General features: G+C 75.4%; 53 protein-coding genes (2 of these 53 only partly in view). 31 read left to right on the top strand and 22 right to left on the bottom strand.

What is annotated here, in order from left to right; genetic code table 11:
- Positions 1-376 carry the 5' end (the start) of an AAA family ATPase gene (locus tag B8281_RS19660; RefSeq protein WP_232322647.1) on the bottom strand. 2,426 nt of this gene lie to the left of the window's left edge, so only the first 376 of its 2,802 coding nucleotides appear in the window; it begins with the start codon at positions 374-376; its stop codon lies off the left edge, out of view.
- 131 nt (positions 377-507) lie between these two features.
- Positions 508-651 carry a hypothetical protein gene (locus tag B8281_RS19070; protein WP_157446530.1) on the bottom strand — a complete coding sequence of 48 codons (144 nt, stop codon included), beginning with the start codon at positions 649-651 and terminating at the stop codon, positions 508-510.
- Positions 652-933: 282 nt separating this feature from the next.
- Between B8281_RS19070 and B8281_RS02770 the strand changes: the two genes are divergently transcribed.
- The 3 genes from B8281_RS02770 to B8281_RS02760 all read left to right on the top strand — a co-directional run bounded on the left by B8281_RS02770 (position 934) and on the right by B8281_RS02760 (position 3,129).
- On the top strand, positions 934-1,881 hold the full coding sequence (locus B8281_RS02770) for a DUF1214 domain-containing protein (protein ID WP_034656204.1): 948 nt from the start codon (positions 934-936) through the stop codon (positions 1,879-1,881).
- 148 nt (positions 1,882-2,029) lie between these two features.
- On the top strand, positions 2,030-2,722 hold the full coding sequence (locus tag B8281_RS02765) for a hypothetical protein (RefSeq protein WP_021480893.1): 693 nt from the start codon (positions 2,030-2,032) through the stop codon (positions 2,720-2,722).
- Between the two features lie 74 nt (positions 2,723-2,796).
- Complete coding sequence (locus B8281_RS02760; protein ID WP_085388573.1) at positions 2,797-3,129, top strand: UBP-type zinc finger domain-containing protein; 333 nt, start codon at positions 2,797-2,799, stop codon at positions 3,127-3,129.
- Positions 3,130-3,177: 48 nt separating this feature from the next.
- Here B8281_RS02760 and B8281_RS02755 read toward each other — a convergent pair whose 3' ends face one another.
- Positions 3,178-3,501, bottom strand: a complete 324-nt coding sequence (locus B8281_RS02755) for an STAS domain-containing protein (protein ID WP_085386840.1) — start codon at positions 3,499-3,501, stop codon at positions 3,178-3,180.
- A 433-nt stretch (positions 3,502-3,934) separates the two neighbouring features.
- Between B8281_RS02755 and B8281_RS02750 the strand changes: the two genes are divergently transcribed.
- Positions 3,935-7,450, top strand: coding sequence for a LamG-like jellyroll fold domain-containing protein (locus tag B8281_RS02750; RefSeq protein WP_198163129.1), 3,516 nt, complete (start codon positions 3,935-3,937; stop codon positions 7,448-7,450).
- Between the two features lie 90 nt (positions 7,451-7,540).
- Here the strand turns inward: B8281_RS02750 and B8281_RS02745 are convergent, their stop codons facing one another.
- Entirely contained in the window at positions 7,541-9,295 is a 1,755-nt protein-coding gene (locus B8281_RS02745; protein ID WP_198163128.1) for a SpoIIE family protein phosphatase, read from the bottom strand.
- A 202-nt stretch (positions 9,296-9,497) separates the two neighbouring features.
- Between B8281_RS02745 and speD the strand changes: the two genes are divergently transcribed.
- The 4 genes from speD to B8281_RS02730 all read left to right on the top strand — a co-directional run bounded on the left by speD (position 9,498) and on the right by B8281_RS02730 (position 12,520).
- Positions 9,498-9,839 (top strand): adenosylmethionine decarboxylase, encoded by a 342-nt coding sequence (speD, locus tag B8281_RS19065; RefSeq protein WP_198163127.1) that lies wholly within the window; start codon positions 9,498-9,500, stop codon positions 9,837-9,839.
- Positions 9,836-10,591 (top strand): DUF4178 domain-containing protein, encoded by a 756-nt coding sequence (locus B8281_RS02740; protein WP_085386837.1) that lies wholly within the window; start codon positions 9,836-9,838, stop codon positions 10,589-10,591. Before speD ends, B8281_RS02740 begins: the two co-directional genes overlap by 4 nt.
- A gap of 79 nt (positions 10,592-10,670) precedes the next feature.
- A complete protein-coding gene (locus B8281_RS02735) occupies positions 10,671-10,901 on the top strand; it encodes a DUF350 domain-containing protein (protein ID WP_034656213.1) in 231 nt (76 codons plus the stop codon).
- 2 nt (positions 10,902-10,903) lie between these two features.
- Positions 10,904-12,520: a polyamine aminopropyltransferase gene (locus B8281_RS02730; protein WP_085386836.1), complete on the top strand. Its 1,617-nt coding sequence runs from the start codon at positions 10,904-10,906 to the stop codon at positions 12,518-12,520.
- A gap of 28 nt (positions 12,521-12,548) precedes the next feature.
- Here the strand turns inward: B8281_RS02730 and B8281_RS02725 are convergent, their stop codons facing one another.
- The 3 genes from B8281_RS02725 to B8281_RS02715 are packed head-to-tail and all read right to left on the bottom strand — an operon-like array spanning position 12,549 to position 16,471.
- Complete coding sequence (locus tag B8281_RS02725) at positions 12,549-15,167, bottom strand: LuxR C-terminal-related transcriptional regulator (RefSeq protein WP_085386835.1); 2,619 nt, start codon at positions 15,165-15,167, stop codon at positions 12,549-12,551.
- A 7-nt stretch (positions 15,168-15,174) separates the two neighbouring features.
- On the bottom strand, positions 15,175-15,402 hold the full coding sequence (locus B8281_RS02720; RefSeq protein ID WP_043652196.1) for a hypothetical protein: 228 nt from the start codon (positions 15,400-15,402) through the stop codon (positions 15,175-15,177).
- Between the two features lie 49 nt (positions 15,403-15,451).
- Positions 15,452-16,471, bottom strand: a complete 1,020-nt coding sequence (locus B8281_RS02715; protein WP_034656219.1) for an LLM class flavin-dependent oxidoreductase — start codon at positions 16,469-16,471, stop codon at positions 15,452-15,454.
- 101 nt (positions 16,472-16,572) lie between these two features.
- On the opposite strand from B8281_RS02715, the gene B8281_RS02710 reads away from it, so the two are divergent.
- The 7 genes from B8281_RS02710 to B8281_RS02680 all read left to right on the top strand — a co-directional run bounded on the left by B8281_RS02710 (position 16,573) and on the right by B8281_RS02680 (position 23,610).
- Entirely contained in the window at positions 16,573-17,727 is a 1,155-nt protein-coding gene (locus tag B8281_RS02710) for a serine hydrolase (RefSeq protein WP_085386834.1), read from the top strand.
- Between the two features lie 104 nt (positions 17,728-17,831).
- On the top strand, positions 17,832-18,566 hold the full coding sequence (locus tag B8281_RS02705) for a DedA family protein (protein ID WP_085386833.1): 735 nt from the start codon (positions 17,832-17,834) through the stop codon (positions 18,564-18,566).
- Positions 18,567-18,756: 190 nt separating this feature from the next.
- A complete protein-coding gene (locus tag B8281_RS02700) occupies positions 18,757-19,590 on the top strand; it encodes a hypothetical protein (protein WP_085386832.1) in 834 nt (277 codons plus the stop codon).
- An 80-nt stretch (positions 19,591-19,670) separates the two neighbouring features.
- Positions 19,671-20,873: a MalY/PatB family protein gene (locus B8281_RS02695; RefSeq protein WP_085386831.1), complete on the top strand. Its 1,203-nt coding sequence runs from the start codon at positions 19,671-19,673 to the stop codon at positions 20,871-20,873.
- Positions 20,874-20,959: 86 nt separating this feature from the next.
- The gene (locus tag B8281_RS02690) at positions 20,960-21,250 is read left to right on the top strand and encodes a DUF1905 domain-containing protein (RefSeq protein ID WP_043652182.1); all 291 of its coding nucleotides are present in this window, start codon (positions 20,960-20,962) and stop codon (positions 21,248-21,250) included.
- Between the two features lie 150 nt (positions 21,251-21,400).
- Positions 21,401-22,897 (top strand): WXG100 family type VII secretion target, encoded by a 1,497-nt coding sequence (locus B8281_RS02685; RefSeq protein ID WP_157446527.1) that lies wholly within the window; start codon positions 21,401-21,403, stop codon positions 22,895-22,897.
- Positions 22,894-23,610 (top strand): hypothetical protein, encoded by a 717-nt coding sequence (locus tag B8281_RS02680; protein ID WP_085386829.1) that lies wholly within the window; start codon positions 22,894-22,896, stop codon positions 23,608-23,610. The genes B8281_RS02685 and B8281_RS02680 overlap by 4 nt, the downstream gene beginning before the upstream one ends.
- Positions 23,611-23,631: 21 nt before the next feature.
- Here B8281_RS02680 and B8281_RS02675 read toward each other — a convergent pair whose 3' ends face one another.
- The 3 genes from B8281_RS02675 to B8281_RS02665 are packed head-to-tail and all read right to left on the bottom strand — an operon-like array spanning position 23,632 to position 25,293.
- On the bottom strand, positions 23,632-24,207 hold the full coding sequence (locus tag B8281_RS02675) for a hypothetical protein (protein WP_085386828.1): 576 nt from the start codon (positions 24,205-24,207) through the stop codon (positions 23,632-23,634).
- Positions 24,204-24,716, bottom strand: a complete 513-nt coding sequence (locus tag B8281_RS02670) for a signal peptidase I (RefSeq protein WP_085386827.1) — start codon at positions 24,714-24,716, stop codon at positions 24,204-24,206. The genes B8281_RS02675 and B8281_RS02670 overlap by 4 nt, the downstream gene beginning before the upstream one ends.
- A gap of 34 nt (positions 24,717-24,750) precedes the next feature.
- Positions 24,751-25,293 carry a hypothetical protein gene (locus B8281_RS02665; RefSeq protein ID WP_085386826.1) on the bottom strand — a complete coding sequence of 181 codons (543 nt, stop codon included), beginning with the start codon at positions 25,291-25,293 and terminating at the stop codon, positions 24,751-24,753.
- A 295-nt stretch (positions 25,294-25,588) separates the two neighbouring features.
- Here B8281_RS02665 and B8281_RS02660 point away from each other — a divergent pair, with 295 nt between their 5' ends.
- Together B8281_RS02660 and B8281_RS02655 are read left to right on the top strand one after the other, a co-directional pair.
- Positions 25,589-27,574, top strand: a complete 1,986-nt coding sequence (locus tag B8281_RS02660; RefSeq protein WP_085386825.1) for a penicillin-binding transpeptidase domain-containing protein — start codon at positions 25,589-25,591, stop codon at positions 27,572-27,574.
- Between the two features lie 444 nt (positions 27,575-28,018).
- Positions 28,019-29,539, top strand: a complete 1,521-nt coding sequence (locus B8281_RS02655; RefSeq protein WP_085386824.1) for a dicarboxylate/amino acid:cation symporter — start codon at positions 28,019-28,021, stop codon at positions 29,537-29,539.
- Positions 29,540-29,622: 83 nt separating this feature from the next.
- Here the strand turns inward: B8281_RS02655 and B8281_RS02650 are convergent, their stop codons facing one another.
- The 6 genes from B8281_RS02650 to B8281_RS02625 form a co-directional block, all read right to left on the bottom strand.
- Positions 29,623-29,928, bottom strand: a complete 306-nt coding sequence (locus tag B8281_RS02650; RefSeq protein WP_081599813.1) for an SHOCT domain-containing protein — start codon at positions 29,926-29,928, stop codon at positions 29,623-29,625.
- A 151-nt stretch (positions 29,929-30,079) separates the two neighbouring features.
- Positions 30,080-30,745, bottom strand: coding sequence for a response regulator transcription factor (locus B8281_RS02645; protein ID WP_085386823.1), 666 nt, complete (start codon positions 30,743-30,745; stop codon positions 30,080-30,082).
- Positions 30,742-31,986, bottom strand: a complete 1,245-nt coding sequence (locus B8281_RS02640; RefSeq protein ID WP_085386822.1) for a sensor histidine kinase — start codon at positions 31,984-31,986, stop codon at positions 30,742-30,744. Before B8281_RS02640 ends, B8281_RS02645 begins: the two co-directional genes overlap by 4 nt.
- 122 nt (positions 31,987-32,108) lie before the next feature.
- Positions 32,109-32,588, bottom strand: a complete 480-nt coding sequence (locus B8281_RS02635; protein WP_061268360.1) for an SRPBCC family protein — start codon at positions 32,586-32,588, stop codon at positions 32,109-32,111.
- Between the two features lie 154 nt (positions 32,589-32,742).
- On the bottom strand, positions 32,743-33,207 hold the full coding sequence (locus B8281_RS02630; protein ID WP_034655328.1) for a hypothetical protein: 465 nt from the start codon (positions 33,205-33,207) through the stop codon (positions 32,743-32,745).
- A 127-nt stretch (positions 33,208-33,334) separates the two neighbouring features.
- A complete protein-coding gene (locus B8281_RS02625; protein WP_085386821.1) occupies positions 33,335-34,264 on the bottom strand; it encodes an NADP-dependent oxidoreductase in 930 nt (309 codons plus the stop codon).
- Between the two features lie 177 nt (positions 34,265-34,441).
- On the opposite strand from B8281_RS02625, the gene B8281_RS02620 reads away from it, so the two are divergent.
- Complete coding sequence (locus B8281_RS02620; RefSeq protein WP_085386820.1) at positions 34,442-34,825, top strand: TraR/DksA C4-type zinc finger protein; 384 nt, start codon at positions 34,442-34,444, stop codon at positions 34,823-34,825.
- A gap of 39 nt (positions 34,826-34,864) precedes the next feature.
- Here the strand turns inward: B8281_RS02620 and B8281_RS02615 are convergent, their stop codons facing one another.
- Both B8281_RS02615 and B8281_RS02610 read right to left on the bottom strand, forming a co-directional pair.
- Positions 34,865-35,629, bottom strand: a complete 765-nt coding sequence (locus tag B8281_RS02615) for a glucose 1-dehydrogenase (RefSeq protein ID WP_061269402.1) — start codon at positions 35,627-35,629, stop codon at positions 34,865-34,867.
- 126 nt (positions 35,630-35,755) lie between these two features.
- Positions 35,756-36,406, bottom strand: a complete 651-nt coding sequence (locus B8281_RS02610; protein ID WP_198163126.1) for a TetR/AcrR family transcriptional regulator — start codon at positions 36,404-36,406, stop codon at positions 35,756-35,758.
- Between the two features lie 176 nt (positions 36,407-36,582).
- On the opposite strand from B8281_RS02610, the gene B8281_RS02605 reads away from it, so the two are divergent.
- The 4 genes from B8281_RS02605 to B8281_RS02590 are packed head-to-tail and all read left to right on the top strand — an operon-like array spanning position 36,583 to position 44,191.
- A complete protein-coding gene (locus tag B8281_RS02605) occupies positions 36,583-37,989 on the top strand; it encodes a glutamate decarboxylase (protein ID WP_085386818.1) in 1,407 nt (468 codons plus the stop codon).
- 27 nt (positions 37,990-38,016) lie between these two features.
- The gene (locus tag B8281_RS02600) at positions 38,017-39,660 is read left to right on the top strand and encodes an APC family permease (protein ID WP_085386817.1); all 1,644 of its coding nucleotides are present in this window, start codon (positions 38,017-38,019) and stop codon (positions 39,658-39,660) included.
- Positions 39,657-42,998, top strand: a complete 3,342-nt coding sequence (gene lysX / locus B8281_RS02595; RefSeq protein WP_085386816.1) for a bifunctional lysylphosphatidylglycerol synthetase/lysine--tRNA ligase LysX — start codon at positions 39,657-39,659, stop codon at positions 42,996-42,998. The genes B8281_RS02600 and lysX overlap by 4 nt, the downstream gene beginning before the upstream one ends.
- Before the next feature lie 2 nt (positions 42,999-43,000).
- On the top strand, positions 43,001-44,191 hold the full coding sequence (locus B8281_RS02590; RefSeq protein WP_198163125.1) for an esterase family protein: 1,191 nt from the start codon (positions 43,001-43,003) through the stop codon (positions 44,189-44,191).
- A 7-nt stretch (positions 44,192-44,198) separates the two neighbouring features.
- On the opposite strand, the gene B8281_RS19060 is transcribed toward B8281_RS02590, so the two are convergent.
- The 3 genes from B8281_RS19060 to B8281_RS02580 form a co-directional block, all read right to left on the bottom strand.
- Positions 44,199-44,621, bottom strand: a complete 423-nt coding sequence (locus B8281_RS19060) for a hypothetical protein (RefSeq protein WP_137279937.1) — start codon at positions 44,619-44,621, stop codon at positions 44,199-44,201.
- 50 nt (positions 44,622-44,671) lie between these two features.
- Positions 44,672-46,186, bottom strand: coding sequence for a putative glutamine/gamma-aminobutyrate antiporter GadC (gene gadC, locus B8281_RS02585; protein WP_157446526.1), 1,515 nt, complete (start codon positions 46,184-46,186; stop codon positions 44,672-44,674).
- 78 nt (positions 46,187-46,264) lie between these two features.
- Positions 46,265-47,539: an amidohydrolase gene (locus B8281_RS02580; RefSeq protein ID WP_085386814.1), complete on the bottom strand. Its 1,275-nt coding sequence runs from the start codon at positions 47,537-47,539 to the stop codon at positions 46,265-46,267.
- A gap of 545 nt (positions 47,540-48,084) precedes the next feature.
- On the opposite strand from B8281_RS02580, the gene B8281_RS02575 reads away from it, so the two are divergent.
- The 9 genes from B8281_RS02575 to B8281_RS02535 all read left to right on the top strand — a co-directional run bounded on the left by B8281_RS02575 (position 48,085) and on the right by B8281_RS02535 (position 55,094).
- A complete protein-coding gene (locus tag B8281_RS02575; protein WP_076404113.1) occupies positions 48,085-48,288 on the top strand; it encodes a cold-shock protein in 204 nt (67 codons plus the stop codon).
- A gap of 184 nt (positions 48,289-48,472) precedes the next feature.
- Positions 48,473-49,141 carry a Pr6Pr family membrane protein gene (locus B8281_RS02570; protein ID WP_085386813.1) on the top strand — a complete coding sequence of 223 codons (669 nt, stop codon included), beginning with the start codon at positions 48,473-48,475 and terminating at the stop codon, positions 49,139-49,141.
- Positions 49,142-49,256: 115 nt separating this feature from the next.
- Positions 49,257-49,754, top strand: coding sequence for a hypothetical protein (locus B8281_RS02565; RefSeq protein ID WP_085386812.1), 498 nt, complete (start codon positions 49,257-49,259; stop codon positions 49,752-49,754).
- A 9-nt stretch (positions 49,755-49,763) separates the two neighbouring features.
- Positions 49,764-50,435: a hypothetical protein gene (locus B8281_RS02560; protein WP_085386811.1), complete on the top strand. Its 672-nt coding sequence runs from the start codon at positions 49,764-49,766 to the stop codon at positions 50,433-50,435.
- An 89-nt stretch (positions 50,436-50,524) separates the two neighbouring features.
- Positions 50,525-51,223 (top strand): copper resistance CopC family protein, encoded by a 699-nt coding sequence (locus B8281_RS02555; protein ID WP_085386810.1) that lies wholly within the window; start codon positions 50,525-50,527, stop codon positions 51,221-51,223.
- A gap of 88 nt (positions 51,224-51,311) precedes the next feature.
- Positions 51,312-51,848, top strand: coding sequence for a hypothetical protein (locus tag B8281_RS02550; protein WP_137279932.1), 537 nt, complete (start codon positions 51,312-51,314; stop codon positions 51,846-51,848).
- A 181-nt stretch (positions 51,849-52,029) separates the two neighbouring features.
- Positions 52,030-52,764 (top strand): YcnI family protein, encoded by a 735-nt coding sequence (locus B8281_RS02545; RefSeq protein WP_085386809.1) that lies wholly within the window; start codon positions 52,030-52,032, stop codon positions 52,762-52,764.
- A gap of 3 nt (positions 52,765-52,767) precedes the next feature.
- Entirely contained in the window at positions 52,768-54,480 is a 1,713-nt protein-coding gene (locus B8281_RS02540) for a copper resistance protein CopC (RefSeq protein ID WP_085386808.1), read from the top strand.
- Positions 54,477-55,094 (top strand): DUF1775 domain-containing protein, encoded by a 618-nt coding sequence (locus tag B8281_RS02535; protein WP_085386807.1) that lies wholly within the window; start codon positions 54,477-54,479, stop codon positions 55,092-55,094. Before B8281_RS02540 ends, B8281_RS02535 begins: the two co-directional genes overlap by 4 nt.
- Before the next feature lie 27 nt (positions 55,095-55,121).
- Here the strand turns inward: B8281_RS02535 and B8281_RS02530 are convergent, their stop codons facing one another.
- Positions 55,122-56,787, bottom strand: partial view of a sigma-70 family RNA polymerase sigma factor gene (locus B8281_RS02530; protein WP_085386806.1) — the 3' portion only. 266 nt of this gene lie beyond the right edge of the window; 1,666 of the gene's 1,932 nt are visible here — the last part of the coding sequence; its start codon lies beyond the right edge, outside the window — the gene reads right to left on this strand; it ends in the stop codon at positions 55,122-55,124.

Below are 56,787 nucleotides of genomic sequence, written 5' to 3'. Positions count from 1 at the left end.
GGAGGCGCTCGCCCTGGCTCTGCTCGTCGTCGGCCGGGGTGCCGGCGTCGAGCAGGCGTGCGAGCGCGGGACGGGCCGCGACCGTCTCGTCGACGGCGGGGTGCTGGGCGCGCAGGGTCGTGAGCGCCTCGGAGAAGGGGAGGTAGGGGAGGCCGACCTCGCCGAGGTCGACGCAGTGGCTCCACACCACCGTCGCGCCCGTCCCGGCGGCGAGCTCCGCCGCGCGCGTCAGGAGGCGTGTCTTGCCCACCCCCGCGTCCGCACCGACGAGCACCACGCCCGGCTCGCCGCGGCGCGCGCGCTCGACCGCCGCGGCGAGCACGTCGAGCTCGGCCGCGCGGGCCACGAAGGGCGCGCGCGTGGAGGGTCGGGGCACGGTCCCCATCCTCGCAGCGGGCACCGACACGTGACCAGCCGATTGGCCGCCCCCGGCCGGTCGGGACTCCTCGCCGGACACGACGACGCCGCCGGCGAGAGGTGCCTCGTCGGCGGCGTCGGGCGGCGCGGTCACCGCGCCGGGTGGTCGTGGCGACGACGACGGCCGCGCCACCAGTGCAGCAGCGCGGGCTCGTTGTGCCGCAGGTCCGCCCGCAGACGCTCCGCGCGGTACTCCAGGTCCGCGTCGAACGTCGGATCGATGTGCGTGCTCATGGTCGTCCCCGTCTCCCAGGCTCCCTGCCTGTCCGACACTCACAGTCGTCCTGAGCACCGGGCCGTCGCATCGGTCGACCGCGCACCGTTCGTCCGGGGGTGCCTTAGGCGCACGAGGATCCGGGTGTCGAGAGGTCTGAGGTGGTCCCCGGCGCCTAAGGCACCGGTCCCGAGGCGGCCGACGCCGGGGGCCCCACGCTGCGCTCGCTCGTCGGGGGGACAGGTGCTTGGGTGGGCGAACCAGCGTGGTCCGCCGGGGCGGACAGACCAGGGAGGACAGCGATGACCGAGCACGTCGACGCCGACAACTTCGTGCGCGCCGAGACCGACAGGATGTTCGCCGCGCTGCAGCGGGACGCGGGCGGGGTCAACCAGTTCTTCCACAACCGGGAGCCTGCGCCCGTGGACCGGCAGACGGTCGTGCGTCTGAACCGGGACACGCTCTACAGCTTCGCCGTCGTGGACCTGTCCGCCGGTGCCGCACTGACTCTGCCCGACGCCGGGGACCGTTACCTGTCAGCGATGGTCGTCGACAACGACCACTTCGTGGCGGACGTCCTGCACGCCCCGGGCGAGCATCGTCTCGACGCGACGGGCGTGGGCACGCGCTACGCCGTCGTGGCGGTCCGCACGCTCGTGGACCCCGCCGACCCGGCCGACCTCGAGGCCGTCGCCGCGGTGCAGGACGGCGTCGTGCTGCGTGCCGGCTCGGCGGATCCGTTCGTGTCTCCCGACTACGACGCGGTGAGCATGGACGCGACCCGGGACGCGCTGCTCGCGCTCGCCGCGGGCCTGCGCAGGTTCGACGGCATGTTCGGCACCCGGGAGCAGGTCGACCCGGTGCGGCACCTGGTGGGGACCGCGGCGGGCTGGGGCGGGCTGCCCACGACGGAGGCGTCGTACGTCGGTGTCGACCCGGGCGTGCCGCCCGGCCGGTACGCGCTCACGCTGCGCGACGTCCCGGTCGACGCGTTCTGGTCGGTCTCGGTCTACGACGAGAAGGGCTTCTTCGAGCCGAACCCCGAGGGCGTCTACAGCGTCAACAGCGTCACGGCCGTGCCCGACCCGGACGGCGGGGTCACCGTGCGTTTCGCCCCGCGCACCGAGGTGGGAGACGCGCCGAACACGATCCCGGTCCCGGAGCGGTGGAACTTCCTCGTCCGCCTCTACCGCCCTCGCGCGGAAGTCCTCGACGGCACGTGGCGTGTCCCGGAGCTGCACGCGCTCTGACTGCCCTGACGGAGGTCCGGCAGGCGCACGCGGGAGGAGGACGGCCGGACCGAGCGACGAACGTGACCCGCGTCACTCCTCCCGTTGCCAACAGGAGGACCCCGGCGCAGACTGGACGCAGGACCGGACCCGCTGTGGGGGTGACCTCGTGACCGACACCTACGACATGCTGCCGATGCTGGGCCGTGGCAAGCACCGCAACCCGAAGAAGGGTGCGTGCTTCATGGAGCTCGCGTCGTATCTCGCGGGAGAGCGCTGGAGCGACCATCCACGGTGCACGCACCCGCTGCTCGCGATGCTCGCGCGCGCCGTGAACGACCTCACGGTCGACCCGGAGCGCCCGAGGCTCGCGCCGCTCATCCCGTCCGTCATCGGGTTGACGAGCGACGACCCGCACTGGGACGTGCGCATCGCGCTGCGCGCCGCCGTGACGGCGCTGCCGATCGCCCCGGCGGACCGGCAGCAGACCCTCGCGGTGGCGATCATCGGCGCCGAGAAGATGCTCGACGTCCTCGACGACCGCCCCGCGGGCACGCTGAGCGCCGAGTCGGCCGACGCGCTCGCGAGCTGCCCGCGCACCGCTCGGTGGGCGCAGCGGTTCTGCGAGGGCGCGCGCCTGCGGCCCACGCGGTTCGTGCGCGACGCCGCACCGAGCATCATCTCGGCGGCCGTGCAGGGCATCGCCGAGGCGTGCGTGAGCGACCCGGACGAGCGCCTGCGCGCGCTGCTCTCCGCGACGATCGACGACTGCCGCGCCTGGGCTGCGGCAGAGCCCGCACCCGCTCTCGACCCCGAGGCGTGGGCGCCGGTCGTCCGGGCCGCCGGGGCGGGGGCCCGGTGACGACGGACCGCGCCCCGAACGTCAACGGCGAGGGTCTCGACGACCCTGCGCTCGCGGCCGCGCTCGCGACGGCCGTGCGCGTCGAGGTGCCGCCGAGCGGCACCGGGTGCGCCGAGTGCGACGAGGCCGGCGGCTGGTGGGTGCACCTGCGCCGGTGCGCGACGTGCGGGCACGTGGGGTGCTGCGACACGTCGCCCGCGCAGCACGCGACGGCGCACTACGACCAGACCGGCCACCGGGTCATGCGCTCGTTCGAGCCGGGCGAGGAGTGGTACTGGGACTTCGAGACCGAGCAGGTGCTCGAGGGTCCGCACCTCGCCGCGCCGCTGTCCCGCCCGCCCGAGCAGGGGTCGCCGGGCCCCGCCGACCGCGTGCCGCCCGACTGGACGTCGCTCATCCACCGCTGACGGGGCGCTGCCGGCGCAGCCCGGACAGGCCCGCGGAGCGGCCGGTGCTCAGGGCGCGGTGCTCCACAGGAACAGGTCGGTCGCTCCGGCGAGCGCGAGAGCGTCTCGGACGTAGTCGCTGCAGCCCAGGATCGTCGGCGGGGCGGGCGCGCCGGCGGCGATCAGGAGGAGGCCGATGCCGGCGGAGTCCAGGAACGTGACTCGCGAGGCGTCGATGTGCAGTGGTCCACCGGTCGTGCCCACGCGGTGCTTGGCGGCCTGGACGACCGCGTAGTCGACCTCGCCCCAGAGCTCCCAGGTGTCGGCCGTGGCGTGCAGACCCCCGTGCAGCGGGTCGGTGGGATGTGCGGCCGGGGTGCTCTCGTGAGCCATGCGGGTGCCTGTTTCTGTGGAGGCCGGCCGACGCGGGAACTCTGTCGGCTCCCAACCTCCCACACATGCGGCGTCAGCGGGCTGCCGACCCTCACGCCCGAGGCGGTCGCGCACCACCTCGACCCCTCGCGCACGCGCCGACGGGGCGGCGCGGCGTCTGCCCCAGCGACCCCGATCAGGTGTTCCGTGGTGTGACCTGTTGTCTTTTTCTGGTGGAAGTTGTTTGATTCTGGGGAGACGTTGTGCGGTGCGCCAAGGACGGCGACCGCCGGAGCATCGGTGCCCGGTTCGCCGCCGCGTCGTGCAGTCCCTGGATTCACTCGACGAGGAGGAAGCACGGATGCAGTCCATGACAGCGGTAGCACCCCCACGGGGCAGACCGGCGAGGATCCTGGCGGCGGCACTGGCCGCCGCGCTCACGGTGCCCCTGGCCGTGGCGACGGCGGCGGGGGCGACCGCGACGCCGTCGGCCCCGACCGACGAGGCCACGCAGGACGTCGCAGCCCAGGACCTCGCCCTCGACAACGGGCTCAAGGGCGAGTACTTCCTGTCCGGCGGGCCCGGCTGGCCGCTCACCGACCTCAGGGCCACGATCCCCGACCAGCGGATCGAGTTCCCCAACCTGGTGCCGACGTTCGCCGAGCTGACCGGTCGCGGCGAGCGCACGTCCGCGCGCTGGACGGGGCAGATCACGCCCGACTACAGCGAGGCGTACACGTTCTCCGCGATCGGCGACAACGGCTTCCGGCTGTGGATCGACGACCAGCTCGTCATCGACCACTGGGTCGACGACTGGGACGTCGAGCAGACGTCCGCCCCGGTCCAGCTCCAGGCGGGTCAGGAGTACGCATTCCGCATGGAGATGTTCCAGAACACGGGTGGCGCGCACCTCCGGTTGCGGTGGCAGAGCCCTTCGCAGGACCGTGAGATCGTGCCGACCGACGCCTTCACGTACCCCGACGACTTCGTCGTCTTCCCCGCGCAGGCCACGCTCGAGAGCGACGGCACGAGCCTCAACGTGGCGTTCCAGGGGGCCGCGGGCGGTGTCGACGAGAGCCTCGTCGACCACCTCAAGGTCCAGGTCGACCAGCTCGCCTGGCCCGTCGCGCAGGTCGCGGCGCAGGGCGACGTCCTCGGCATCACGCTCGCCGAGCCCGTCGACCGCGCGTCGACCGCGCGTCTCGTCTACGACGGCGAGGGCGACCTGACGGTCGGCGGCGAGAAGGTCGGGTCGCTCAACCTGCCGGTGACCAACGGCTCCGAGTTCCGGATCCAGACCCCGTGGGCCGACGACTTCGACCCCACCAACCCCCTGCCGGAGTACCCGCGCCCGCAGCTCACGCGCGACGCGTGGCAGAACCTCAACGGCGTCTGGCAGTTCGAGGCGGCGGAGTCCGACGACGCCGTGCCGAGCGGCCGCGACCTCGACGAGGAGATCGTCGTCCCGTACGCGGTCGAGTCCGCGCTGTCGGGCATCGAGCGGCGCGAGGACGACATGTTCTACCGCCGGACGTTCGAGGTCCCGCAGGACTGGGCTGTCGGGAGCGACAACCGGCTGCGCCTGAACTTCGGCGCGGTCGACTACGTCGCGACGGCGTACGTGAACGGCCAGGAGGTCGGCACGCACCGCGGCGGCTACGACGCGTTCTCGTTCGACGTCACCGACGCGCTCGTCGCGGGCACGGAGCAGGAGCTCGTCGTGCGCGTCGTCGACACCACGGACGGCAGCAACCAGGCCGTCGGCAAGCAGACGCTCAACCCGGGCGGCATCTTCTACACCCCGACGTCGGGCATCTGGCAGACGGTGTGGATGGAGCCCGTCCCGGCCGCGGCGATCGACGCCGTCGTCACGACGCCCGACGTCGAGGCCGGCGTCCTCGCGGTGACCGCGCAGTCGGCCTCCGCGTCCGACGCGGCCGAGGTGACCGCCGTCGTGCGGGACGCCGAGGGTGCCGAGGTCGGCACCGTCACCGGCGCCGCGAACGAGCTGCTCGCGGTCGAGATCCCGGACGCGCACCTGTGGTCGCCCGAGGACCCGTACCTCTACGACGTCGACGTCACCCTCACCGACGGCGGCTCCACCGACACGGTGGCCTCCTACGCGGGCATGCGCTCGATCGAGGTCGCCGAGGTGGACGGCGTCCAGCGCATCCTGCTCAACGGCGAGAAGACGTTCCTCATGTCGACGCTCGACCAGGGTTACTGGCCGGACGGCATCTACACCCCCGCGTCCGACGAGGCCTACGTGTTCGACCTCCAGGCCCACAAGGACCTCGGGTTCAACACGGTGCGCAAGCACATCAAGGTCGAGCCGGCCCGCTGGTACTACCACGCCGACACGCTGGGCCTCATGGTCTGGCAGGACATCCCGAGCGGGTGGTTCAACAACGGCGACACGGACCCGGCGTCGCGCGTCTTCTGGGAGCAGGAGATGAAGACGATCATCGACCAGCACCGCTCGGTGCCGTCGATCGTCGGCTGGGTGACGTTCAACGAGGGTTGGGGCGAGTGGAACCTCGCCGACACGGCGCGGATCGGGAACACGATCGACGCCTACGACCCGAGCCGGATCCTCAACACGCACTCCGGCTACAACTGCTGCGCGTCCAAGGGTGACTCGAAGACGGGCGACATCATCGACTGGCACCAGTACACCGGCCCGGCCCTGCCGAAGCCGGACGCCACGCGCGCCGCGATCGACGGCGAGCACGGCGGCTTCTCGATGAGCGTCCCGGGCCACATGTGGCCGGGCGTGTCCGCCAACCCGTACGGCGGGGTCGCGAACAGCGAGGCGCTGACCGACGCGTACGTGCAGAACACGGAGAAGCTCGTGCGGCCGGCGCAGTGCTACCTGTCCGGCTCGGTGTACACGGAGATCTCCGACGTCGAGAACGAGCTGAACGGCTTTTACACGTACGACCGGCGCGTCCTCAAGATGGACGCCGCGCGCGTCAAGGACGTCAACGAGCGGGTCGTCGCGGCGGCGGTGCAGGGCTCCGCGCCCGTCGACCCGGGCACCCCGGGGCTGACCGGCACGGGCCGCTGGTCGTTCGACGAGGGCCAGGGCACGACGGCGGCCGACGGCGTCGGCGACCACGCGGCGTCGGGCGCCGGCACGTGGGTCGCCGGTCACGGCGACAGCGGGTCCGCGATCAGGCTCGACGGCACGAACCAGTCGTTCACGACCGAGGGGCCCGTCGTCGACACGACGGGTTCCTACACGGTGTCCGCATGGGTCCAGCTCGACAAGACGCCCGGCGGTGCGTGGTCGACGATCGTCGGCCAGGACTCGGTCACGGGCTCGAGCGCGTTCTACCTCCAGTACGGCGGGGGCGGCCGGTGGGCCTTCTCCTACGACGGCGAGCCGCGCGCGGAGTACGTCGTGCAGCCCGTGCTGGGCGACTGGTACCACGTCGTGGGCGTCCGCGACGCGGCCGACCAGAAGCTCAAGCTCTACGTCAACGGCGAGCTCGTCGGCCAGTCCGACGTGTGCGGCGGCACCACGCCGTCCGGTCCGCTGACGATCGGGCGCGGGCAGTGGAGCGGCAACCCGGTCGACTACTGGCCGGGCACGATCGACGACGTCCGCGTCTTCGACCGCGCGCTGTCCGACGCCGAGGTCGCCCAGGTCTACGCCGGTGACGACGGCGAGGAGCCGACGCTCGACGTGACCGTCACGGCCGAGACCCGCTGCCTCGCGGGCAAGGCCTACGTGGCCGTGCGCGCGACGAACGGCGAGGACGTCCCCGTGGACGTCACGCTCGCCACGCCGTTCGGGACGAAGGCGGTCACCGCCGTGGCCCCGGGGGCGAACGCGTACCAGTCGTTCGCGGTGCGCGCCCCGTCCGCCGAGGCGGGCGAGGCGACCGTCACCGCCACGGCGACGGTCGACGGCGAGCAGGTCAGCACGGAGGTCGTCGCGCCGTACGCCGCGACCACCTGCGGCTGACGGCCGACCGGCGCCGCCGAGCGGCGCCGGTCCGGGGTCGTCCCCCGCCCGTCACGGGCGGGGGACGACCCCTCGCCCGTGGTTGCCGGGTCAGACGACGGCTGCGCGGTGCTCGGTCGACGCGTCGGCGTCGGCGTGGTCGGTGACGGGGACGTCCTGCGGGCCGGTCCGGAGCACGACGAGCGCGACGTCGTCCTCGCCCGGCCCCGGCAGCATCCGCGTGAGCGCCGCCTCGACGACCTCCTCGATGGGCCCGCGGTGCGTGCCCTCCAGCGCGCGGGCGAGGTCGGCCAGGTCGTCGCGCAGGTTGTGGCCGCGACGCTCCACGAGCCCGTCGGTGTACAGCACGAGCGTGTCGCCCGGGTAGACCTCGACCGTGTGCTCGGTGCGCGCGGTGCCCGGCGAGAGCCCCAGCGGCAGGTCGTTGCGCCGCGTCAGCGTGTCGACGCGGCCGTCTGCGCGGACGAGCATGGGCGGCAGGTGCCCCGCGCTCGTCCACCGCACCGTCCGCGTCCCGCGGCGAACCTGCTCCGCGGTCTGCTCGATGCGCGCGACGACCAGCGTCGCGATCGCGCCGCTCCCCAGCGCGAGCCCCTGCACCGCCGCGTCCACGCGCTCGAGGACGCGCGCCGGCGACTCGCCGCTGTCGTAGCCGATCGCGCGCACGAGCCCGCGCAGCTGCCCCATCATCACCGCCGCCGCGAGGTCGTGGCCGACGACGTCGCCCACGACGAGGGTCGTCGCGCCGTCGGGCGTCACGAACCCGTCGTACCAGTCGCCGCCGATGTCGCGGTCGAGCGCGGCGGGCTGGTAGTGCACGGAGACCTGGAGGTGGTCCGGCTCGGGCGGCTCGGTGAGCACCGCCTGCTGGAGCGCGAGCGCGACCTCGCGCATCTGCGCCGTCTGCTCCTCCGAGCGCTCGGCACGCAGCCGCAGCGCGTCCATCGTGGTCCGCAGGCGCACGGCGTCGCGCAGCGCCGCCCCGACCGTCGCGGCCAGACCGGCGAGGTATCGCGCGTAGTCGCGGTCCCAGGGGCGCATCGGGCTCGCCCGGAGCACGAGGATCCCGGCCACGCCGCCGCGCAGGGCGTCGCGCAGCGGCTTGACCACGAGGCCCTGCGAGACGATGCGCTGCCGGGTCCGGAACACCCGCTCGACGAGGCGGGTCTCCGCGGCGCTCGGCCCCGGGCCGACCGACCCGACCTCCCGGGGTCGCCCGCCCCGCACGTCGTAGAAGGCGGCGCGTGCGACGTCGGGGCTCCCGGCCAGCACGTCGAGCACCGGGCGGCCGAACGTCGCCAGGTCGGTGAACGTCGTCGGGAGCGCGCCCTGGAGCTCCCCGAGCATCGCGAGGCGGCGCTGGTTGACGACCGCCAGCGTCGTCTCCGTCGAGATGTCGAGCACGCCCGCGATGCGGCCGTCGTCGTCCCGGAGCGGGCTGTAGGAGAAGGTGAAGAACGTCTCCTCGTCGTAGCCGGAGCGGTTCATCACGAGCGGCAGGTCGCGGTCCGACGACGCGCGCCCGGTGCGCAGGACCTCGTCGAACAGCGGCCCGACCTCGTCCCAGATCTCCGCCCACACCTCCGCCGCCGGGGCGCCGAGCGCGCCGGCGTGCTTGGCCGTGCCGAGCATCTCCTCGTAGCCGTCGTTGTAGATCAGCGTGAGGTCGGGCCCCCACACCAGCATCACGGGGAACTGCGTCGAGAAGCACAGGTGGACGGCGTGCCGCAGCGCCTCGGGCCACTCGCCGGGCGGGCCCAGCGGCGTCCGCTCCCACGCGACCTCGCGCGCCTGCCGACCCACGGCGCACTGCGCCGTGGCGTCGACGAACCACTCGGCATCCATCCGCGCATCGTAGGCGAACGGCCGTCGCCCGCCCCCTGGACGGCGTCCGCCCGTGCGGGCGGACGGCCGGTCTCGCGCGGCGGGTCCGCCCGTCGGCCGACGCCGCAGGTCGGCTAGGGTGTGCGCGGCCCGACGGCGGCCACCGGACCGCGGGCGCTCGCCCGCGCCGGCCGACAGGACCGACATCGACAGGGGTGTGGACGTGCAGCGCAACCTCGTCCACGTGTTCGACGTGACGGGCGCGGACCCGGCGCTGCTCGACGACGAGCCGACCGTCCGCCGCTGCCTCGACGCGATCGTCCGCGAGGCCGGGATGACGCCGCTGGGGGAGGTGTCCCACCGCTTCGAGCCGCAGGGCACGAGCGTCGTGCTGCTGCTCGCGGAGTCGCACCTCGCCGTGCACACCTGGCCTGAGGACGGCACCGCCTACGTGACCCTCACGACGTGCCGCGCCCCGGCGTCGGCCACGTTCACGGACGACGTGCGCGCGCTCCTCGCCGAGGAGCTCGGCGCCACCGAGGTCGCCGTGCGGAGCCTCGCGTGAGCCGGACGCCCCGCCCGCGGCTCGCGATGCGCGTCGGCGAGGACCTCGTGGGCGCCCCGCCGCAGCGCGCGACGCCGCGCGCCGTCGCCGTGCTCTCGACCGTGCACGGCGGCTCCACGTTCACGTGGGAGGAGTGGCAGCTCCTCGCCCACGACGGCTCCGACGTCTGGGTCGAGTACGACCACGACACGCGCGACGTGACGCTCCTGCGACCGACGGAGCCGTGGCCGCCCGTCGTCGACCTCTCGGGCCTGCGGACCGGCCGGACCCTCGGGCTGACTCTCGAGGGGCGGCAGCACACGCTCACGGTGCGCGAGCACGGGACGGGGCGCGTCGAGCACGTCGAGGGGCAGTTCGCCGAGCCGTTCGCCGTCGGGCAGGAGGTCGAGTACGTCGACCTCTCGGCCCACGGGGCGATCGTGTCGATCGAGCGCACGACCGGACCGCTCGGCCCCGTCACGTCCGTCTACCACGGGCGCCGTCTCGACAGCGCCGAGCAGAAGCGCCTGTTCGGCCGCCGCGTCGCGCCGCGCACGGTCCCCGGCGGGCGGTTCGTCGCCTTCGCGGTCGCGGCGGTCGTGCTGCTCGGCCTCGGGTCGTGCGCGGCTCGCGCCGCCTCGGGCAGCGCGTCGTGCACGCCCCGCTCCGTCGTCACGACGTCGCCCACCACCGGCCAGGTCGCCACGACCGACGACGGCACGTGCGTGCGGCGCACCGTCTACGGCGGGGGCGGCGGAGGGCTCGGCAAGTGACCCGACCCGCGCCCGCCCGTCCCGGCCCCGAACCCCTGCACCCGTCCGCCCGTCCCACGACCCGAACCCGGGAGACCCCGTGATCTCAGCCGCCGCCCCGCTGGCGTTCCTCTGGTCCTTCTTCTCGACCGTCCTCTACTCGGTGCTCGGCATCGTGCTGCTGCTCGTCACGCTCGTGGTCGCGAACAAGGTGTTCCGGCTCAACCTGCACCGCGAGCTCGTCGACGAGCACAACGTCGCGTTCGGCGTGATGATCGCGGGCCTCGCGGTGGCGATCGGCCTCATCATCGCGGGGACGATCAGCTCCTGACCGTGCTCGACCAGCAGGAGGTCCCGCCCGGCGGCCCGCCGGGGGCGGACGCGGCCGCGGACCGCGACGCGCCCGCCGGGCGCTCGGGGGCGCGCCACCTCGACCGACCGACCGTGTTCGCCGCCGCGCTGCTCGTCGCCGTCGGCGGGCTCGTCTACGAGCTCATCCTCGGGACGGCAGCGTCGTACCTGTTCGGCGACTCGGTCGTCGCGTTCTCCGTCGCGACGGGGCTCACGCTGTTCGGCATGGGCCTCGGCTCGCTCCTCGCGCCGCGTCTGCAGCGCACCGCGGGGCTGAGCTTCGTGCGCAACGAGCTCGTGCTCTCGCTCCTCGGCGGGACGTCGGTGCTCGCGCTGTTCTGGGCGTACGCGGCGACGGAGCTCGCGTGGGTCGTGTTCGTCGTGCTGTCGCTCGCGATCGGGACGGCGATCGGCGTCGAGATCCCGCTCCTCGTGGCGGTGCTCAAGGAGCGGGGGAGCGAAGGCTCCGTCTCGCTGCTGTCGAAGGTGCTCGCGCTCGACTACTTCGGCGCGCTCGCCGCCTCGCTGCTGTTCCCCTTCCTGCTGCTCCCCTACCTCGGCCTCGTGCGCACCGCGTTCGCGGTCGCGGTGCTCAACGTCGCCGTCGCGGGGTTCATGCTCGCGCGCATGGGCCACCCGCCGCGGTGGTCGGTGCTCGCGGGCGTCACGCTCGTCGTGCTCCTCGCCGGGTTCGCGGCGTCGTCGTGGCTCGAGGCGCGCATCAGCGCGGGGATGTACCAGGACCCGGTCGTCGCGCAGGAGCGCAGCGCCTACCAGCAGGTCGTCGTCACCGAGTACCAGGGGGATACGCGCCTCTACCTCGACAACCAGCTCCAGTTCTCCTCCGTCGACGAGGCGCGGTACCACGAGACGCTCGCGCACGCGGCGATGACGTCGGTCGCGGCGCCCGCGTCCGTCGCGATCCTCGGCGGCGGCGACGGCCTCCTCGCGCGCGAGGTCCTGCGCTACGGCTCGGTCCAGGAGGTCACGCTCGTCGACCTCGACCCCGCCGTCACCGACCTCGCGCGCGAGAATCGGCTCCTCACCGCCGTGAACGAGCACGCGCTCGACGACCCCCGCGTCACGGTCGTCAACGCCGATGCGTTCCGCTGGGTCGAGGACACGCCGCAGACGTTCGACGTCGTGCTCGTCGACCTCGTCGACCCCTCGTCCGAGCGTGTCGCCAAGCTCTACTCGCAGGAGTTCTACGGCATGGTCGCCGCGCACCTGCGGCCCGGCGGCGCGTTCGCGACGCAGGCGACGTCGTCGTACTTCACGCCCGACGCGTTCTGGCAGGTGGTCTCGACCGTCCGCGCCGCGGCGCCCGGGCGCACCGTCGTGCCGCTCACCGTCAACGTGCCCTCCTTCGGCGAGTGGGGCTTCGCGCTCTCGCTCCCGGGCGGACCGGCCGACGCCGTGCCCGGCCCTTTCGCGCGCACGCCCCTGCCGGACGGGCTGCGCTTCCACGACGCCACGTCGCTCGCGGCGACCACGCGCCTCCCGGCCGACAACCCGCCGCGGGACCTGCCGCCGTCGACCCTGTTGTCCCCGACGGTCCAGCGCACGTACCAGGAGGACATGCGCGCCTGGCGCTACTGACGCGGCGCCGGCGGGACGACGTCGGGCGTCAGAGCACGGACGGGAGCTGGTCGCGCGACGTGATGCCCAGCTTCCGGAAGATCCGGTAGACGTGATTGTCGACGGTGCGGTCGCTGAGCACGAGCTCGCGCGCGACGTCCTTGTTGCTCAGCCCGCGCGCGACGAGCCGGGCGACCTCGCGCTCGCGCGGGCTCAGGGTGTCCGCAGGCGCGACGGGCGGCACGAGCAGGTCCAGCTCCTCGCCCCCGGTCGCCACGAGGGTGCGGAGCCGGTGCGCCTCGTCGGTGGCGAGGGCCGTGCGACCGTCGTCGCGCAGCAGCCGGACGGCGGTCGCGTGGGCCTGGGTGCCGTGCAGCACGAGGCCGCGGGCGCGCAGGTCGTCGGCTGCCGCGAGGAGCGCCTCGGGCGAGCGGTCGGCGGCGGCGACGACGTAGTGGCCGAGGGCCGGCAGGAGGGTGCCCTGCGCGGCGGCCGCGTGCTCCGCGACCTGCCGGGCGCGACGCGCGTCGGGCCAGAGGGTCACGAGCCAGGCCGCGTCGAAGAGCGCGGCGACGAGGTACCCGCGGCGGTCCATCGCCTCGACGAGCTCCCACGCCGCGCGCGTCGCGACCTCGGGCCCGGCCTGGCCGGTCGCGAGCGCGAGCTCCGCAGCGAGCGGGTGCGGCCGGGCGAGCGGCGTGGACGCCGCGAGGAGCTGCAGCGCGTCGAGCTGGCGCGCGAGCGAGCGCGCGCTCGTGACGTTCCCCTCGCGGAGCGAGAGCTCGGCGCCGAGGCAGCGCAGTCCCGCGCGGGTGCTCGGGCGCAGGGGCGCGTGCGCGCCGGCGGCGAAGACGCTCGTCAGGTGCTCGCGCAGCGACGTGAACCGGCCCTGGAGGTACAGGCCGAGCGCGACGACGTGGCCGTGCGGCTCGATCTGGGACGCCGCGAACCGGTCGCGCGCCTGGTCCAGCAGCCGACGCGACCGCTCGACGGCCGCCTCCACTTCGCCCGAGCAGAGGAGCGCGAGGGACCGCCACGAGGGCGCGTCCTGACGGTCCGCCGACTGCGGCACGACGACACGGTCGAGCTCGACGCCCGCGTCGTCGACCCGCCCCCGGGCGAGCAGGACCTCGCCGCGGACCAGCCGCACCACGTTGTCGGGCCCGACGAGCAGCGCCTCTCCGGGCGGGACCGTCACGTCCGCACGCGCCGGAGGGCGGTCGAGGGGCGGCGGGAGCTCCGCGGACGGTCCCGTGCCCTCGACGTCGCCCACGGCGAGCAGGACGTGCTGGGCGACGGCCTCCCGGACGGCGTCCTCGACGTCGTCGTGCGCGGTCGTCGTCGGCTCGAGCAGGGCGAGGGCCGCGTCGCGCTCGTGGAGCACGACCGCGCGGTAGACGGCCTCCCACGCGGCGAGAAAGCTCCCGCGACCGGTCTCCGCGGGCGCGAGGTCGTGCGCCCGCGCGAGGACCTGCTCGATCGCGTCCGGCGGAGCCTCGTCGTTGGCGAGGTCGTCGAGGTAGCGCACGGTGTTCCGCGTCGTCGGGGTGCGCTCCCAGGCGTCGCGGCGCGCGAGGAGCTGGGCGGCGGTGTGCCGGCGCAGGGCGCGGCCGAGGATCGCCGCGGACTCGCGCGACGCGGCCCAGCCGGTCGGGACGGCGGTGTCGACGGTGCGCGCGAGGGGGTCCCACTCGTCCGCCCGGCCGCTGCCGAGCGCGTCGGCGACCTGCTCCGCCGCGCGCAGCGCCCGCGCGCCCCCGGTCTGGCGCAGGAGCTCCCCGACGAGCGGCGGGTAGAGCGTCACCGTCGTGCGACCTTCGGCCTCGACGAAGCGGACCAGGCCGTGGTCGTCGAGCGCGACGAGCACGGGCCAGGGCAGGAACCGGTGCACCGTCCCGAGCTCCGCGGCGCCGGTCGCCGCGAGCGCCCAGACGCCGTCCACCTCCTCGGGCGACAGCCCGCTGACCAGGCGGCCGACGTCGCCGGCGAGCGCCGAGGTCACGAGGTCCCGGCGCGCGACCCAGGTCCCGGACTCCTCGACGAGGCGGCCGGCGCGCCGGGCCTCGGTGGCGACGGACCGGACCAGGCCGGGCAGGCCGCCGGACAGGCCGTACAGGCGACCGGCGACACCGGCGTCGAGGTCGCCGCCGAGCAGCGCGCTCGCGGTGGCGTGCATCTCCTCGAAGGCGAGGGGCGGCATCGGCAGCGCGGTCGCGGGTCGGCCGCCGAGCACGGTCTCGACCGGGGCCGCGGGGTAGGGCGGGCGCTGGCTCAGCACGACGGTGGCGTCCTGGCGGGCGGAGACCGCCCCGAGGACCGCGGCGGAGGTGTCGTCGAGCGCGTCGGCGTCGTCCGCGAGGAGGACCGCCGGCCCGGTGCCGAGCGCCCGCTCGACGGCGTCGACCGCGCGCCCGAGCGACACGGGCCGGCCGGGGGCGGCGTCGAGCACCCCGGCGAGGACGAGCGACTCGAGCGGACGCGGGGCGCCGGGGCCGACGCCCACGAGGGACAGGACGTGCCGGTCGTCGTCGAGGACGGCGGCCCGGACGCGCGCGAGGAGCGTGGACCGGCCGGAGCCCGGCAGCCCGGAGACCACGACCGACGTGCCCTCGCGCACCGCGCCGAGCACGGTGTCGACGAGGGACGCGCGTGGCCCCGGGGCGCTCATGGGGCGGTCAGGCGCGTGTCCGCTGCCGTTGTGCGCGGGCCTGCGCGTCGCGGTAGACCCGCAGCCGCTCGACCTGGACCTCGCCGAGCGTGGGGGCGTCCACCTCGTCGGCGAACGCCTCGGAGAGCTGGCGGAGGATGTCGGTCTCGAGGTCGTCGAGCTCCTCGAGCCGACGGCGGTCTCCCGGGCTCAGCAGGGGCCAGGTCTCGGTGTAGGTCGGTGCGTGCTCGCTCACCTGCCCATGGTCGGCTCTCCGGCGCGGTCTCGCAGGTCGACGGCCGCCGTCAGACGGCGGGGCGGGTCACCGCGGCGAGCGCGTCGAGCGCGCTGAACGGGTCGTCCGGCCGGGCAGGGTCGGCTGTCGTGGCGACGAGGACGACGCTCGACACCCCGCCGGCGCCGAGCTCGGCGAGCCGCGCGCGGAAGGCTTCGGGCGACCCGACGACGGCGAGCGCGTCGACCCACGCGTCGGGCACCGCGGCGGCGAAGTCGTCGGGGGTGGCGCTCGCGTCGCGCAGGGCGCGGAAGTCGGCGGCGAAGGGCAGCGGGTCGATCTGGGCGGACCAGTCGGCCTCGCCGAGGACCGCGAGGTAGGGGCGGACGATCTCGCGGGCCGTCGCGACGTCGTCGTGCACGGCGCCGACGGAGAACGCGACGACGCGGTGCGCGGGCGGGGCCGCGTCCCCGGCGCTCGCGCGCCCGGCGTCGATCGCGGCGCGCGCGACGGCGAGGTACTCGGGGGTCACGGGCATGTCGAGGATGGTCCCGTCCGCGACGCGACCCGAGACCTCGAGCGACCGCGGGCCGCGCACGCCCGCGAGCACGGGCGGCGGCGAGGCGGGCGGGGCGTGGAGGGCGACGTCGTCGACGGACACGTAGCGGCCCGCGACGCTGACGCGCTCGCCGTGCAGCAGGGCGCGCACGGTCGCGGTGGTCTCCTCGAGCATCGCGAGCGGGCTCGCGGGCCACACGCCGATCTGCCGCATCCACGCCGGCATGCCGTGCCCGAGGCCGAGGTGCAGGCGGCCGGGGTGCAGGGCGGCGAGCGTGCCGGCCTCCATCGCGGCGGTCGACGGCGCACGCGTGGCGGCGGGCAGGATCCCGATGCCGACGGTGAGGCGCTGCGTCGCGGCGAGGACCGTCGCGGCCTGCGCGATCCCGCCGTGGAAGGTGAGGTCCTCGACGACCCACAGCTCGTCGAGGCCGACCTCCTCCGCGCGGCGCGCGAACGGCACGATGAGGTCGGCGGGGAGCTCGCGCGGGAGGATCACGCCGAGCGCGGGGGTCGTCGTCGAGGTCGCCATGCGGCGACCGTACCGTGATAGCGCTCCCACCCGTGACGACGTGCGGCTCTCCGGGACAAAAGTCCTGGCCGGGAGCGCCCCGGCCCGCCTACGGTCGGGCCATGACCGCGCTCGACGACGCCGCTCTCGCCGCCCTCGACACGCACCTGCGCTCCGCCGCGGACGCCGACGACTTCTCCGGCGTCGTGCGGGTCGAACGCCACGGCGAGGTGCTCCTCGAACGCGCCTACGGCGTCGCGTCGCGCCGCTGGGGCGTCCCGGTCCGCACGAGCACGCGGTTCGACGTCGCGTCCGTCACCAAGCTCTTCACCGCCGTCGCGGTGCTCCAGCTCGTGGGCGACGGCCGGCTCGGGCTCGACGACCGCGTCCACGACCACGTGGACCTTGCGGGCACGACCATCCCGCGCGAGGTGACGATCCGGCACCTGCTGACCCACACGTCAGGCATCGCGGACGACGCCGACGAGGAGGCGGGGGAGTCGTACGAGGAGCTGTGGGTCGACCGGCCGAGCTACTCCGTGACGCGCACGGCAGACTTCCTGCCCGGGTTCGTCCACAAGGAGCCGAACTTCGCGCCCGGCGAGGGGTGTCGCTACTGCAACGTCGGCTACGTCCTCGCCGGCCTCGCGCTGGAGTCTGTCACCGGGACGACGTACCGCGACCACGTCCGCGAGCACGTGTTCGCGCGCGCGGGCATGGACCGCTCCGGGTTCTTCCGCATGGACGAGGCCGAGCCGGACGTCGCGGAGGGCTGGGAGCCCGTGCACGAGGGCCCGGACGACGACGGCCCCGTCACCGGGTGGCGGCAGAACGTCTACTCCTACCCGCCCGTCGGCTCGCCCGACGGCGGCGCGCACGTCACGGCGCGCGACCTCGCCCGGTTCTGGGCGGCGGTGCGCGACGGCGAGCTCCTGCCGCCCGACCTCACGCGCGCGTTCCTCACCCCGCAGGTGCTGCACCACGAGGGCGGGACGGGGGCGACGGACGGAGCCGAGCCCGCACCGAGCGTGCACTACGGCTTCGGGCTCGAGCTCGAGCTGCTCGCGGACGGGTCGGTGCGCTCGGCGTACAAGGACGGCATCAACACGGGCGCGAGCGCGATCCTGCGCCACTACCCGGACCCGGTGGGCCCTGCGGACGGCCCGGACGCGCTCCCGCCGGCCGGGGCGCCGGGCGTGACGGTCGTCGTGCTGTCGAACAGCGAGGCGGGCGCCTGGGACCCGATCCGCCGCCTCGACGAGCTCGTCCGCGGCTGAGCGGGCCGGTCCCCTGCACGTCCCGCGCCTCCGCACGAGACCTCCACACCCTTCCGGCCGCATCGGCGTTCGCGCCACCGACCGCTCGCCTAGGCTCGTGACCCATGCCCTCCGGACTCTCCGCCGCCCTGACGGCCGCCGTGCCCGCCGCCACGACGGCGGAGCCCGCTCTCGACGGCGTCGCCGGCTGGGCGGTCAACCTCATGGAGACGCTGGGCCCGGTCGGGGCCGCGATCGCCATCGCGCTCGAGAACCTGTTCCCACCCCTGCCGAGCGAGATCATCCTGCCGCTCGCGGGCTTCACGGCGAGCCAGGGGAGCTTCGGGCTCGTCGAGGCGATCCTGTGGACGACGGCGGGGTCCGTCGTCGGCGCCCTCGCGCTCTACGCGGTCGGGGCGATCATCGGGCGCGAGCGCACGCGGTGGGTCGCGGAGCGCCTCCCGCTCGTCAAGGTCGAGGACGTCGACCGCACCGAGCAGTTCTTCCTCCGGCACGGCAGCGCGACGGTGTTCTTCGGCCGCTTCATCCCCATCTTCCGCAGCCTCATCTCGATCCCCGCGGGCGTCGAGCGCATGCCCCTGTGGAAGTTCACCGCGCTCACCACCGCCGGCAGCGCCGTGTGGAACACGATCTTCGTCTACGCCGGGTACGCGCTCGGCGAGCAGTGGCACGTCGTCGAGGAGTACGCGGGCGTCCTGCAGAAGGTCGTCATCGCGGTCGTCGCGGCGGCGGTCGTGTGGTTCGTCGTGACGCGCGTCTGGCGCTGGGTGCACGACGACGAGCGCCCCGCCCACGCGCGCGGCCGTCGGGACGCGGCGCCCGCGCGCGACGAGGCCTGACCACGGCGTCCGCCCGCGGCAGCGCCTGACCACCTCGGCCCGACGCCCGGCCGGCCGGGGGTCCCGCCCGCGCGGTGCGCGCCGCCGTGGCGGATGATCGGAACGTGCCCGCCCCGACCGAACGGCCCCGCGTGCCCGTGCGCGCGGCGCTCGTCGCGCCCGCCGCGGGCGACGGCCCCGGGGTCGCGTCGTGATCCTCTCGCTGCTCGCCGCCGTGGCCGCGAGCCTCCTGTACGCGGTGAGCACGATCATGCAGGCCGTCGCGACGCGCCGGGCCCACGGCCTCGCGGCCGTGGCCCAGCCGCTCGTCGTCGGCGGGCTCGTGGTCGACGGCGTCGGCTGGCTCCTCTCCCTCCTCGCCCTCGACCACCTGCCGCTGTTCGTGGTGCAGGCCGTCGTCGCGGCGTCGCTCGTCGCCGTCGTGCTGCTCGCCCGCCTCGTGCTCGGCGCGACGCTGCGCCGCACGGACGTCGTGTCGATCGGCGTCGTCGTCGCGGGCCTCGTGGTGCTGGCGCTCGCGGCGGGGGAGCAGCCCGCGACGCACCCGCCGGCCGGGTTCACGACCTGGGTCAACGTCGCCGGGGTGGTCGTGGCGGTCGGCACCGCCGCCGCGTACCGGCGCGGGCACCCCGTGCTGCTCGCCGTCCTGGGCGGCCTCGGCTACTCGGTCGCCGCCGTCGCGGCGCGCGGCGCGCACGCGTCCGGGGACCTGCTCGACACCGTGCTCCAGCCGCTCGCCCTCGCGATCGTGCTCGGCGGCGTCGCGGGCGCGCTCGCCTACCTGCGCGCCCTGGAGCGGGGCGCCGTGGGGACGGTCGCCGCGACGGTCTCCGTGATCGAGGTGCTCGCCCCGGGGATCGTCGGCCTCGCCGTGCTCGGCGACGTCGTGCGGTCGGGCTGGGCGGTGCCCGCCGTCGTGGCGACGCTGGCCGCCGTCGGCGGGTGCGTCGTGCTCGCGACGAGCCCGGCGAACGCCGCGGCCGAGGAGGGCGCGCCCGCGGCGACGGAGCCCGAGCCCGCCTAGGGTGGGCCGGGTCGGCCGACCGAGGCAGGCCCGCCGACCGGTGCCGTGCAGACGCTCGGCCCGCACCGAGGAGGGGCACGATGCGCACACCGTTGGACGTCCTCACGCTCGACGAGCTGCGCCGTCGGACGTCGGCGAAGTGGTGCACCTTCGCGCCCGACGTGCTGCCGCTGTTCGTCGCCGAGATGGACGTCGCGCCGTGCGACGCGGTCGTGGACGCCGTGACGGCCGCCCTGCGCTCGGGCGACACCGGGTACGACGTCGGCACCGCGTACGGCGAGGCGTACGCGCGCTTCGCCCGGCGCCGCTGGGGTTGGACGCCCGACGCGGCGACGTCGCGCACGCTGCCCGACGTCATGGTCGCGATCGTCGAGGTGCTGCGCGTCCTCACGTCCCCGGGCGACGCGGTCGTCGTCAACCCGCCCGTGTACCCGCCGTTCTACGGCTTCACCGCGAACGAGGGGCGCCGCGTCGTCGACGCGCCGCTGGGCACCGACGGGCGTCTCGACCTCGACACCCTGGAGCGGGCGTTCGCCGACGCGACCGGTGCCGCCGCGAACGGTGACGGCCCGGGGAGCGGGCGCCGCGCCGTCTGGCTCGTGTGCAACCCGCAGAACCCGACGGGGACCGCGCACACGCGCGCGGAGCTGGCGGACGGCCTGGCGCTCGCCGCGCGGTACGGGGTGCGCGTCGTGGCGGACGAGATCCACGCGCCCCTCACGCGGCCCGGGCTCGACGGGCGCCCCGCGACGACCCACACGCCGCTCCTCACCGTCCCCGGGGCGGGATCGGCCGTCGCGATCGTCTCCGCGTCGAAGGCGTGGAACCTGCCGGGCCTCAAGGCGGCGGCGGCCGTCGCCGGCCCGGACGCCGCCGACGACCTGCGGCGCATCCCCGAGGAGGCGAGCCACGGCGTCCAGCACGTGGCCGTGCTCGCGCACGTCGCGGCGCTCGACCACGGCGAGGCGTGGCTCGACGACGTCCTCGCGGGCGTCGAGCGCAACGCGTGGCTCCTCGCCGACCTGCTCGCGGAGCACCTGCCCGCGGTGCGCTACCGGCCCGGCGAGGCGACGTACCTCGCGTGGCTCGACGCGCGCGGGCTGCCCGGCCCGGCGGGTGCGGACCCCCGGTCGTGGTTCCTCGACCGCGCGCGCGTCGCGCTGGAGGACGGGCGCCGGTTCGGCCCCGGCGGGCACGGGCACGTGCGCCTCAACCTCGCGACGGGCGTCGACGTGCTCACCGAGGCGGTCGAGCGCATGGGCGTGTCGGTGCGGGACGCATGAACGTCGCTCGACCACGACCGACGAGTTCTCGGCCCTCGGCCGGTCAGACCCCCCGACCACGACCGCACGACCCACCGGAGCACCCGATGCCGTTCGAGCCCGTCCTCCTCGACCACACGTTCACCGCGCCCGTCGGCGTCGACGTCAAGGGCGACACGTGGCCCTGCGTGGAGGTGCCCGGGGCGCGCGAGCTCTTCGGGTCGCTGCGCGCGGTCCGCGTGGACGCGACCGTCGACGACGTCGCGCTGCGCAACGTGGGGCTCATGCCGACCGGGTCGGGCGGGCTGATGCTGTCGCTCAACGCGGGCGTGCGCAAGCGCCTCGGCAAGGACGTCGGTGACACGGTCGTGGTGCGGCTGGAGCGCCGCCTGAGCTGAGGCGCGCCGCCGCGCCCGCCCTGTCCGGGCATGGGCAGTTGTCCCCATCGCGGCGGCCGACCCGGCCGCGTACCGTCGGCGTGCGACCGTCGAGGACGAAGGCGTCGACGCGTGCGCGTGAGGGGACGCGCAGGGGCGGGAGGGGACGGCATGAGCGGGATGTGGGGCGCCGACGTCCGTGCGCTGCGCGCGCTCGCGTCCGGCCTGCGCTCCGGCGCCGACGCGCTGCGGACCCATCGCGCGCAGGTGGCGGCCGTCGTCGAGGCCGCGACCCGGTGGGACGGGCCCGACGCCGCGCAGTTCCGCAGCGCGTGGGCCACCACGCTCGGACCCTCGCTCACGGGCACCGCGAGCCTCCTCGACGCCGCCGCCGACCGCCTCGCCACGGACGCCGACCAGCAGCAGTCCGCGAGCGCCGACGGCGGCGCCCTCGCGGGCCCGGGCGGCGCGCCCACGTCCGGCCCGGGCGGGCCGCAGCAGACCGTCCCCACGCCGACGCCTGGCGAGTACGCCGCGATGGACGCGGGCGAGCGCGCCGCGTGGCTCGAGAACGCGACGGACGCGCAGGTCGCGGCGCTCTACGACCGGATGGTGCGCCTCGGTGTCGACCCCGACTCCCCGGGGTTCGCGGAGCTCGCCGTCACGCACTGGACGCGCGTCGCCGCGGGCGAGGCGGGGTTCGACTTCGCCGACTGGGACCCGTCCGCGGGGGCGTCGGCCAACCGGGAGATCATCGAGAGCGTCTACACGTACTACGGCGAGCTCTACCTGGACAACCCGTGGATGCAGTGGGCCGGCATGGCCGCGATGATCGGGCCGTCGTTCGCCGCCGGGTTCTTCGACCTCGACATGATGCGGCAGCTCGCGCAGGGCGTCGCGAGCGGCGCCCGGGCGCTGCCGCCCGGCGTCGACCGGGCGGCGCTCGAGGCGATCGCGACGATGTCGGACGCCGAGCTCGGCTTCTACGAGAACCAGTTCCTGTCGATGCAGCGCGAGATCTTCGTGGACCAGGCCGTCATGCACGAGGCGTACCTAAACGGCGGCATGCAGGAGATGGAGCGGCTGCTCGAGGCCGGCGTCATCGACGGCGCCGCGTACCAGGCGTGGGCGGACGTCGAGGCCGGCCGGGCGGGCGACGCGCAGGCGCTCGCGGACGGCAACACCGCGCTGCTGTGGCGCGAGCAGAACCAGATCATCGCCGACGACTGGCAGACCATGCGCGACCACCCGGTCACGGGCGAGGCGTTCACGTACCTCATGACGCTCGTCGGCGAGCCGTCCATCCCCGGCGCGGGCACGTACGCGCAGCACGACCCCTTCACGGTGAGCGTCGAGACGCCCGGCCCGGAGAACCTCGGGATCCCGTTCACGGGCGTCACGTTCGACAACCCCGTGCAGGGCACGGTGACGGTGGAGACGCCGCTGCCGGGCGGCAACATCGCCGACCAGGCGACCCGCTGGGAGTACATCGCGAACGACACGCTGCCCGCCTACCAGCAGCTCGTCACGCAGCACCCGGACCAGGCGGCGCAGATCATCGGCACCGACGTGTCCGACCGGATCGCCGACTACCGGCTCACGAACCCCGCCCGCATCGGACGCATCCTTGACAGACTGACCGAGTGGGACGTGGACGTGGACCAGTGAACCGGGGGTTCCGTCGCGCGCACGGGACGGCGCCGAGGGCCGGCGTCGCCGCGGTCCTGCTCGCGGGGGCGCTCGCCGGGTCTCTCGTGCTGACGGGGTGCACGGTGACGTTCGGCGACCCGGACGACGCGGCCACCGGACCGGGCGGGACGACCGCCCCGGGCGGCCCGACGTCGTCGGGCGGTTCGGGCGGCGAGGGCGGCGGGGGCGAGGCGGGCACGACGACGATCGACGACATCGAGAGGGGCGAGACCGTGCACTGGGACGTGAGCAGGCCGATCACCGCGGAGTCCGTCGGGCTGGGCGAGTCGATGGCCGTCGTGCAGGTGCCCGACGGCGCGGCCGAGGTCGAGCTGACGCTCCCCGACGGCACGTGGACCACGACGGCCGAGGAGCTGACGATCCAGCCCCGGCGCGGGTACGTGAGCGCGATCAACGTGTTCCGCACGCTCTCCGGCGGGCAGGCCGTGCACGACCAGCTCGTGGCCGACGCGCAGGTGCTGGGTTTTCCGCGGTCGCAGGTCGACCGGTGGCTCGACGAGCTGCCCGCGTCGCTCGACGCGTCGCGCGCGGGCGGGACGCGCGCCCGCACGGGCATCAACGGGTCGAACGGCGACGTCGAGACGTCCGTGCAGATCAGCCACGAGCCCGGGCCGGGGGGCGACGCGTCGGTGCGCCTCTGGTACGTGATCAGCCCGGTCACGCCGGACTGACGCGCGCCACGGCGGCGCCCGTCACGGGCAGGCCGACGCGCCCCCGCCGCCCTGCTCGGCGACCTGGAAGTAGATCGGGTTCTGCCAGTCGGCGCCCTCCCCGCGCACGCGCGGCAGGTCGGCGCAGGTCCAGCCCTGCTGCGGGGTGAACTGGGCCCCGGCGACGACGTGGGCGCCGCTCCACCGCCACGAGGTCTCCTGGCCGGTCGCGACCCGGAGGTCGACGTCGAAGGACACCGACCGCGTGCCCGCGGGCACCGTGAAGGCCACGTAGTAGTTGCGGACCTGGCTCCCCGGCTCGCCCCACGTCTCGAACGAGATCGAGCGGACCGTGCAGCCGGAGAGGACGGCGCGACCCTCGCCGCGCGCGACGCACGTGCCGGCCGTCGTCGTCTGCCACCGGCCGGCGGAGACGGGCGCGGCGGCCTGGGCCTGGTCCGTCCACGCGGCCGTCGTGGGCTCGACGGCCGCGTGGGCGACCCCCCACCACGACGCCGTCACGAGCGTCAGGACCGCGAGGAGCAGGCTCAGCGTGCGGCGCCCGGCCGTGGGACCGGCGGTCCCGCCGGCCCTCCGGCCGGTCCGGGTGCCGGTCACCGGTGGACTGGCACGCGTCGCGGTGCGGGCGGGACGAGCAGGGTGAGGCCGAGCAGGCCGAGCAGGCCGACGAGGAGGGGGACTGCCACGGCGGGGGTCGTCAGACGCACGATCGCGGTGCCCCAGCCGGCGAGCTGGACCGCGGGCTTCCAGACGTCGCCCGAGGCGGTGTAGTCCAGGGCGTCCGCGTAGGCGTTGTTGTCGCCCTTCATGCTGACCGTGTACTGGTCGTCGCCCGTCTGCTCGACGGCCTCGACGCGGTGGGTCACCAGGTCGCCGGTCAGCTCGCTGGGCAGGCTCACCACGTCGCCGACGGCCAGGTCGGCCGCCGGGACCGGCCGGGCGACCAGGAGGTCGCCCGTCATGATCCCCGGCTCCATCGATCCGGAGATCACGACGAGGGGCTTGATAAGGCCGGCCGCGGTCGCGCCCCCCACCGCCCCGCACACCAGCCCGAAGGCGGCGAGGACCCACAGGACGAGGACGGCCCCGCGCCGCAGTACCTGCATCGGTGGTTCTCCTCCTCCTGCGTGCGGCGTCGGGTCAGGCCGTCGCGGTGGCGGAGACCGTGACGACGAGCGTCCCGGTGGCCCCCTGGTTCGACGGCGCCCAGTCGCTCGGTGCCGTGACGGTGAGCCGGAACTGGTCGCTCGACGTGCCGCCGGCGGCGTCGAGCGTCGTGGCGAGGCCGGAGACGGAGGCGGAGGGGTTCGTCGTGAAGGTCGAGCCCGAGGCGAAGCGGACGCTGGACGTGAGCGCGGCCTTCACCGAGCTCTCGTTGCGCACCCACAGGTCGATCGTGCGCGTCTGGCCGGGCAGGAGGTTCGCGAGCGCGTCCGACGGCACGACGAGCTCGATCGCCTCGGGGTCGGACGAGTCCTTCCAGGTGGTCCCGTCCAGCGACCCCTGGAGGTCGAAGGTCGCGGCCGTCGCGGGCGCCGTGAAGAACGCGTTGTCGGTCCAGGCGGCGCTGGTGAGCGCCGCCCCGATGCCGCCGACGGCGAGGGCCGCCAGCCCGAAGGCGGCGAAGGCGCGGCGCTTGTCGCGGCGCGGGGCGGGGGTCGTCTCGGGGGTGTGGAGAGTCATGACTCGAAAAGTACGGAGTCCTCCTCAACGCTGGCGCACCTGTTCCTCAGGAAAAGCGCAGGATCGTCCAGGGATCGCGGCGCGCACCCGGGCGCACCCCCGCCCACCTGCGCGGACACCGTACGGCCGTGCGGGGAATGGTGAGCGCGCTGCGGCTCCGCGGGACGGGGAGGAGGAGCGGGAGGTGAAGAAGCGGCGGACGAACCGGTCCGGTCCGGCCGTCGGTGCCGGCGGCGTCGGTGCCGTCGGGTAGCGTCCGTCTCGTCCCGAACGGTACGGAGCAGGGGAGCAACGAGTGAGCAGCGTCGCGCACGACCACGGTCGATCCGGCACGCACGGCCGGTGGCGCGGGAGGACCGCCCGCTGGACGACGGCCGCGGCGCTCGTCCCCGTCCTCGCCCTTCCCCTCGCGGCGTGCACGCCCGACCGCCCGGAGGCGTCCGACGCCGCGAACGCGCTCGCCGACGCCCTCCAGGCCGGCGACGTGAGCGGGCTGGAGTTCCGCAACGGCGCCGCGAAGGACGTCCAGGGCCACCTGGAGGCGGTGCTCGAGCCGCTCGCGCCGTACGAGCGCACGGTCGAGGTGGAGTCGGTGGACGTCGACGAGGAGGGCGACGACGCGGGCGACCGCGCGACGGCGACGCTCGCCTACCGCTGGGAGGTCGCGGGCGACCAGGCCTGGGAGTACACCACCACGGCGGAGCTCACGTTCGCGGAGCCGGGCGAGGGCGAGGACGGCCCGGGTGCCTGGGACGTCGTGTGGGAGCCCGACGTGCTCGTCCCCGAGCTCGGCCAGGGGGGCCGGCTCGCGGTGAGCCGCGTGCCGGCGGTCCGTGCGGGCATCCTCGGCGCCGACGGCGTCCCCATCGTCGAGGACCGCCCCGTCTACCGGATCGGCGTCGACAAGACGCGCGTGGGCTCCGCCCAGTGGGACGGCGCGGCGCGGGCGCTCGCGGGCGTCGTCGGGCTGGACCCGGAGGAGTACGCGCAGCGCGTCGCGGGCGCCGGGGAGAAGGCGTTCGTCGAGGCCATCACCGTCCGCACGGAGGACACCGCGGGCGTCGACGTCGACGCGGCGCGCGGCATCGAGGGCGTCGCGGTCATCGACGACGCGATCCCCCTCGCCCCGACGCGCGAGTTCGCGCGTCCCCTGCTCGGGCGCGTGGGCGACGCGACGGCGGAGATCGTCGAGGAGTCGGAGGGCGCGGTCGCCGCGGGCGACCAGGTCGGCATCTCCGGTCTCCAGCGGCAGTACGACGAGCAGCTCCGCGGCGTGCCGGGCCTGTCGATCGAGGTCGTGCCGGGCGAGGCGGACGCGGACGCGGAGCCGACGGAGGTGTTCTCGGTCGAGCCGGTGGACGGCGTGCCGCTGAGCACGACGCTGCGCCCGGACATGCAGGTCGCCGCCGAGGCGCTGCTCGCCGGGCAGGGGCCGAGCGCGATCGTCGCGATCCAGCCCTCGACGGGCTCCGTGCTCGCGGCGGCGAGCTCGACCGCGGGCGAGGGGCTCTCGACCGCCACGACGGGCCAGTACGCGCCGGGATCGACGTTCAAGGTCGCGACGACGCTCGCGATGCTGCGCGCGGGCCTCACCCCGGACACGACCGTCTCGTGCCCGCCCACGCTGACCGTCGAGGGCCGCAAGTTCCAGAACGTGCCCGGCTACCCGACGGCGGCGCTCGGCGACGTGCCGCTGCGCACGGCGTTCGCGAACTCGTGCAACACGGCGATGATCGGGCAGCGGGAGGCCGTGTCGCAGCAGGCGCTGCACGACGCCGCCGCCTCGCTCGGGCTGGGCGTCGAGTCCGAGCTCGGCGCGCGCGCGTTCTTCGGCGACGTCCCGACCGACTCGCAGGGCACCGAGCACGCCGCGTCGATGATCGGGCAGGGCAAGGTCCAGGCGTCGCCCCTCGCGATGGCGACGGTCGCCGCGAGCGTCGCCGCCGGGCGCACGGTGGCGCCGGTCCTCGTCCACCCGGACGTGCAGACCGTCGCCGAGGAGCAGCCCGCCTCGACCCTCACCGAGCAGGAGGCCGCGACGCTGCGCGAGCTCATGCGCGCCGTCGTCACGGACGGCTCGGCGTCGATCCTCCAGGACCTCCCGGGCGAGCCCGGGGCGAAGACGGGCACGGCGCAGTACGGCGACGGCAGCCAGTCCCACGCGTGGATGATCGCGACGCAGGGCGACCTCGCGGTCGCCGTGTTCGTCGAGACGGGCGAGGGCGGCGCCGTCACGGCGGGGCCGCTGATGCACGCGTTCCTCGACGCGCCGAACGCCTGACGCCCGGCCGCTCCCCGGCGGCCGGAATAGGTCCGGCCGCCGGACGGTTGTCCACGAGCGGGTATGATCGGTTGCCGCGGGCGTCCGTCTGCCCGCGTCCAGCGAGAACCCACCGTTCCGGGAGAACCTCCGTGTTCGTCAGCGTGCCTGCCTGGCAGCTCACCCAGCGCCGCGACGTCGACCTCCGTCGAGTCGCCAGCGCGCTGTGTCGCTGACCCCCCGTCGCCGCTGACGCCTCCCCGCCTCCGCACACCCGTCAGGACCCCGGGTCGCCTCGCGACCTGAGCCGCTGACGCGCGTGGCGCGCCCCCCGTCAGCCGCAGGCCACCTCCGTGCCTGCGTCCCTGCCCGGGCCGCGCTGCTGCCGGCGCCCCGCGACGACGTCCCGAGCCCCTCTCCCGAGAGCGGGCGCTCGTGCGCCCGCGTCACCCCGAAAGGTCCTCCGTGTCCTCGACCCCCTCGACGGCCTCCCCGCAGGCCGACCCGCAGGCGAAGCAGGCTCCGGCCTCCGCGCCCGCGAAGAAGAAGCGCCGGTTCCCCTCGTTCAGCGTGCAGATCCTGCTCGGCCTCGCGGTCGGCGTCGGGCTCGGTGCCCTCGCCCTCGCCATGGGCCCGCAGGACGCCGCCGGCGAGGTCCCCAACGGCCTCACCACGACGCTCGACACGATCGGCTCGTCGTTCGTCACGCTGCTCAAGGCGGTCGTGCCGCCGCTGATCTTCACCGCGATCGTCGCGTCGATCGCGAACCTGCGGACCGTCACCAACGCCGCGCGCCTCGCCGGTCAGACGCTGCTGTGGTTCGCCATCACCGCCGCGATCTCCGTGGCCGTGGGCATCGGCCTGGGCCTGCTGTTCAACCCCGGCCAGAACGCCTCGGTGTCCGTCGACGACGCCTACGAGGCCGGCCGCACCGGCACGTGGCTCGACTTCCTCACCGGCCTCATCCCGGGCAACGTGCTGGGCCTCGGGGCGTCGACCCGCCTGACGACGGGGGACGACGGCGCGCTCACGGGTGCCGCCGAGACGTCGGTGAACTTCAACGTCCTGCAGATCCTCGTCGTCGCCCTCGTCATCGGCATCGCGGCGCTCAAGTCGGGCAAGAAGGCGGACCCGTTCCTCGCGTTCAACCGCTCCGCGCTCGCGATCGTGCAGAAGGTGCTGTGGTGGATCATCCGCCTCGCGCCGATCGGCACCGCCGGCCTCATCGGCTACGCCATCGCGGCGTACGGCTGGACGTCGCTCGCGTCGCTCGCGTGGTTCGCCGTCGCGATCTACGTCGGCCTCGCGGTCGTGCTGTTCGTCGTCTACCCGATCCTGCTGCGCACCAACGGCCTGAAGATCTCGAGCTACTTCCGCGGCGCGTGGCCCGCGATCCAGCTCGCGTTCGTCTCGCGCTCCTCGATCGGCACGCTGCCCGTGACGCAGCGCGTCACCGAGCGCAACCTCGGCGTGCCGAGCGAGTACGCGTCGTTCGCCGTGCCGCTGGCCGCCACCACGAAGATGGACGGTTGCGCCTCGATCTACCCGGCCATCTCGGCGATCTTCGTCGCGCAGATCTTCGGCATCGACCTGTCGATCACCGACTACCTGCTCATCGCGTTCGTGTCCGTCGTCGGCTCCGCCGCGACCGCGGGCCTCACCGGCGCGATCGTCATGCTGACCCTCACGCTCTCGACCGTGGGCCTGCCGCTCGCGGGCGTGGGCCTGCTGCTCGCGATCGACCCGATCCTCGACATGGGCCGCACCGCGGTGAACGTCGCGGGCCAGGCGCTCGTGCCCACGATCGTGGCGAAGCGCGAGGGCATCCTCGACCTCGAGCAGTACGAGGCCGCCACGGCCGAGGACCTCTTCGTGGACGAGGACGACGACGCGTCGTCCGAGGCGACCACGGAGTCCCCGGCGCCGGCCGAGACCGGGGAGGGTGCGCCGTCGGGCACCAAGGAGCGCGTGGGCGCCTCCGCCTGACGCCGAACAGGCGATTCCTCGCCGTCGAGCACGACGTTGCTGCCGTTGTCCGCGGGATGACGGCAGCAACGTCGTTCTCGGCGTCAGGGGTGGGGGTGACCCTCGCGGAGGACGGCGAGGCGCGAGCGGTACTCCTGCTCGTCGATCTCGCCGCGCGCGTAGCGCTCGCCGAGGATCGCGACCGGGTCAGGGCCGGACGTGCGCCACCCGCCCGGGCCCCCGCCGCGCCGGGCGCGGCGGGCGACGAGGAAGACCACGGACGCGAAGAGCAGGAACCACAGCAGGGGGAACACGAACCACCACGGCCCGGGCCCCCAGCCGGCGTGCCCCCACGACGCGACGGCGTCCGTGGGGAGCGCGCCGGCCGCCCCGGTGAGTGCGGTGAGCATGACGACCTCCGGTGTCGGTGCGCCTCGCCGGTCACGGCGAGGGCGGCCGTCCGCCGGCCGCACCCCCAGGCTCGCGCCCGCCCGACGCCGCGTCGTCACCCGGGCGTGCCGACCTCGCTCGTCCCCGGGTACCGCCGCGGCGGTCGGAGGCTCAGCCCGCCCAGCCCGGACGGACGAGGCCCGACTCGTACGCCGCGACGACGAGCTGCGCCCGGTCTCGCGCGCCCAGCTTCGCCATGACCCGCGAGACGTGGGTCTTCACGGTCGACTCCGACAGGAAGAGCGACCCGGCGATCTCCTCGTTCGACAGCCCGCCCGCGACCTCGACGAGCACCTCGTGCTCGCGCGGCGTGAGCTCCTCGACACCACGCACCGGCCCGACGGCGCGCGTCGCGTCCGCGACCCGCGACAGCAGCCGCCGGGTCACGGTGGGCGAGAGCAGCGCGTCGCCGCGCGCCGCGACGCGCACCGCCCGGACGAGGTCGACCGGCTCGGTGTCCTTGACGAGGAAGCCGCTCGCGCCGCCGCGGATCGCGTCGGTCACGTACTCGTCGAGCTCGAACGTCGTGACGACCACGACGTGCACGTGCGACGCCGCCCGGTCCGCGACGATCCGCCGCGTCGCCTCCAGGCCGTCGAGACCGGGCATGCGGATGTCCATGAGCACGACGTCGGGCAGGTGCTCGAGCGCGAGGCGGACGGCGTCGTCGCCGGTCGCGGCCTCCGCGACGACGCGCATGTCGTCCTCGGAGTCGATGAGCGCGCGGAAGCCACCCCGCACGAGAGCCTGGTCGTCGGCCAGCACGACGTCGATCACGGTGCCTCCTCGCGCTGCGGCGGTGCGTCGTCGCCCGCGTCGGACCGTCCGGGGGTGCCCGGTCCGGGCGGGGAGCCCGGCCAGGGAAAGACTGCCCGCACGCGGAAGCCACGTCCAGAGGGGGACGGCGCCGGGCCGGCGGCGAGCGAGCCGCCGACGCTCTCGACGCGCTCGCGCATGCCCCGCAGGCCATAGCCCGGCTCCGGCTCGGCGCCCGGGGCCGCGCCGTCGTCGGTCACGGTCACGGTCACCGTGCCGTGCGGCGCGGGACGCACCGCGACCCGCACGTCCGCCCGCGTGGCACCGTGCGCGTGCCGGCGCACGTTCGTCAGCGACTCCTGCACCACGCGGTAGACGACGCCCGCGAGCCGGTCGGGCAGTCCCGCGGCGGCCGGGTCGACGTCGAGCGCGACCGTGAGCCCGCCGCCCTCCGCCTGCCGCACGAGCCGGGGGAGCGCCGCGAGGTCCCACGTCGGGGCGAGGGGCGCGCCGTCGTCGCCCGCGTCGCCGCGCACGACGCCCAGCACCGCGCGCACCTCGTCGAGCGCCTCGGTGCTCGCGGCGCGGATCGCGGTGAGCGCACCGCGGGCCTGCTCGGGGGCGCGGTCGAGCAGGTGCAGGCCGACGCCCGCCTGGACGGTGATCGCGGACAGCGAGTGCGCGAGCACGTCGTGGACCTCGCGCGCGATCCGCAGGCGCTCGTCGGCGACGGCGGTCCGCTCCCGCTCGGCGCGCGCGGCGCGCTCCGCCTCGCGCGCCGCGGCGAGGCGCGCGGACCGGTCGCGGACCGTCCCGGCGACGAGCAGCACGACGACGGTCCACGCGGTCCCGCCGAGCAGCGTCGCCGGGGGCGGCGCGTCCGGGCGCAGCGCCGCCGCCGTGACCACCGCGCCCGCCAGGAGCACCGCCCCGCCCCACGCGACCCGGCGCGCGCGCACCGCGGGCCCGCTGAGCAGCACCCCCACGAGCACGCCCACGGGACCGGCGAGCACCGGGCCCCACGCGTACCCGGCGACGAGGAACGCGCCCGCGGCACCCACGGACACGACGACGGCGACGACCGGCCACCGCACGAGGAGCACGAGGGCGAGCGGGGGCACGAGGAGGAGCGCGAGCGCCGCCGCGTCGAGCGGCCGGGCACCGGGCTGGCCGTGCGTCGCGCCCGCCGTGCCGACGACCGCGACCACCGCGAGCACCACGGCGAGGAACGCCCGGGGGCGGCGGCGGTCGAGCGGGCCCATGCGTCGCACGCTACGCCGCGCGCGGCCGGGCCGCGTCCGACCGGGGTGCCGGGCGACGTCGTCCCGGGGTGCCGGGCCGCGTGGCCCCGGGTGCCGCGCGGCGGCGGACGGGGGCGCGGGCGTCAGGCGCCGTCGTGCACCGCGTCGAGCACGACCGGGTCGGCGCACCCGCGCGCGAAGCCGGCGATGCGCCGGTCGACGTCGCGCTGGAGCACCCACGACCCGACGCGCTCGGCGACCGGGGCGAGCCAGCGTGGCCGGCACCGGAAGCTGTACCGCCACGTCGCGCGCGTGCCGCCGGCCGGGTCGGGCGCGAAGCGCCAGCCGCCCGCGAGGTTCTCGAAGAACCACGACCCGCGGACCATGCGCATGCCGACGTTGGTCGGCGGGTTGTACGAGACGTACTCGCTCACCATGGACAGCCCGCTGCGGTGGCGGGTGAAGGTCCGCACGCCCTTCGCGGGCGCGGTCGCGCCGTCGAGGAAGTGCTGGTGGCGGATGAAGGGGTCCCAGCGCAGGCGGACGGCGCCCGTCGTCTGCGAGACGGCGAACGCCGTCGCGGGGTCGACGGGGACCACGAGCGAGGACTCGACGACGGGCATGGTCGGATGCTCCCACGCCGGGCGGCGCCTCGCCGCCCGCCTCAGGACGCGGCGAGCCCGGCACCGGCGCGCCCCCCGACGCGAGCAGGCCCTGGACGCGAGGACGGCCCGCCCCTCGACGAGGGACGGGCCGTCCGGACCGCGGCGCGTGGCGTCAGGACGCGAAGGCGTACCCGGCCTCGACACACTGGGCGCGGAACGCGTCGAGCGACTCCTGGAGCTTCGACGTGCTGACCGTCTCGCCCTGGACGGCGGCCTCGAAGGGCGCCTTGATCCCGTTGAGGTTCTCCTGGAGCTCCGGGTCGGCGAAGTTCTGCACCGCGGCGATGCGCTCGCGCGTCGTGTAGATCGCGGCGGCGGCGTCCTCGTCGTCCGGCGTGGCGAGCAGCGGCGTCGTCTCGGTGACGAGGCGCTCGGCGGAGTACTCGCCGCCGTAGAAGGTGCTGCACGTCGTGGTGACGGCGACGACGGTCGGCGTGACCTCGGGGGCCGCCTCGGTCGTGGTCTCGGTCGCGGGGGTGGTCGCCGCGTCGTCGCTCGCCGGGTCGGTCGGCGAGGCGCAGGACGCCAGCAGGAGGGCACAGGAGAGCGCCGCGGTGGCGGCAAGAAGCTTACGCATGCTAACGATTCCACACTCTGGCGCACGCGGGGCGCAAGAAGATTGAGCGGGCGCCGGGGCGGGAGCCGCGGAATCCCGCGGCTCCTGCGGTGAGCTTGTGCTCAGCGTCACAAAGGAGCGCGCCGCGTCACACGACGTCGAGGACGACCTTCCCCCGCACGTGCCCCTCGGCGACGAGGCGGAGCGCCTCCGCGGCCTCGGCGAGCGGGAACCGGGCCGAGATCTCCGCCCGGAGCCGCCCGTCCTCCGCGAGCGCGAGCACCTCGTCGAGGGCGCCCTTCGCGTCGACCTTGTCGGCGATCCCGGCGGCGCGCGAGGCGTCCGTCCCGACGACGGTCACGGCGCTCGGCGGGTCGTCGGCGTCGGCGGGGGAGAGGTGCTCGCCCAGCAGCGCGACGGTCGCGGCCACGGTCTCCTCCGTGCCGACGAGGTCGACGACGACGCTCACCTCGTCGAGCCCGTCGGGCAGCGCGCGGACCGCGTCGACGAGCCCCGGGCCGTACGCGACGGGCGTCGCACCGAGGCCGCGCACGTAGTCGTGGTTCGCGGGCGAGGCCGTCCCGACGACGCGGGCACCGAGCGCGGTGGCGATCTGCACCGCGGCGGACCCGACGCCACCGCTCGCGCCGTGCACGAGCACGACGTCCCCCTCGCCCGTGTCGGCCTGCACGAGCGCGGAGAACGCGGTCGCCGCCGCGACGGGCAGGACCGCGGCCTGGTCGAACGGGACGGACGACGGCTTGCGCCGCACGTGGTCGGCGCGGACGAGCGAGAGCTCGCGCTGCGCCCCCGTGCCGTGCCACACGACCTCGTCGCCCGGGGCGAGGTCCGGGACGTCGGGCCCGACGGCGTCGACCACCCCGGCCGCCTCGAACCCCAGCACGCCGGGGACGCGGCCACCGAACGCGCCGGCGAGCCGCTTGAGGTCCGCGGGGTTGACGCCGACGACGCGGTTCGCGACGCGCACCTGGCCGGGGCCGGGAGCGCCGACCTCCTCGTCGTCGACCCGCAGGCCCTCGGGCCCGCCGAACTCCTCGAAGACGACGACCGTGCTCATGCCGACCCCCGTGGTCTCGCCGTCGGTCGCCCACCGCGAGGGCGAGTCCGCGCGGTGGCCCCGGGGTGGCCGGGCGGTTCCACTCTTCCATCGCGGACCGCCGCTGTCATGCGGCGGACGTGGGCAGGAGTCCCCGTCCGGGACGGTTTCACCCCGTCCCGAGCGTTGGGGAGGGTGATGACGACATCGTTCGAGAGCTCCGACCACCCGCTCGACCCGCGGCCCGCGCGCGAGCGGCTACTCGCCGTGCGCGCGGAGGCGTCGGAGCGCCTGCGGGCGCTGCGCGCCGACGTCGCGGGCATCGTCGAGGCGTCGCGCGACTCCAACGCGGACGACGAGCACGACCCCGACGGCGCGACGATCGCGTTCGAGCGCGCCCAGGTGGACGCGCTCGCGCGCGACGCGGCCGCGCGGGTCGAGGAGGTCGACGCCGCCCTCGCGCGCCTGGACGCGGGGACCTACGGCGTCTGCGCGGGGTGCGGGCAGCAGATCGCCGCCGGGCGCCTCGAGGCGCGCCCGACGGCGCGGACCTGCGTCGCGTGCGCGGCCGCGGTGCACTGAGCGACCGGGCCCGCCGCTACCGGGCCGACCGCGGCCGGGTCAGAGCTGGCCGTGGCCCTTCTTCGACGGGACGCCGGCGATGAGGCCGCCGTCCACGACGAACTCCGAGCCCGTCGAGTACGACGCCTCGTCGCTCGCGAGGAAGACGATCATGCGCGAGACCTCCTCGGGCGCCGCGGGGCGGCCGAGCGGGATGAGGAGGTCGTCCGGGTTGAGCGACGCGGTCATGGGCGTCGAGATGAACCCCGGGTGCACCGAGTTGACGCGCACGCCGTACGGGCCGAGGTCCAGCGCGACGGACTTCGTCAGCCCGCGGACGCCGAACTTCGACGCGACGTAGCCGTGCAGGCCCGCGCTCCCGCGCATGCCCTCGACCGACGAGATGTTGATGATCGACCCCGCGCCGGCCTTCGCCATGATCGGCGACACCGCGCGGATCCCGAGGAACGTGCCGGTGAGGTTGATGTCGATGATCCGGCGCCAGGCGGCGACGTCGAACTCCGTGATGGGACCGCCGTTGGCGATGCCCGCGTTGTTGACGAGCACGTCGACGCGCCCGAACGCGTCGAGCGTGGCCGCGACGGCGGCCGCCCACTCGTCCTCGCTCGTCACGTCGAGGTGCACGTAGCGGGCGTCGGGGCCGAGCTCGCGCGCGAGCGCCTCGCCCTTCGCGTCGTCGAGGTCCGCGACCACGACCTTCGCGCCCTCGGCGACGAGCGCGCGCGCGTTCGTGACGCCCATGCCGCCGGTGCCGCCGGTGACGATCGCGACCTTGTTCTGCACCCTTCCGGGAGTGCTGCCCATGGTGGGGCTCCTTTCCTTGCGGGGGCACGGCGGCGTCGGCCCGCCTCGTGAGCGGGGGCGTCGTCGCGCGGGTGGTGCGCACCTGCCCGCCGGGGACCGCGGTCGACCGGCGGAGGGGACGGCTCGTCAGGGCGACGGCGTGGTCCACCAGGCGGGCAGGGCGTCTCGGGCGACCCGCGGGAACAGCCCGGGGTCACGGGGAGGGGGCGTGGCGAGCCACACCTCGAGCGCGCCGACCGTGCCGAAGCCGACGTACGTCGCGAAGGCGCGCGCCGCGACGTCGGCCGTCGCGGTGGTCGCGGCTCCGGCCGGCGGGTCGGCCGGGACTCCCGCCGGGGCCGACGGGAGGAGGCCCGGGTGGGCGTGCAGGTGCTCGACGAGCGTGCCGGTGACGTGGCTGGCGAGCAGCCGGAACAGCGGCGCGCTGAGCCCGCCCTCGAGCGCGCGCTCGTAGACGGGGAGGTGGGCCTCGACGTGCACGACGAGCGCGCGGCTCCAGTGGTCGACGACCTCGCGGGAGCGGGCGGCGACGTCGTCGGCCGTCTCGGCGGCCCGGACGTCGGCGAAGAACCGGTCGCGGATCGCGTCGAGCTCGGCGCCGAGCACGCGCGCGAGGAGCTCGGACGGGCTCGACGCGTGGTCGTAGAACGTCACGCGGTTGATCCCCGCGCGGGCCGCGACGGCGGACACCGTGAGCCGGGTGACGTCCTGCTCCGCGGCGAGCGCGAGGATCGCGGTCCGCAGGGCCGCGGCGGTGCGGGCGGTGCGCTTGTCCACGGCCACCTCCTCCGCGTCGTGCCGTGCGCTGCCTCGTCCTCGACGTTACGCCGAGGCAATCACTTAAGCAACAGGTGTTGCCTATCTCACCCGCCCAGAGGCGGTCCCGGGATCACGGTCGTACCGTCGAGAGAGCGGCCGCAGGTCCGCGGCCACACCAACCCGAGGGGGCGGACATGGTCACGAACACGCGCCGGGCCGAGAGGCACACCGGAGAACCCGACGTCGTCGAGCTCAACCCGATCTTCGCCAGACCGGGGGAGGCGACGGCCCTGCCCAAGTTCCGGTTCCCGGAGGACGAGTCCCTCCAGGAGACGGCGTACCAGATCGTCCACGACGAGGCGATGCTCGACGGGAACGCGCGGCTCAACCTCGCGACGTTCGTCGGCACGTGGATGGACGAGCACGCTGCGCGGCTGTACCTCGAGGCCGCCGACAAGAACATGATCGACAAGGACGAGTACCCGCAGACGGCGGCCGTCGAGACGCGGTGCTGGACGATGCTCGCCGACCTGTGGCACGCGCCCGACCCGGAGCACACCATCGGGACGTCGACCATCGGCTCGTCCGAGGCGTGCATGCTCGGCGGTCTCGCCCTCAAGCGGCGCTGGCAGCACGCGCGCCGCGCCGCCGGCAAGCCGACCGACCGCCCGAACCTCGTGCTCTCGAGCGCGGTCCAGGTGTGCTGGGAGAAGTTCTGCAACTACTTCGAGGTCGAGGCGCGCTACGTCCCGATCTCCGAGGACCACAAGGTCCTCGACGGCCACGACCTCGAGACGTACGTGGACGAGAACACGATCGGCGTCGTCGCCATCATGGGCGTGACCTACACCGGCATGTACGAGCCGGTCGCCGAGATCGCCGCGGCCCTCGACCGGATCCAGGAGTCCACCGGCCTGGACGTGCCCATCCACGTCGACGGCGCGTCGGGCGCGATGATCGCCCCGTTCCTCCAGCCCGACCTCGAGTGGGACTTCCGCGTCCCCCGCGTCGCGTCGATCAACACCTCCGGCCACAAGTACGGCCTGGTCTACCCGGGCCTCGGGTGGGTCGTCTGGCGCGACACGGAGTCGCTGCCGGAGGACCTCGTGTTCCGCGTGAGCTACCTCGGCGGGGACATGCCGACGTTCGCCCTCAACTTCTCGCGCCCCGGCGCGCAGGTGCTCCTCCAGTACTACCTCTTCCTGCGCCTCGGGCGCACCGGCTACGAGGCCGTGCAGCGCACGTCGCGCGACGTCGCGCTCTACCTGTCGGGCGAGATCGCGAAGATGCCCGCGTTCGAGCTGTGGAACGACGGCTCGGACATCCCCGTGTTCGCGTGGCGCCTGCGCGAGGGCCACACGAAGAACTGGGACCTCTACCACCTGTCGGAGCGGCTGCGCACCAAGGGCTGGCTCGTGCCCGCGTACCCCATGCCCGACGACCTCACGGACCTCACCGTCCAGCGCGTCGTCGTGCGCAACGGCTTCAGCCACGACCTGGCGTCCGCGTTCCTCGCGGACCTGCGCGACGAGGTCGAGCTCCTCGACGCTCTCACCGGCCCGATGCCGACCGAGGGCCAGCGCTCCAACTTCCACCACTGACCCGGACGACCGCGGGAAGGACGGACCATGGCACAGGGGGCAGCACAGGATCCGCCCGGAGGCTCGGGACCGCACGTCCGGGCCGACGGCACGCACGCGCCGACGGCAGCGCACGTCAAGGCGCACCCGTACGGGTCGCCCGGCTCCCGGCAGCCGCCGGGCCACGCGGGGCCCGCCATCGGGGCGCCCGCCGCGGGCGCGACGACGTTCATGTCGGTCGTGCAGCTCGCGATGCTCACCGTGGTGGTGGTCGCGTCGCTGCGCTCGCTGCCGGCGATGGCGTCGTACGGGCTCGGCTCGGTGACGCTCTTCATCGTCCCGGCGATCCTCTTCCTCGTCCCGACGGCGCTCGTCGCGGCCGAGCTCGCGACTGGCTGGAAGGGCGGCGTCTTCACGTGGGTGCGCGAGGCGTTCGGCGAGCGGGCCGGGTTCGTCGCGATCTGGCTCCAGTGGATCCAGAACGTCGTCTGGTACCCCACGCAGATCGCGTTCATCGCGGCGAGCCTGTCGTTCGTCGTGGGCGACCCGGGCCTCACGCAGAACGGCCTCTACACGGCCGTCGTGATCCTCGTCCTGTACTGGGGGTCGACGCTCATCACGCTCGCCGGCGGCAACCTGTTCGCCAAGGTCGGCTCGTGGAGCGGCGTCTTCGGCACGATCCTGCCCGCCGTCCTGCTCATCGTGCTCGGCGCGGTCTGGCTCGGCACCGGCGAGCGCTCGGAGACGACGCTCGAGGCGTCCGCCGTCATCCCGCCGTGGACCGGGATCGCGTCGATCGTGCTCATCGTCTCGAACGTGCTCGCGTACGCGGGCATGGAGGTCAACGCGGTGCACGCGAACGACCTGCGCAACCCCGGTCGGGGCTTCCCGCGCTCGATCGCCATCGCGACCGTGCTCATCCTCGTGGTCTTCATCCTCCCGACGCTCGCGATCTCCGTGGCCGTCCCGAAGTCGACGCTCGGCGTGACCGACGGCATCAACCTCGCGTTCAAGGCGTTCTTCGACCACTGGGGCATGAGCTGGGGCACCCCGGTCATCTCGCTCCTCATCGCCCTCGGGGCGTTCGCGTCGGTCGTCACGTGGATCGCCGGGCCGTCGCGCGGCCTGCTCGCCGCGGCCCGGACCGGCCTGCTCCCGCCCGCGCTCCAGCGTCGCAACAAGGCCGGGGTCCAGGTCGGCATCCTCGCGGTGCAGGGCGGGATCGTCACGCTGCTCGCGCTGCTGTTCGTGCTGGTGCCGAACGGCAACACCGCGTTCATCGCGCTCGTGGACATGGCGGCGGCGCTGTACCTCGTCATGTACATGCTCATGTTCGCCGCGGCGATCCGGCTGCGGCGCACCAAGCCCGACGTGGTGCGGACCTACCGCACGCCCGCGATGCGGTTCGTCGCGGGGCTCGGGTTCGTCGCGTGCGCGGCCGCGTTCGTGCTCGCGTTCGTCCGGCCGTCCGGCTTCAGCGGCCTCTCCGAGACCGCCTACCCGATCGTGGTCGCCGGGGTCGTGGTCGTGCTCGGCGGCCCGCCGCTCCTCTTCTACGCGCTGCGGCGCCCCACGTGGGACCGTCGTACCGCGGCGGAGCGGCAGACCGCCGACGACGTCCTCGTCAACCCGCCGACGCAGCCCGCGCCGGCGCCCGCCCGCACACCGCGCGACCCGGAGGAGACCACGTGACGGGTACCAGCACCGTCGGGCGCGAGACGCCCACCCCGGACGGCGGACGGCGCGCTCCAGCGCCGCCCGCCGTCGCGTCGCCCTGGGCGGAGACGGTCGCGCGCTGGGGCGGCCGGATCCTCGAGGTCTACGCGGTGTGGCTCCTCGTCGCGCTGATCCTCCGTCCCGTCGCGCACCACGCCGAGCGCCCGGTTGCCGAGGTCCTGTCGGTCACGAACGTGCCGTCGTACCCGTCGCTCTTCTCCGCGGTCGTGGTCGGGCTCGTCGCGAGCGGCTTCCTGCGCCGGCGCCGCGCCGCGCTGTGGTTCGTGGTCCTCGTCTGGCAGCTCCCGTCCGCGCTCGTCATGCTGCTCGCGATCGTGCTCGACCGGATCGACCCGGCGGCCGGCGTGCTCGACGACGTGCACTGGACGGCGTACGCGGGCGGGCTCGTCGGGCTCGTGCTCGTCGTGGTGCTCGTCGCCGCGCGCCACGCGTTCCCCGCCCGCATCGCCCGGGGTGCGTGGTGGACGGCGGCGCTCGTCCTCGTGCTCGGTCTCGCCGTCGCGACCGGCGTCGTGTGGGCGCTGCTCCAGGTCGTGCCGTCGAGCCTCGACGACCAGTCGGCGCGGCTCGGCTGGGCCTTGAGCGTCTCGGTCGGGCTGTCCCCGCACGAGGAGCCCTTCGCCATCGACGGCGTCGCGCCGGGCTGGCTCGCGCTCGTCGGCGGCCTGCTCGCGGGAGCGGCGCTCCTGCTCGCCGTGCTCGTGTTCCTGCGGACCGGCCCGCGCGACGCCGCACGCTCCCCGGACGAGGAGCTCGCGGTGCGCCGCCTGCTGCTGGAGCACCCCAGCGACGACTCGCTGGAGTACTTCGCGACGCGCGACGACCGCGACGCGATCTTCTCCGGCGACGGCCGCGCCGCCGTGTCGTACCGCGTGGTGAGCGGCGTGCTGCTCGCCGCGGGCGACCCGCTCGGGGACCCGGCGTCGTGGCCCGACGCGATCGAGCGCACGCTCGCGTACGCACGGCGCCACGGGTGGGCGCCGGGCGTGCTCTCCGCGAGCGAGAAGGGTGCGCGCGCCTACCGCGACGCCGGGCTCGCGGTCCTCACGATGGGTGACGAGGCGATCGTCGAGACGCGGTCCTTCGACCTCGCGTCGCCGTCGATGCGGCCCGTGCGCCACGCCGTCGCGCGGCCCCAGCGCGAGGGGTACACCGTGCGCCTGCGGCGCCAGCGCGAGATCCCGGCGGACGAGCTCGCGGCGCTCGCCCAGGCCGCCGACGCGTGGCGGCACGGCGAGGACGAGCGCGGCTTCTCGATGGCCCTGGAACGCCTCGGCAGCCCGCGCGACCCGCGCGTGCTCGTCGTCACCGCGCACGACCGCGACGGCGCGCCGCGCGGCCTGCTCACGTTCGTCCCGTGGGGCCGCAAGGGGGTCTCGCTCGACTACATGCGCCGGTCTCCCGACGCGGTGCCGGGCGTCACGGAGCTCATGATCTCGACGCTCGCGAGCGAGGGCGCGGGCATGGCGATCGACCGGGTCTCGCTCAACTTCGCGATGTTCCGCGGCCTGATCGAGCAGGGCGAGTCGGTCGCGGCGAGCCCCTTCCAGCGCTTCCTGCGCCGCCTCGTCCTCACGGCGTCGCGCTGGTGGCAGCTCGACCAGCTCTACCGCTCGAACCAGAAGTACGAGCCGCGCTGGCGCACGCGCTACCTCTGCTACGCCGCGCCCGCCCAGCTCACGTCCGTGTCGCTCGCGGCGGGGCAGGCCGAGGGCTTCGTGCCGCAGTGGCCCGGCGCGCGCGGCGGCACCGGGACCCAGCAGGTCGCGACGGCCGACGCCGCCCTCGGCGCGGCCGTGCGCGAGCAGGAGGACGCGCTGCTCGCGCTCGACGTCCCGACCCGGCGGCTCACCGACCAGGAGCGCGCCCGCCGCGCCAAGCTCGACGTGCTCGCGGCGGCCGGCATGCCCGCGTACCCCGTGGCCGTGCCGCGCACGCACCGGCTCGCCGACGTCGACGACCTGCTGCTCGGGCACGAGGTGTCCGTCTCGGGGCGCGTCGTGCGGCTCCGCGACCTCGGGGGCGTCGTCTTCGCCGTCCTGCGCGAGGAGAACCACGAGCGCCAGGTGATGCTCACCGCCGACGGCGCCGCCGACCTCGCGCTCTGGCGCCGCGTCGTCGACCTCGCGGACCAGGTGAGCGTCACGGGGACCGTCGCGCGCAGCCGGACGGGGGAGCTGTCCGTGCACGCGGGGTCGTGGGTCATGGCGTCGAAGTCGCTCAAGGCGCCGCCGGACAAGTTCCGCGGGCTCGCCGACCCGGAGACGCGCATGCGCCTGCGCCACGTCGACCTCGCGCTCGACACGCGGTCGTCCGTGACGCTCCGCGGCCGCTCCGCCGCCGTGCACTCGCTGCGCTCGTCGCTCGTCGAGCGCGGCTTCATCGAGGTCGAGACGCCGATCCTGCAGCGCGTGCACGGGGGCGCGAACGCGCGCCCATTCCGCACGCACATCAACGCGTACGACATGGACCTGTACCTGCGCATCGCCCCGGAGCTGTTCCTCAAGCAGCTCGCGATCGGCGGCATCGAGCGCGTCTTCGAGCTGGGCCGCAACTTCCGCAACGAGGGCGCCGACGCGACGCACAACCCCGAGTTCACGTCGCTCGAGGCGTACCAGGCGTTCGGCGACTACACGACGATGCGGCACCTCACGCGCGAGCTCGTCGTCGCGGCCGCGGTCGCGGTGCACGGCGACGCCGTGTCGCGCCGGCCCGACGGCAGCGAGGTCCGGCTCGACGGCGAGTGGCCCGTCGTCACCGTGCACGACGCCGTCTCGCGCGCCGTCGGCGCCGAGGTCACCCCGGACACCCCCGACGCGGAGCTGCACGCCCTGTGCGCCCGGCTCGGCATCGAGGTCGGCGAGGACGAGACGCACGGTGCGGTGGTCAACGAGATGTACGACCGCCTCGTCGAGGGCCAGACGGTCGAGCCGACGTTCTACACCGACTTCCCGGTCGAGACGTCGCCGCTCACCCGCGTGCACCGCCGCGACCCGCGCCTCGCGGAACGCTGGGACCTCGTCGCGTTCGGCGCCGAGCTCGGCACCGCGTACTCGGAGCTCATCGACCCGATCGACCAGCGGGAGCGGTTCACGCAGCAGTCGCTCCTCGCCGCGGCGGGCGACCCGGAGGCCATGGAGATCGACGAGGACTTCCTCTCGGCGCTCGAGTTCGCGATGCCGCCCACCGGCGGGCTCGGCCTCGGCGTCGACCGCATCTACATGACGATCATCGGCGCGTCGATCCGCGAGACGCTCGCCTTCCCGTTCGTGAAGCCGCAGCGCCGGTCCTGACCGTGGCGACCGGCCTCCCCGTCCCCGACACCGACCCGGCCCTGCCCGCGGCCGTGCTGCGCGAGCTGCAGCCTGCCGAGACGTACCTGACGAGCTACGCGGTCGCCGTCGTGCTGGCAGTGCTCGGGGCGGGAGCGGTGGTGTGGGCCGTGGTCCGCGCGCGGCGCGGCGCCCGGGCGCGGCGCGCGGGGCGGCCCCGGGGCGAGGACGCGCGCCGGCCGTGGCGCACACGCGTCGCGACGGCGTCCCTCGCGACGCTCGGTGCGCTGTCCCTCGTGCTGGGCCTGGCGGTCGGCGCCAACGCCTACTCCGGCTACGTCCCGACGTGGGGGGCCGCCCGGGTGCAGCTCGTCGCGCTGGGTCTGACGGACCTGTCGGCCGACGCGCCGGGCGGCGCGCACCGGGGCCAGGTGCGGACGCTCGCGATCCCGGGGACGGCCGTCGAGCAGATCGCGGACGAGGACGCCTGGGTGTACCTCCCGCCGGGGTTCGACCCCGAGGGCTCGACCCGCTACCCGGTCGTGTACCTGATCCACGGGTCGCCCGACGACCCGAGCAGCTGGTTCGCCGCCGGGCGGGTGCCGCGCACGATGGACGTGCTCATCCGGCGCGGGCTCGTCGACCCGATGATCGTCGTGGCGCCCACGGTGAACGGCACGGGGCCGGGCGGGCTCGACACCGAGTGCCTCGACTCGACGACGGGCGGCGAGCAGGTCGAGACATACCTGACGACGACCGTCGTCGACACCGTCGACGCGACGTACCCGACGCTCGCGGACCGCGAGCACCGCGTCCTCGGCGGCATGTCGTCCGGCGGGTTCTGCGCGCTCAACGTGGGTCTGCGGAACCTCGACCTGTACGGGGCGATCCTCGCGATCGAGCCCTACGGGAACCCCGGCCCCGGGCCGGAACGGACGATGCTCTCGACGCAGGCGGAGATCGACGCGAACACCCCGACGACGTACCTGCCCACGATGACGTTCACGCACCCGATGCCCGTCTTCCTCGACTCCGGGCAGGACGCGCCGCGGGAGGCGCTCACGACGGTGCGGCGGATGGCGCAGGACCTCGAGGACCAGGGGCAGACCGTCGAGCTCCGCGAGGAGCCCGGTCAGGCGCACACGTGGGCCATGGCCGCGACCGCGCTCCCGTACGGGCTCGTGTTCGCGCAGCGGCAGATGGCGGGCGGCTGACGCCGCGTCACTCGTCGGTGAGGAACTGCCCGCCGATGCCCGCCTGGGTCTCGAGCAGGTCGCCGGTGTCGCCGAGCACGACCCAGTTCGGCCCGGCGAGCGCGGCCTCGCCCTCCTCGGTGGGCTGACGCGGCAGGAGCGCGAGGAACTCGTCCTCGGCGATCCCGTCGGCGAACACGGCGAGGAGCGTCGTGTCGTCGCACGCGCCCAGCTCGACGTCCTCGCTGTCCGTGCTCTCGGTCGTGAACGACAGGCACGTGAGGCCGGCGGACGTGGCGGCGTGGTGGAGCGCGTCGAGCGAGTCGTACTCGACGTCCTTGTCGCCCGGGCCGGGGCCGGAGCAGGCGGCGAGCGCCCCGACGAGGACGACGAGACCGACGACCGGGCCGGTCGCGGCGCTGCGAGGGCGGGGAGCGGGTCGGGTAGGCATGTTCCGATGGTCCGCCGCCGCGCGGGTTCGCGCCACGGGAACCTCGCCCGTCACCCCGGCGGGCCGGGACCGCCCCGGTCAGGTTCGGCGTCCGCGGACTGCCAGGTGAAGGGCGCGAACGTCGACGAGTCGTCCCGCCAGGCCGGTGTGCGGGCGCGGTACAGGAGCAGCGGGAGGGCCACGAAGACGAGGGCGAGCGCGACGAGCAGCACGACGTACGTCGTCGGGCTGCCGACCGCGACCTGGCCGGGCGGGGCGAAGCTCGTGACGAGCGCGAGCAGCGACGCGACGAACCCGAGCCCGCCGACCGCCCAGACCCCGACGCGGCCCCCCGGCACCCGGTAGGGGCGCGGCCGGTCGGGCTGCGTGCGGCGCAGCACGACGACCGCGGCGAACATCAGGAGGTAGGCGACGAGGTAGAGGATCACCGTGAGCTGGCTGAGGAGCTGGTACGCGGACTGCACGGAGGGCATGACGACGAACAGCACCGACAGCACGGTCACGACCAGCGCCTGGACGAGGAGGATGTTCGTCGCCATGCCGCGGTCGTTCGTCCGGTGGAACCACCGCGGGAGGAACCCCGCCCGCGCGACGGCGTGCAGGCCCGTGGCGGGACCGGCGACCCACGTCGTGACGCCGGCGAGGACGCCGACGGCGAGCATCGCCGCGACGACCGGCCCGGCCCAGCCGATCCCCGCCCAGGCGAGCAGGTGGTCGAACGCCTGGAGCAGGCTCGTCGTGAGGCTGATGTCCTGCTGCGGCACGACGACCGCGATCGTCAGCGTGCCGAGGGTCAGCACGACGACGGCGACGAGCGCGGCGACGAGGATCGCGAGCGGGTAGGTGCGCTCCGGCCGCCGGATCGAGCGCACGTGGACCGCGTTGACCTCGATGCCCGCGTAGAAGAGGAAGATCCCGGCGGCGAGCACGATGTTGTCGAGACGCGTGAGGTCCGGGACGAACGCGCCCCAGGAGAGCGTGGTCCGGGACGGCTCGCCGCCGAGGAGGTAGGCGGCGCCGAGCCCGACGAGCAGCGCGGCGGGGACGAGCGTCCCGACGATCCCGCCCCAGCGCGCGGTGCGGGCGAACGCGGACGCGCCGCGCAGGGCGATGAGCGTCGCGGCCCAGAACACGACGAGCACGATCGCGAGGACGAAGAGCCGGTCGTCGGCGACCCGTTCGTCGAACCGCGCGTCGGGCCCGGTGTAGGCGAGCGTGACGGCGGCGAACGTGAGGACGGTCGGGAACCAGATGCAGCCCTCGACGAACACCATCGCGATCGCGAGGAAACCCCACCTGCTCCCGAACGCCTCGCCGACCCAGCGGAACATGCCGCCCTCCTCGGGCCACGTGGACGCGAGCTCGGCCGCGACGACGGCGACGGGTGCGAGGAAGCAGACGGCGGCGAGCAGGTAGTAGAACGCGGACGAGAGCCCGTACTCCGCCTCGGCGGGCAGACCGCGCAGGCTGACCACCGCGGCGACGTTGAGCATGACCAGCGACGTGGCCGTGATGGTCGCCGCGGCGGGCCGGGCGGGGTGCTGCGAGGTGGCGGTCCGGGCCATGGCGTCCCCCTCGGCGGGCGCGACGGCCCTCGGAGGAACGCTAGCGACGCCGCGCGCGACCGGCGAGCGGGGCCGGCGTCAGGCCCGGAAGCGCTCGCCGCGCTCGACGACGCGGCCCGCGCCGCGCCCGTCGGCCGCCGCCGCGTCCCACGTGTAGACCTCGGTGCCGGTGATGAGCACGTGCTCCGCGCGCGACGTCACGTCGAGCGGGTCGCCCGACCACACGACGACGTCCCCGTCGAGGCCGGGCGCGAGCGCGCCGACGCGGTCGTCGAGACCGAGGAAGGCCGCGGGGTTCACGGTGAGGGCGCGCAGCGCGGTGTCGCGGTCGAGGCCCTCCTTCACCGCGAGCGACGCCTGGTGCACGAGGAAGTTGATCGGTACGACGGGGTGGTCGGTCGTGATGGCGACGCGGACGCCCGCGCGGGCGAGCGCCCCGAGGTTCGCGATGTCGCGGTTGCGCAGCTCGATCTTCGAGCGCGACGTGAACAGCGGGCCGAAGATCACCGGCACGTCGCGCTCGGCGAGGACGTCCGCGACGGCCGCGCCGTCGGTGCCGTGGTTGACGACGAGCCGGTAGCCGAACTCGTCGGCGAGGCGCAGCGCGGTCGCGATGTCGTCGGCGCGGTGCGTGTGCTGGTCCCAGTACAGCTCGCCCGCGAGGACGCGCGCGAGGGTCTCCTTCGCGAGGTCGCGGTCGAACGGCTCGCCCTTCGCCTCGGCCGCGTCACGCCGCGCGGCGTAGTTCTGCGCGTCGACGAACGCGGCACGGATGACCTTCGCGACGCCGAGGCGCGTCGAGGGCGTCTTCTTCTGGTCCCCGTACACGCGCTTGGGGTTCTCGCCGAGCGCCGACTTCACGGAGACCGCCTCGCGGATCACCTGCTCGTCGACGGTGCGGCCGCCCCACGTCTTGATCGCGACGGTCTGCCCGCCGATGGGGTTGCCCGAGCCCGGCTTCACGACGGCGCTCGTCACGCCGCCGACCAGCGCGTCGCGGAAGCCCTCGTCCTCGACGTTGATCGCGTCGATCGCACGCAGCGCCGCGCCGTTCGGGTCGGTCATCTCGTTCGTGTCGTTGCCGGCCCAGCCCTCGGCCTCCTCCATGACGCCCATGTGGGCGTGCGCCTCGACGAAGCCGGGCAGCACCCAGCGGCCGCGCGCGTCGAGGGTCGGGACGCCGTCGGGCACGACGACGTCCGCGCCGACCGCGGTGATGACCCCGTCCTCGACGAGGACGGTCCCGTTCTCGATCGGGTCGGACGCGACGGGCACGACGTAGCCGTTCACGACGGCGACGCTGCGGCGCGCGGTGCGAGGGGCGGTGCGGGCGGGGGTGGAGGAGGTCGTCATGCCCCCATCATCGCCCGGGGCGACCGTCCGCCACACGCCATGGTGTAGCGTGAGGGCTGCGCCTAGGTCGCGAGCAGGGTCTCGCGACGATCTTCGGTCCTCGGCATCGAAGCACGACCGCGGGCGCCGGGCAGCAGACGCTGCCGACGACGATCTCCGCCCCAGAAGCGCGCGGAGCGAGAGCAGAGAAACACATCACTTCTTCCACCATCCTTGACCGCCCGGCGACCGCTCCTGCGGCCGCGGGCACGCCCGGACCAGACCTCGTGCTGCGCCGCGCCGACGACGACCTGTGGGTCGCGACGGCCGACGGCGAGTACGCCGGGATGGTCACCCGACGCCCGGACGGCTTCCACGTCCACGACCGCTTCACGCGGCCCGTGACCGTCGTCGCCGCCCTGGAGCACGCGCGGCGCCATCTGAGCGCCCCGCCCGGTCGCCCGGCGGGCTCCCGCCGCGACCACACCCCGAACTGCCGGCGCCCTGCAGGGCGCGGTACCCGGACCCGCGCACGTGGGCCGGTCGTCTCGACGAAGGAAAACACCATGGCTACAGGCACCGTGAAGTGGTTCAACTCGGAGAAGGGCTTCGGCTTCATCGCCCCCTCCGACGGCACCGCGGACGTGTTCGCCCACTACAGCGAGATCCAGTCGAGCGGCTACCGCTCGCTCGAGGAGAACCAGAGCGTCTCCTTCGACGTCACGCAGGGCCCCAAGGGCCCGCAGGCGACGAACATCCAGGCACTCTGATCCCGCTCCCGCCCGGCGCCTCGCGCCGGCGGGGGTGACGATCTCCACCGGAGGGCCGCGCCTCGTGCGCGGCCCTTCGGCGTGCCCGGACCTCGACGCGCGCGGCGGTGCCCGACGGCGGTCGTGCCCCGGCCGCGGGGACTAGGCTCTCGACCGGAGCCACACCGCGCGCGAAGGAGCCCGCATGCACGTCGTCGTCGGACTGTTCCGGCTGTTCCTCGTCGTCCTCGCCCTCGTCGGGACGCGCGCGATCTGGCGCGACGGGGACATCGAGGGCCTCGTCTACTTCACGAACCAGACGGGCTTCCTCATCGCGGTCGTCTTCGCCTGGGCGGGGGCCGCGTCCCTCCTGCGCCGCCGACAGCCGCCGGGATGGCTGAAGGGGGGCGTGACGCTGTTCGCGGCGATCACCGGCCTCGTGTCGTGGCTCGTGCTCGCGCCCGAGGACCCGGGCGCGCCCGCCGTCTTCCTCGGGCTCACCGACGGCCAGATCGAGCACGAGGTGCTCCCGCTCGCCGTGGTCGCAGACTTCCTCCTGCTCGACGCGCACCGGCGCCTGCGCGGCCTCGACGCCGCGCGCTGGCTCCTGTACCCGCTCGCGTACTTCGCGTTCACGACGATCCGCGGGTTCGTCAGCCCCGGCAGCGAGTACCCGTACGGGTTCGTCGACCTCGACGCGCTCGGCTGGACCGGGCTGCTCGTCAACGTCGTGCTCTACGGGGCGGGCTTCCTCGTGCTCGGGCTCGTGATCGTCGGGCTCGACCGGCTCCTGCCCACCGGCCCCGCGATCGGCCGGTACCCCGAGCGCGCGGGGCGCAGCATGCACGTCGTCGCGTCGGGCGAGCGCCCGTGACCGTGCCGCGCGCCGCACGGGCCGACGGGTGAGGCGTCGTCCGTCAGACCGGTGGGGTGGTCGGCGCCGTGCACGGTGGGGGTGGAGCCGTGGTGCGTTCACCGTCGGGCTGATCATGACGGGTGTGCTCACCGGGATCGTCATCGCGGACCGCGGCGACCAGCGGGTCGCCGAGAGGCTCGCCGAGACCGGAGTCCTCACGACGGCGAGCGGGGCGGAGGTGCACGTGATCGCCGTCGGTCGCGGCAGCACGCTGGACGTGGACGCGGTGCGCGCCCTCGTCGAGCTGCCGCACGGGCCCGCCGAGGTGTACCTCGTCGGGGCGTGGGCCGACGGCGAGGAGATCGGCGAGACGGGGTGGCACCCGGCACCGGCTCCGTACGCGGGGACGTTCGACGTCCTGCGGGACCCGCAGGACGCGGGCACGGTCATGGCGGTCCCGGACGTCGAGCACGCCGCGACCGGTGACGACGTCGAGACCGGCGCGGTCCTCCTCGGCGGCGCGGGTGCGTGGACCGTGGCGTTCGCGTGGCCCGCGTGGCGGTCGTTCCCGGAGTCCACCCGCGCGGCGGTCCGCCGTCGGCTCGGGCGCCTGTGGCGACGGCCCCGCTAGGGTGTCCTCGTGCCCTCCCCGGTCGTCGGTCCGCTGCGCGTCGCCCGCGCCGCGCTCGTGGCGACCCTCGTACTCGCGCTGACGGCGCTCGCGCACCGCGTCGCCGGAGGTGCGCTCCCGGACCCGCTGGTCCTCGCGGCGCTCGCCGCGTTCACGCTCGCCGGCACGACGGCGGCCGCCCGCCTGCGCTTCACGCCCGCCCGGCTCGTCGTGCTCCTCGGGGGCGCGCAGCTCGCGCTCCACCAGGCGCTCACCGTCCTGACCCCCGGGGCGTGCCACGCCGTCGGCGGGGGAGCCGGGCACGCTGCGCACCTCGCGGCGTCGTCGGGCGCGGTCGTGTGCGCGGTGCCGTCGGCCGACGGCGCGGCGTCCCCGCTGCACCCGGAGCACCTCGCGGCGTCGGGCGCGTGGATGGTCGCCGCCCACGCCGCCGCGACGGTCGTGCTCGCCCTCGTGCTGGCGCACGGCGAGCGCGCGCTCGAGCGGTTCCTCACCTGGGTGACCCCGCGCGCCGCGCTCCCGCTCCCGGCCCGTGCGGCGGTCCTCGGCCGCCGCGGCGTCGTCCCCGCGCGCCCGGTGCGCGTCGTCGACGTGTGGCGGTCGCTCCGGGCGCCGACGCGCGGACCGCCGCGGGCGCACGGTCCGTCGGGAGCACTGCTGCGCCCCCTCGCCGCGTCCTGACGCGGCACCCGACGAGGCCGACCCGGCGACGGCCGGGCCCCCGGGCACCACCGTGCGGCCACCGGCCGCGCCTCGGACGGAAGAACCTCATGACCCTCTCCCTGCGCCGACCGCTGTCGGCCCTGCTCGCCCTCCTCGCCGCCGCGGCCCTGACGCTCGGCCTCACCGCGACCGTCACGACGCTCACGGCCGGCCCGGCGTCCGCGCACGACCGGCTCCTCACCTCCGACCCGGCCGACGGCGCACAGCTCGCGGCCCCGCCCGCGGCGATCACGCTGACGTTCAACACCGAGCCGCTCCCCGTCGAGCCGCAGGTCGTCGTCTCCGACTCGGCCGGCACGGTCGTCACGCAGGGTGCGCCGACGATCGACGGCAGCACCGCGACCTTCGCGCTCGACCCGGCCGTCGCGCTCGGCGGCGACACGTACACCGTCGCGTGGCGCGTCGTCTCGTCCGACGGGCACCCGATCGAGGGCACGTTCGCGTTCGCCGTCGCGGCCCAGCCGGAGGCGCCCGCGACGGACGACCCCGCGACGGACACGGCGACGCCGGAGGAGACCGCGACCGAGGATCCGACGACCGGCACCACGTCCGAGCCCTCCGCGACCACGACCACCGACGCCGCCGAGACCGCGGACGACGGCACCTCGTCGCTGCTGCCGGTGCTCGTGGGGCTCGGCGCGCTCGTCGTCGCCGCGGCGGTCGTCGTCGTGGTCGTGCTGCGCCGTCGGGGCCCCGGCCCGGACGCCGGCACCGACGACGGCGCCCCGCACGACCCGCAGGGCTGACCGTGCCGGCGCACACCGCCCTCTCCCGCGCGGAGAGGGCGGCGCCGGCCCCTGCCGCAGGAGCCCCTTCTCCCGCTAGGGTGCGTCCGTGACGTCGCCCGGAGCAGGGGTGCTCCGCGGCGTGCGGGTGCTGCTGCTCGCCGCCGCGGTCGTCGGGCTGTCCGTCGTCGCGCACGGCCTCGCCGGAGGTACCGACCCCGGGGCGGTCCCACTCGGGGTCCTCGCGGTCCTCACCGCCGTCGCCGTGCGACCCCTCACCCGGCGCGAGGTCGGGCTGCCGCGGCTGCTCGGCCTGCTCGGCGCGGGCCAGCTCGTGCTCCACGTCGTCTTCGACCGCTGCGCCGCGCTGTCCCCGGCCGACGCCGCCGCGCACGCGCACTCCTCCTCGCCGCTCGCGATGCTCGGCGCGCACGCCGTCGCGACGCTCGCCGTCGCGCTCGTGCTGCGGTACGGCGACGCCGTGCTGTGGCGCCTGTGGACGTGGCTCGCAGGACGCCGGGTGCCCGGCCGCCCGCGGCCCGTCGTCGTCCTCGCGGCCCCTCCCGCCGTCGGCGCGCTGCCGACGGTGCGCGACCTGCTCGTGCGCGGCGCCGCGCCCGGGCGCGGGCCGCCCCTTCCCGCCTGACCTCTCCCGGACGCCCCCGCGGACGCCGTCGCCCGACGGAGTCCGCGGCGTCCCGCTCCCGCGCGCCCGCGCGACCGCTCACCCGCCGCCGGCCGGCTCCGCCGACCCGTGGCGCGGCGCGCCGTCGTGCCCGCCGGAGCAGCGTCCCCTCTCCCCGCACCTCTCCCCGAAAGGCACCACCATGCGAAAGACCCTGCGCGCCGTCGGCGCCGCCGCACTGACCACCGGGCTCGCCGTGACCGGCGCGGCCGCCGCGTCCGCCCACGTCACCGTCACCCCCGACACGACCGAGGCGGGCTCCTACGCCCTCCTGACGTTCGGCGTCCCGCACGGCTGCGGCGACTCCCCGACGACGAAGGTCTCCGTCCAGGTCCCCGAGCAGGTCGTCACCGTGACCCCCACGGTCAACCCCGGCTGGGACGTCGAGAAGGTCATGGAGGACCTCGCCGAGCCCGTGGACGACGGGCACGGCGGCCAGTACACCGAGCGCGTCGCGGAGGTCGTGTACACCGCGAAGGCGCCGCTGCCCGACGGCTACCGCGACGCGTTCGTGCTGTCGCTCAAGCTCCCCGACGCGGCGGGCGAGACGCTCGTCTTCCCGACCGTCCAGGAGTGCGCCGAGGGCGAGAGCGCCTGGGTGCAGGTCCCGGCCGACGGCGAGGACGGCGAGGAGCTCGACCTGCCCGCCCCGCTGTTCGAGCTGACGGCCGCGTCCGGCGGCGGCGCGCACGGCACGCAGGACGGCGCGGCCGACGCGACCGCCGAGCCGGCCGCCGCGGACGGCGAGGCGGCGGAGGCCGCCGCGAGCACGTCGAGCGGCCCGGCCCCCGCGGTCACGTGGACGGCGCTCGTCCTCGCGGCGGCCGGCCTCGTGCTCGGGCTGCTCGGGTTCGTGCGCTCGCGCCCGCGGGCCTGACCCGTGGGCCGCCCCCTGGCGCTGCGCCGGGCGGTGGCCGTCGTCGTCGGTGCCGCGGCCGCGGTCCTGCTCGCGATCCTCGCGAGCGGCCCGGCCGCGGCCCACGCCGTCCTCGTGGGCACCGACCCGCAGGACGGCACCGTCCTCGACGCGCCGCCCGACGCGCTGACCCTCACCTTCAACGAGCCCGTCCAGGTCGTCCCCGGCGGCACGACCGTCCTCGCGGCCGACGGCACCCCCGTCGACGTGGACGTCGCCGCGGTCGACGACGCGCTCGTCGTCACGCCCGGCACGGTCCTCGGCGACGGCACCTACGTCGTCAGCTGGCGCGTCGTGTCGCTCGACACGCACCCCGTGGCGGGGGCGTTCACGTTCTCCGTCGGCGCGCCGAGCACGACCGCGGTCGAGGCGCGTGTGGCCGAGCCGACGGCGGCGCTCGTCGCCGTCCGGGCGCTCGACCAGGCCGCCGTCTACGCCGGGACGTTCCTCGTCGCGGGGCTCGTCGTGTTCGAGCTCCTCGTGCTGCACGTCTCGCCCGGCGCGGCCCCCGTGCTGCGGCGGCGGCTCCACCGCGTCCGGCGCGGGGCGCTCGGCGTCGCGGCCGTCGGGACCGTGCTCGCGGTCCCGCTCACGCCCGCCTGGCAGGCGGGCGGCGGGCTGGGCGCGCTCGCGGACCCGGCGACGTGGGCCGCGGGCCTCGCCTCCGACACCACCGTGGCGGGCGCGCTCGGGCTCGCGGGGCTCGTCGTCGCGACGCTGCTCGCGCCCCGGGCCGCGCGCGAGACCCGGGCCGCCTGGCCCGCGGGCACGGTGCTCGGCGCCGCCGCGCTCGCGCTGGGGTCGCTCGTGCTCGTGGGCCACACGCGGACCTTCGGGCCGCCGTGGCTCGTCGTCACGGCGGACGCGCTGCACGTCGCGGCCGGGGCGGTGTGGCTCGGCGGCGTCGTCGGGCTCGCGCTCGTGCTCGCGCCGTCCGCCCACGTGGACGCCCGCCGCGCGGGCGTGACCGTGGCGCGGTTCTCCGCGCTCGGCGCGTGGGTCGTCCTCGCGCTCGCGGTCACCGGGACCGTCCTCGGGTGGCGCATCCTCGGGACCCTCGACGCGCTCGTCTCGACGACGTACGGCCGGACGCTGCTCGTCAAGGTCGGCGTCGCGCTCGTGCTCGTCGGCATCGCGGCGTGGAACCGGTACCGGCTCGTCCCCGAGGTCGCCGGGCCCGGAGGAGCCGGCGCGGCGGGCGGCACGACCGCGACGACGGCGCGCCGTCGGCTCGGCCGGACCGTCGCGGTCGAGGCCGCGCTGCTCGTGCTCGTGCTCGCCGCGACGGGCGTGCTCGTCTCGCGCAGCCCGGTCGTCCCGGCGGTGGCGTCCGCGCAGGACGGCGCGGCCTCCGCCGTCGAGGTGGTCGAGGAGCTCGGGGACGGGACGCTCCGCGCGCGCGTCACGCCGGGGCGCGTGGGCGTCAACGCGCTCGAGATCGAGCTGCTCGACGCCGACGGTGCGCCGTTCGAGCCGGTCGCGGTGCCGGAGCTGGCGACGACGCTCGCCGACCCGGCGCTCGGCCCGTTCTCGCGGCCGCTCACGCGCACGGGGCCGGGCGCGTACGAGGCGACGCTCGATCTGCCGATGCCCGGCTCCTGGACGCTCGAGGTGAGCGTGCGGACGTCCAAGTACGAGAACCCGATCGTCCGCATCCCCGTGGAGGTGACCTCATGACCCCCGACCGACGGCCGCCCGGGCCGCACCGCGGCGCGCGCGCCCTCCTCGCCCTGGCCGCCGCCGGGGCGCTCGCCCTGCTCACGACCGCGCCCGCGGCGGCGCACGTGCTCATCGAGACGGTCGAGCCGCGCGGCGACGGCACGTCGCGGCTCACGTTCACGTTCGACCACGGGTGCGACGGCGAGCCCACCGACGCCCTGCGCGTCACCTTGCCCGCGGGCGTCGAGGCGCTGGACGCGGGCCAGCCGGCCGGCTGGACCGCCGAGGTGACGGACGACGCCGTCGCGTGGGCCGGGGAGCCCGTGCCCGACGGCGAGCGTGCGGCCTTCACGCTCGACGTCCGCGTGACGGGCGAACCCGGGCAGGCGTTCGTCTTCCCGGCGGTGCAGGAGTGCCCGTCCGGGGCCTCGTACGCGTGGACGGACACCGACCCGGCGGGCGCCCGTCCGGCACCCACGTTCGTCGCGACGGCGGCCTCCCTCGCCCCCGCGCCCGTCGCGGCGGGCGCTTCCCCGACGCCGACCGGCCCGCTCGTCGGGGCGGTCGTGCTCGGGGCGGGCGTCGTCGGCGTCGCGGGAGGGGCGTGGTCCCGCCGGCGCGCGCGGGGGTGACGCCCGCAGCCGTCGCGTGTCCCGCGCTCAGGGGCCCGCGACGGTGAAGCCGACGCTCACGGTCGGCCCGAACCCGGCGGTGTCCGACCACGGCTCGACGAACCGGATCCCGAACGTGTGCGGCCCGGGGGCGAGGCCGCGCACCTGGCGCACCGCGGGCTCGTCGCCGAGCTCGTGGAGGTTGCCGGTCGAGCGCCCGTCGACGAACGCCTCGACGACCAGGCCCGCGGTACCCGCGAAGGTCACGAGGACGGAGAAGCGCGGGTCCTCCCACGGCGCGGTCTCGCGCGCGCCGAGGACCGTCTCGCCGGGGCCCGGCGACAGCACGCGCGGGAGGTCGAACACGTAGGGGCCGAGCGGCGCGGCGGCCGCGGAGACGACGCCGTCGACCTCCTGGACGACGTCGAGCACGTGCTCCCCGGTGGCACCGAGCCCGGTCGGGACGAGCGCCCAGCGGCCGTCGTCGGCGGCGGTCGTCGTGCCGACGACCGTTCCCGTCGCGTCGAGCGCCCGCACGCGCGCCCCGGGCTCCCCGGTGCCGCGCAGGGCGGGGTAGACGGTGAGCGTCCCGGCCGGGGGCGCCTCGTCGACGACGGGTGCCGGAGGCGCCGGTTCCTCGGGCCCGGGCTCTTCGGGCGCGGGTTGCTCCGGACCGGGCTGCTCGGGCTCCGGCGGGGCCGGCGCGGCCGGCTCGACCGACGGCGGGGCCGGCTCGGGCGCGGTCTCGCCGGCTCCGGGCGCGTCCTGCCCGTCCGGACGGGAGGCGGGTGGGGCGTCGAGGCCCGCGGCGGGCGGCTCGGGGCGGTCGCCCGCCCCGGCGGGGGCGTCCGGCTCGGTCGCGACCGGCACGTCGTCCGCGCCGTTCTCCGCGGGGTCGCCGTCCGGAAGGACGGGGAGCGGCGCGGCGAGACCGGGAGCGGACGACTGCTGCCCGGCCGCGGCGGCGGGCGGGTCGGCAGCGGACCACGGCCGCGCCACGGCCAGCACGCCGACGACGGCCGCCACGACCACCGCGGCGAGCGCGCCGACCAGGACACCGGGGACCGCGGCTCCCGCCGCGGCGGCTCCGGCCCCGGCGCCGGACGCCGCTCCGCCGACCCCGCCCCCGGTGGTGCCGGTCGTCAGGCCCGTCGTCGTGCCGGGAGCCGGGCCCGTCGGCGTGCCGGGTGCGGCGGTCGTCGCCGCGAGCGCGCCCGTCGCGGCGTCGACGGCGGCCGGGACGCCGAGGACGAGCGGGAGGAGGACGATGCGCAGGCGCGAGGCGACGTCGTCGACCTCCTCCGCGAGGATCGAGCACGACAGGCACCCGGTGAGGTGCTCCTCGACGCGGTCCTGCGCCGCGCGCGACAGCGTCCCGCGCGCGTGGTCGCCCAGGCGCTCGACCGTCCAACGGCACTCGGGGGCCACCGCGTCGCTGCTCACGTGGGCCTGGAGCCACTCGCGGCGCAGGCCCTCGCGGGCGCGGTAGGAGAGCGCGGCGGTCGCGCCCGCCGAGAGCCCGAGCAGCGGTGCCGCCTCGCGCGGCTCCATCCCCTCGACCTCGGTGTACCAGAGCACGGCCTGCCACCGCTCCGGCAGGCGGCGGAACGCGCGGACCGTCACCGAGCGCTCGAGGACCTCGGTCGACAGGTCGTGCGGGTCGACGACCTCGGGCACGTCCTCGACAGGCGTCGGGTCCGGCGTGCGGGCCCAG

It is taken from the genome of Cellulosimicrobium sp. TH-20 (assembly GCF_002105775.1).
Classification (GTDB): domain Bacteria; phylum Actinomycetota; class Actinomycetes; order Actinomycetales; family Cellulomonadaceae; genus Cellulosimicrobium; species Cellulosimicrobium funkei.
This window is presented reverse-complemented; position numbering and strand designations above follow the sequence as displayed.

Bases quoted from the DNA above. Each gene is read 5' to 3' on its own strand.
- B8281_RS02715 (WP_034656219.1), bottom strand. From the start codon at position 16,471: ATGGCGACCTCGACGACGACCCCCGCGCTCGGCGTGATCCTCCCGCGC.
- B8281_RS02575 (WP_076404113.1), top strand. From the start codon at position 48,085: ATGGCTACAGGCACCGTGAAGTGGTTCAACTCGGAGAAGGGCTTCGGC.
- B8281_RS02555 (WP_085386810.1), top strand. From the start codon at position 50,525: ATGACCCTCTCCCTGCGCCGACCGCTGTCGGCCCTGCTCGCCCTCCTC.
- gadC (WP_157446526.1), bottom strand. From the start codon at position 46,186: ATGGCCCGGACCGCCACCTCGCAGCACCCCGCCCGGCCCGCCGCGGCG.
- B8281_RS02685 (WP_157446527.1), top strand. From the start codon at position 21,401: ATGAGCGGGATGTGGGGCGCCGACGTCCGTGCGCTGCGCGCGCTCGCG.
- B8281_RS02625 (WP_085386821.1), bottom strand. From the start codon at position 34,264: ATGAGCACGGTCGTCGTCTTCGAGGAGTTCGGCGGGCCCGAGGGCCTG.
- B8281_RS02630 (WP_034655328.1), bottom strand. From the start codon at position 33,207: ATGCGTAAGCTTCTTGCCGCCACCGCGGCGCTCTCCTGTGCCCTCCTG.
- B8281_RS02580 (WP_085386814.1), bottom strand. From the start codon at position 47,539: ATGACGACCTCCTCCACCCCCGCCCGCACCGCCCCTCGCACCGCGCGC.
- B8281_RS02545 (WP_085386809.1), top strand. From the start codon at position 52,030: ATGCGAAAGACCCTGCGCGCCGTCGGCGCCGCCGCACTGACCACCGGG.
- B8281_RS19070 (WP_157446530.1), bottom strand. From the start codon at position 651: ATGAGCACGCACATCGATCCGACGTTCGACGCGGACCTGGAGTACCGC.
- B8281_RS19060 (WP_137279937.1), bottom strand. From the start codon at position 44,621: ATGCCTACCCGACCCGCTCCCCGCCCTCGCAGCGCCGCGACCGGCCCG.
- B8281_RS02725 (WP_085386835.1), bottom strand. From the start codon at position 15,167: ATGAGCGCCCCGGGGCCACGCGCGTCCCTCGTCGACACCGTGCTCGGC.
- B8281_RS02665 (WP_085386826.1), bottom strand. From the start codon at position 25,293: ATGACTCTCCACACCCCCGAGACGACCCCCGCCCCGCGCCGCGACAAG.
- B8281_RS02600 (WP_085386817.1), top strand. From the start codon at position 38,017: ATGGCACAGGGGGCAGCACAGGATCCGCCCGGAGGCTCGGGACCGCAC.
- B8281_RS02615 (WP_061269402.1), bottom strand. From the start codon at position 35,629: ATGGGCAGCACTCCCGGAAGGGTGCAGAACAAGGTCGCGATCGTCACC.
- B8281_RS02710 (WP_085386834.1), top strand. From the start codon at position 16,573: ATGACCGCGCTCGACGACGCCGCTCTCGCCGCCCTCGACACGCACCTG.
- B8281_RS02745 (WP_198163128.1), bottom strand. From the start codon at position 9,295: ATGGATGCCGAGTGGTTCGTCGACGCCACGGCGCAGTGCGCCGTGGGT.
- B8281_RS02705 (WP_085386833.1), top strand. From the start codon at position 17,832: ATGCCCTCCGGACTCTCCGCCGCCCTGACGGCCGCCGTGCCCGCCGCC.
- B8281_RS02640 (WP_085386822.1), bottom strand. From the start codon at position 31,986: ATGGGCCCGCTCGACCGCCGCCGCCCCCGGGCGTTCCTCGCCGTGGTG.
- B8281_RS02605 (WP_085386818.1), top strand. From the start codon at position 36,583: ATGGTCACGAACACGCGCCGGGCCGAGAGGCACACCGGAGAACCCGAC.
- B8281_RS02635 (WP_061268360.1), bottom strand. From the start codon at position 32,588: ATGCCCGTCGTCGAGTCCTCGCTCGTGGTCCCCGTCGACCCCGCGACG.
- B8281_RS02565 (WP_085386812.1), top strand. From the start codon at position 49,257: ATGACGGGTGTGCTCACCGGGATCGTCATCGCGGACCGCGGCGACCAG.
- B8281_RS02570 (WP_085386813.1), top strand. From the start codon at position 48,473: ATGCACGTCGTCGTCGGACTGTTCCGGCTGTTCCTCGTCGTCCTCGCC.
- B8281_RS02670 (WP_085386827.1), bottom strand. From the start codon at position 24,716: ATGCAGGTACTGCGGCGCGGGGCCGTCCTCGTCCTGTGGGTCCTCGCC.
- B8281_RS02755 (WP_085386840.1), bottom strand. From the start codon at position 3,501: ATGGCTCACGAGAGCACCCCGGCCGCACATCCCACCGACCCGCTGCAC.
- B8281_RS02770 (WP_034656204.1), top strand. From the start codon at position 934: ATGACCGAGCACGTCGACGCCGACAACTTCGTGCGCGCCGAGACCGAC.
- B8281_RS02620 (WP_085386820.1), top strand. From the start codon at position 34,442: ATGACGACATCGTTCGAGAGCTCCGACCACCCGCTCGACCCGCGGCCC.
- B8281_RS02535 (WP_085386807.1), top strand. From the start codon at position 54,477: ATGACCCCCGACCGACGGCCGCCCGGGCCGCACCGCGGCGCGCGCGCC.
- B8281_RS02650 (WP_081599813.1), bottom strand. From the start codon at position 29,928: ATGCTCACCGCACTCACCGGGGCGGCCGGCGCGCTCCCCACGGACGCC.
- B8281_RS02695 (WP_085386831.1), top strand. From the start codon at position 19,671: ATGCGCACACCGTTGGACGTCCTCACGCTCGACGAGCTGCGCCGTCGG.
- B8281_RS02690 (WP_043652182.1), top strand. From the start codon at position 20,960: ATGCCGTTCGAGCCCGTCCTCCTCGACCACACGTTCACCGCGCCCGTC.